Origin of the sequence: Sinorhizobium saheli, assembly GCF_001651875.1 — a bacterium.
GTDB lineage: Bacteria > Pseudomonadota > Alphaproteobacteria > Rhizobiales > Rhizobiaceae > Sinorhizobium > Sinorhizobium saheli.
In genome coordinates, this window is sequence record NZ_LNQB01000098.1 from 1 (window position 1) to 56374 (window position 56374).

The window sequence follows — 56374 nt, forward strand, 5'->3', positions numbered from 1 at the left end:
CAACCTGCCGACGGCCGGCGTCGATTTCCACGTGCCGTTCGGCGGCCGCAAGGGCTCGTCCTACGGCCCGCGCGAGCAGGGCAGATACGCCGCCGAATTCTACACGACCGTCAAGACCGCGTACACGCTGGCTTGACGAGCAGGGGGTGCAGGCGAACCCGCTCGTCCTCAGAGCTTGACGATCGTCTTGCGGGCAAGCAGTCCCTGCGGTGCGAAGAGCAGCACGCTAATGACGAGCAGGATCGTGAAGGCATCGCGGTAGCTGATGAGGTCCTCCGGCAGATAGGCTTGCAGGAAGACTTCGATGAAGCCGAGGAGGAAGCCGCCGGCGACGGCACCGGAGAGGCTGCCGAGGCCGCCGATGATCGCGGCGATGAAGGCTTTCAGCACCGGGAGAAAGCCCATCAGCGGATCGACGCTGCCGCGCTGCGCCACCCAGAGGATGCCGGCGACGCCGGCGAGCAGCCCCGATATCGCGAAGGCGGTTGCAACCACGGCGTTGGCGCGAATGCCCATCAGCCGGACGATGGCGAAATCCTCCGCGGCCGCGCGCATCGCCCGTCCGAGGACGGTCGTGCGCAGGAACAGGTTCAGCCCGACGAGCATGACGATCGTCACGAGAATGGAGGTCGCCTGAATGACGCCGAGGTGCAGGCCGACGATCTCGATCGTCCCCGAAAAGCTCTCGGGCATCGGCACCGGTTTCGGCCGGGCGGAGATGAAGTTCTGGAAGGCGACGAGGAGGATGGCGCTGACGGCGAAGCTCGTCAAAAGCAGGGTGGTGCCGCTCGCGCCCCGCACCGGGCGGAAGGCGATCCGCTCCATCAGCATGGCGAGCACGATCGCGATGGCCAGGGCGCCAGCGATTGCGACCGGCAGGGAAAGGCCCGCAAGGACGGCGAAGCAAAGCCCGTAGCCGGCGGCGGTCATCAGCTCGCCATGGGCGAAGTTGATCAGCCCCATGATCGAGAAGACGACGGCAAGGCCGAGGGCGAGGAGCGCATAGGTGCCGCCGAGGCTCAGCGCATTGACGAGTTGCTGCAGGAACATATCCATCGATCTGACTTCCTCGTTCGTCCTGTGCTTCAGGCGCCGAGATAGGCGCCCCGGATTTCCGATGAGTTGCGGAGCTCGGCCGCCGTGCCCGCAAGCACGACGCGGCCGTTTGCCATGACATAGCCGGCATCGGCGATGTCGAGCGAAAGCGAGACGTTCTGCTCGACCAGGAGAATGGTGAGGCCGCGCTGGCGCAAGCCGGCGATCAGGTCGAAGATCAGGTCCACCACCTGCGGCGCCAGTCCGAGCGAGGGCTCGTCGAGCAGAAGCAGGTCTGGGGACGACATCATCGCGCGGGCGATCGCCAGCATCTGCTGTTCGCCGCCGGAAAGCGACCCGGCTTTCTGGCCGAGCCGTTCCTTGAGGATGGGGAAGCGCTCCAGCATGTCTTCCCGCACCTCGGCGATATTGCCGCGCGCCTTGTGCATGGCGCCGCCGAGCATGAGATGCTCGTCCACCGTCAGGCTCGGGAAGATGCGCCGCCCTTCCGGCGTCAAGGTCATCCCGCACCGGACGATCTGTTCCGGCGCGAGACCGGAAATATCGTGCCCGTCGAAGACGACGCGGCCCGCCTTCTTGGCGGCGAGGCCGACGAGCGCATTGAGGGTCGAGCTCTTGCCCGCTCCGTTGGCGCCGAGCAGCGTCACGATCTGGCCCTTGCCGACCGTGAGATCGACGCCTTTCAGCGCCTCGACGGCGCCATAGGCGACCCGGAGGCCGCTGACCTCAAGCAGGTGTCCCGAAGAGGGGATTGCATTCGTCATCATTGGGCAGTCCTGCCATCGCGGATCCCCTCTAGGGACCGATAAAGCCTCGCCTCGTCGCCGGTCGGCCGAGCCGGCCGGCGACACGAGCCCCCGATCAGGGAGCCGGAATTTCGCTCGGGTCGGGAGCGCCCTGGCTGATCAACGCCCGTGCGCCGCTTTCGATCTTCACCAGCGACACCGAGCGCAGCGGCATGCCCTGCGTGCCGGCATAACTGATCGGGCCTGTCACGCCCTCGACGTTCTCGAGCGACGCGATGGCGTTGCGGATGGCGACGGGGTCGGTGCTGTCGGCCGCCGTCACCGCCGCGTCGATGACCTTGCCGAGATCATAGCCGTTGGCGATGTAGACCGTATCCGGTGCCTGCCCGAACTTCTCCTTGTACTTGACGTTGAAGTCGGCGAGCGGGCTGCCTTCCGCCGCAAACCCCGCCGTCGTGAAGACCACGCCGTCGACCAGGGCGCCGAGCCCGAAGGTCGTCGGCGAATCGATGCCGTCACTGCCGAGGATCGGGATCGTCACGCCGGCGCCGCGCAATTGCCGGATGAAGGCCGGGAAATCGGGCTCGTAGGCCGAGGTCATGATGACGTCCGGCGCGGGGGTCATCGCCTTGATCTTGGTGACCTCGGCGCCGAAGTCCTGCTGGCCCATGCTGAAGGTGCCTTCGCCGACGAGCTCGCCACCCTTGGCCGTGAAGGCGGCTGCGAAATACTCCGGAAGCTTCAGCGTATAGGCACTGTCCGGCGACTTCAGGATATAGGCTCGCTTGTAGCCCTTCTCGGATGCGTAAGCCGCGAGCACCGCCGCCTGGACGTTGTCGGCCGGGTAGTTGCCGAACATGAAGTCGCCAACGGCGAGCGGCATGGTCGGCGTGGTGGCGCAGAAGGAGAAGGCCGGTATCTGCGCGGCTTGCGTCACCTGGCCGGCGGCGATCGAGGGGTCGGCGTCACAGGGCGTGATCATGATCTTGACGCCTTCGTCGACCAGTTCCTGTGCGACGAGCGCGGTCTGCGCCGCGTCCGAGCGCGTGTCCTTGGCGACGAGCTTGATCGGGAACTTGCCGGCCGCGCCGCCGCCGGCGTTGATCTCCTCGACGGCCATCTCCAGGCCCTTGAGCGAGGGCTGGTCGTAGGGCGCAAGCGCGCCGGTCTGGGCGGTCGCGAGCCCGATCACGAGCTCTTCCGCAAGCGCCGGCAGCGGTGACAATGCGAGGCCGCCAAGCGCGGTCGTGAAACACAGGGCCTTGAGGTGCGATTTCATCCGTTGAGTTCCCTCTTTCGTCATTAGGCTGGATGGTGAAGACCGGCAGCGCCGGGCATGAGGCCGCCGGCCTCGAGCGGGTCGGGCTGCGTCTGCCGGGATGAGCGGCGGCGGCCGATATAGGCCTCGACGACCGCGGGGTTGGCCTGAATCTCGGCGGGCGTGCCGATGGCGATCTGCTGGCCCTTGTTGAGGACGACGACCACATCGCAAAGCCGCATGATGAGCTTCAGGTCGTGCTCGACGAGGAGCAGGCCGAGGCGATGTTTCGAGCGGATCCGGTCGAGCACGTACATGAGCTCCTGCGTCTCGGCCGAGTTCATGCCGGCGGCCGGCTCGTCGAGCAGGAGGTAGCGCGGCTTCAGCGCCAGCGCCCGGGCGATCTCCAGGCGCCGCTGCGCCCCGTAGGACAGCGTACCGGCGAGCCGGTCGGAGAAGCGGTCGAGGCCGATTTCGGCGAGCGCCTGGCGGGCACGTTCGCGCGGATCGACTCTATCCTTGAAAGCGCTTGCCGCCACGGTGACGTTCTCGAGCACCGTCAGGTTCCTGAAGAGGCGGATGTTCTGGAAGGTGCGGGCGAGGCCCGCGGCGGGAACCGCATGGACGGGCAGCGATGCCACGTCGATGCCGTCGATCATCACCCGGCCGGTCGAGGGCGGGACGATGCCGGAAACGCTGTTGATCAGCGTCGACTTGCCGGCGCCGTTCGGCCCGATGAGGCCGGTGACCAGGCCGGGCCTGACCTCGAAATCGGCCTTTTCCAGCGCCACGAGGCCGGCGAATGTCTTGCCGAGATTGTCGACGCGGAGCGTGCCGGCTGTCGCTGCGGCGGGCGCGGGCGTCTCCGCCGGCGCGGATTTCGCTTCCGCTGCGAAGCGGCTCAGCCAGGAGAGACGCTCGTCGAGTTCGCGCACGCCGAAGAGGCCGTCGCGAAGCCGGTACATGACGACGAGAATCGCGATGCCGATGCCGATGTCGGTGAGGCCGAAGACGGTCGGAAGCGCAATGGCGCCGAGATCGACCCCGCCCTCGAGCTTGCGGAGCAGTTCGATGATGACCATGATCACCGCGGTACCGCCGACGGCGCCCGAGACCGTGGTGATGCCGCCAAGGATCAGCATCGCGAGCAGCACGAAGGTCAGGTTGAAATAGAAGTCCTTTGGCGAGAAGGCGCCGAGGAAATGCGCGAGCAGGGCGCCGGCCGCCCCGGCGAGCACGGCGCCGACGACCCAGGCGACGAAACGGTGAAGCCTGACGTTGACGCCGACCGCCGTCGAGGCGATCTCGTCCTCGCGTGAGGCCCTGAGCTTCAGCCCCGCGCTCGAGTCGCGGTAGGCCCGCGCAATGGCGACGGCGGCGATCGCGAAGGGCAGCGCCACCCAGAGATCGACGGCGCGCGGGATGCCGAAGAATGTCTGGCTGCCGCGGGTGAAGTCGCCCGAAGCCACGAGCACGACATGCACGATCACCAGGAAGCCGAGCGTGGCGATCGAGGCCGAGGAGCCACCGAGCCGGGCGACGGGAATGCCGATCAGGACGGCGACGGCGGCGACGATCAGGAGCGCGATCGCAAGCGCCGGCAGGAACGGCATGCCGATGCCGGCGAGCCAGTCCGGCAGGTGCGGCAGTGCCGTCTTCTGGACGATGGGGTTGATGGTCAGAAGGCCCGACGCATAGGCGCCGATCGCCATGAAGCCGACATGGCCGAAGGAAACGATCCCCGAATTGCCGGCATAGATGCCGATGCCGAGCACGGCGATGACGTTGATCATGAAGAGCGTCACCAGCCGTTCGCCGCTGCCCGGAAAGAACAGCGACGCGACGAGGGCCGCCAGCAGCAGCGGTAGCGACGTTACAAGAATGCCGACGACGGTTTCTCGCCTGACGCGCACCATCCGTACTCTCCCCGAATTGTTTCGGCCCCGTGGTCTTGTTGTCTCGGGCCGGTTCCCGAGATGAACGTTATCGCATCTGGGATGAATGTCAATCTTGTTTCAAACAACAATATGCTATTGCAATTGTGAAACAAACGTTAGATTGTGAGTGCAGCCAGTTTTCTTGGGGAGGCAGCAATCGTGGCAATTCGGGACCGGCTGACGGATGGAGCGATCGCCTTCACGCGATCGGAGTTGAAGATCGTGCGCCAGCTCCTGTCGAACTATCCGGCGGCCGGCTTGAACACCGTCGCGCATCTCGCCGCCTCCGCCGGCGTCAGCAACCCGACCGTCGTGCGCTTCGCCAGCAAGCTCGGCTTCGAGGGCTATCCCGAGTTCCAGAAGGCGCTGCTCGACGAGGTGCAGGAGCGAATGAGCTCGCCGCTGTCGATGCTGGATGAGCGGCGGCCGTCACCGGAGCAGGAGAATTTCTACCAGCATTTCCTGCGCGCCAGCATTCACGCGCTCGAATCCTCGATGCAGATGCTGCCGTCGCGGGACTTCGAGGCGGCCGTCGAGGCGGCGGCCGACATGAACGCCCGGATCCATTGCCTCGGCGGCCGGTTCAGCGGCTTTCTCGCCGGGCTGCTCTGGTCGCACATGAAGCAGCTGCGCGGCGACACGCGCTGGATCAACGGCAGTCGCGCCGACCAGGTCGACCATCTCGTCGATCTCGGCAAGCGCGATGTGCTGTTCGTCTATGATTACCGCCGTTACCAGAACGACACGATCCGCTTTGCCCGGCAGGCCTCGGCGCAAGGCGCGCGGATCGTGCTCTTCACCGATCGCTGGCTTTCGCCGATCGCCGATTTTGCGGATGTTACCCTGACGGTCCCGGTCGATACCGTTTCGCCCTACGACACAATGGTGCCGGCCGTCGCCCAGACCGAAGCGCTGGTCGCGGCTTTGACGGGCCGGCTCGCCGGCGATTCGCGCGCCCGCATCCGGCGAATCGAGGAACTGAGGCGCAGCTATGCGATCACTGAGGACGCCTTCAATCCGTCCGCCGCGGACGAGTGATGCTCGCTGCCGCAGGGCCAGACACGGGAACCCGAGGAGACTTCGAATGAGTGCCGTTACAGTGAGGGTCGGGGACGACAGGCTGAGGCGCGACAGCGACTATGAGCGCGGCCGCACGTCGCTGCTCTTCGTGGACATGCAGCGCATCTGGTGCGAGCCCGGTCTCGATCCGACCCATCCGCAGGTCGCCGACAGCTATTATCACCGGCGTCTGCGCCAGACGGTGATCCCGAACCAGGTGCGGATCCTCGATGCGGCGCGGCAGGCCGATTGCAACGTCCTGCATACGGTCATCGAAAGCCTGACGCTCGACGGCCGCGATCGCTCGCTCGATCACAAGCTCTCCTCCATGCATGTGCCGAAGGGTGCGCCGGACGGGCAGGTCATTCCCGAGCTCGCGCCGATCGACAACGAGATCGTGCTGCCGAAGACCTCGTCCGGCGTCTTCAACTCGACCAATATCGACTATGTGCTGCGCAACCTGAACACCCGCTACCTGATCGTCGCGGGGGTCATCACCGACCAGTGCGTCGACATGGCCGTACGCGATGCGGCCGACCGCGGCTATCTCGTCACCGTCGTTGCCGACGCCTGCGCGACCTACAGCCAGGAACGCCACGACGCGGCGCTTGCTGCCTATGCCGGCTATTGCTGGACCACCGACACGCATACCGTCGTAAGCCGGTTGCACGCCCTGCGCCAGGCCTGAGGCGCCAATCACAACGAGAGGGAACCCATGACCGGGACGACAAAGCAGAGGGCGCTGTCCGACCTTACGGAACTCGCGACCTTCGTCACGACAGACATTGCCGGCATCACGCGCGGACGCAGCTTCGCCGCCAGGCACATCGACGAATACTTGAGGAAGGGCGTCGGCTGGGTGCCCGCCAATCTGGCGCTGACGCCTTTCGACGCAATCGCCGAAGCCAATCCCTGGGGCTCGGCGGGCGACTTGCGGCTCATCGCCGATGCGCGGAGCGAGGCGCGCGTGACCTGTCTGCCCGACGTCACGCCGCTCACTTTTTATCACGCGGACATCACCGATCTCGGCGGAAACCCGTGGGAGTGCTGCGTCCGCGGTTTTCTGAAGCGCACGCTCGATGCGTTCGAACGCGAGGCGGGCCTGAAGGTCGTCGCCGCCGTCGAGCAGGAGTTCCAGCTCATCGGCGTCGACTGGCCCGAAGCGCCTTCCTTCAGCCTGCGTGCCCAGCGCCGTGCCGATCCGTTCGGGCCGCTCCTGATGAAGGCACTGGAGGAGGCCGGCGCCGAGCCCGAAATGTTCCTGCCGGAATATGGCAGGGACCAGTTCGAGATCACCTGCAGGGCGACCGATGCGCTGGCCGCCGCCGACCGCGGCGCGACGATCCGGGTCGTCACCAAGGAGGTTGCGGCGCTCTTCGGCTGGCAGGCGAGCTTCGCTCCGAAGACCAGCCCGGACGGTGTCGGCAACGGCGTGCACCTGCATGTGAGCTTCACCGATCGCGAGGGCAATCCGGTGACCTTCGATGCGTCCCGCCCGGGCCGGCTCTCCGAGGTCGCCGGCGCCTTTGCCGCCGGCGTGATCCGGCATCTGCCGGCGCTCGTCGCCTTCACCGCGCCCTCGGTCCTCTCCTATCTGCGCCTCGTGCCGCATCACTGGAGCGCGGCCTATACCTGCCTCGGCGAGAAGAACCGCGAGGCAACCCTCCGCATCTGCCCGACGCTCGATCTGCCCGGAAGCAACCCCGCCCGCCAGTTCAACATGGAGTACCGGGCGGCGGACGCCTGCGCCAGCCCGCATCTGGCGCTCGCGGTCCTGCTCCGGGCCGGCCTCGAGGGCATCAAGGCCGGGCTCGAGCCGCCGCCGCTCGTCAATTCCGACCCGTCCGGACTGCCGGCGGAAGAGCAGGAGAGGCTGGGCATCCGCCGCCTGCCGTCGAGCCTCGGGGAAGCGCTCGACACGCTTGCCGGAGACGGGGTCGTCACCGGCTGGTTCGCCAGGGATTTCCTCGACTGCTACCTCGCGATGAAGCGCAAGGAGATCGAGATCGTCGCCGGGCTTTCCCCGGACGAGCTCTGCGCCCGCTACGCGGCCGTCTACCGAGGACCCGTTCGATGACTTCGCCAATGGCCCTCGAGGGCGCCGACCAGCCCCGCCACGACCCGCGCCAGCCGCTGCTGGCGATCGACGAGCCGCCGCCCTATGCCGTCTTCAATCCGGACGGCGCGGCACCGATCCTCCTCTTATGCGAGCACGCCTCCAACCGCATCCCGCGGGCGCTCGGCGACCTGGGACTGCCACGGCATGAGCGCCAGCGGCACATCGCCTGGGACATCGGGGCGCTGGCCCTTGCACGGCGCTTGAGCCTCAGCCTCGACGCGCCGCTGTTCTTCACCAATTATTCGCGGCTCGTCGTCGACTGCAACCGGCCGCTCACGGCACCGTCCTTCATTCCGGAGGTCAGCGAGACGACGGAAATCCCGGCGAACCGGGACTTGAGCGAAGCCGAACGCGCGCAGAGGGTCGACACCCTGTTCAAGCCTTTCGCCGAAGCGGTTGCGCGCCGGCTGGACCTCATCGAGGGGGAGGGACAACGGCCCTTCGTCGTCGGGGTCCATAGTTTCACGCCGGTCTATTTCGGCAGGCAGCGCCCCTGGCATGCCGGCATTCTCTATGGCCAGGCGGTCGAATTCGCGCAGGCTCTGATCCGCGGGCTGAGCGAGGACAGGGAACTGACGATCGGCGACAACGAGCCCTACAGCATCCATCCGGAGGAAGACTACACGGTTCCGGTGCACGCCGACGCGCGAAAGCTGCCGGGCGTACTTCTCGAGGTCCGGCACGACCTGATCGACACGGCCGAAGGGGTCGCCGCCTGGGGCGAGCGCCTGGCGCGCCATCTCGAATCCAGCATCGTCGGCGCCGCCCGGTGAGGTCGAGGCGGCGCCCGCGCGGACGAGCGCCTCGACCGGCCCTCACCCCGGCAAGCGCACCAGCCATTCCGGCTTGCGAATCCTTTCTCTGCGCGCTTCGGAACCGAGCGCCCTCTCGGCGGTTTGGCGAACGCTAACCCCGAGGAAAGGAGCAACCGATGGGCAGGAGGAAGGAATGGAGGCGGGACGACGCCGATTGGCGTTCCCGCGGGTCCGGCAGCGATTGGTACGGCGACGAGGAAAGGCGGGCGCGGCGGCGCTTCGCAGGAAATGTCGAGCCGCGGGGCGCCGACTACGAGAACTCGGAATATTTTCCGGATGCCGAGCCGGGACGCGCCGGTCCCTATCGCCGCATGGGCGAGGACTACGGCTACTGGAATCGCGGGCGGATGTTCGGCGATTACGGACCGGAATATCCCTATGAACGATCGCCCTATGCCCCCTATGGACGGGAACGCGGACCGGAACATCGGCAGGAGCGCGGCTTCTTCGAGCGCGCCGGCGACGAAGTCGCCTCATGGTTCGGCGACGAGGAGGCAGAGCGCAGGCGCCGCATGGACCAGCATCGCGGCAAGGGACCGAAGGGCTATACCCGTTCCGACAGCCGGATCCAGGAGGACGTGAGCGACCGACTGAGTGACGACGGAGCGCTCGACGCATCCGACATCGAGGTTTCCGCCGCCAACGGCGAGGTTCTGCTCAGCGGTTTCGTCGACTCCAGATGGGCCAAACGCCGCGCCGAGGACTGCGCCGAAGATGTCTCCGGCGTCACGCATGTTCAAAACAACATCCGCGTCCGGACATCGGGAACGACCGGAAGTTCTCCGGGCTGGACCGGCGGCACGACCTGATCGGCTCGGACGGGGCTCCTTCATCGGGGCCCGCCGCTCTCGCTTTTCGCCAGGCCCTGGCGGACGGACGCGAGTCAAGCGCGCCCGGCGGAGAGGACAGCCTCGGCCGCGCGCAACCTGCGGAACATATCGACCGGCGCGCGGTTTCACCGGCACCCCTCGGAGACGGAGATGCGTGATGAGGAAAGCGCTGAAAGATGCGGTCGTCGTGATCACCGGTGCTTCGTCCGGCGTCGGACAGGCGACGGCGGAAGAATTCGCACGGCGCGGATCGAAGCTCGTGCTTGTCGCCCGCGACGCGGGTGCGCTGCAAGCCGTGGCGAAATCCTGTCGTGAACTCGGGGCGGAGGTTCTGGTCGCGCCGACCGACGTCACGGACAGCGATGCCGTCAGGCGCGTGGCGGATAAGGCTTTGAGCTTCGGCGGCATAGACGTGTGGTTCAGCAATGTGGGCGTCGGCGCGGTCGGGCGTTTCGAGGAAACGCCGATCGAGGCCCATGAGCGGGTGATCCGCACGAACCTGATCGGCCACTTCAACGATGCCCATGCCGCCATCCCGGTCTTTCTGAAACAGGGTCACGGCATCTTCATCAACATGATCTCGCTTGGCGGCTTCGCGCCGACGCCCTATGCGGCAGCCTACAGCGCCAGCAAGTTCGGCCTTAGAGGTTTTTCCGAAGCGCTGCGTGCCGAACTCGCCAACAAGCCCGACATTCACATCTGCGACGTCTATCCCACCTTCATGGACACGCCGGGCATCGCGCATAGCGCGAACTATACCGGCCACAGGCTCAACGCGCCCCCGCCGGTCTACGACGCGCGTCGCGCGGCGCGCACGATCGTCCGCCTCGTCGAGCATCCGCGTCCCTCCGTCACGATAGGCGCCGTCGCGGACCTGGCGCGTCTCGCCCATTTCCTTGCTCCCAATCTCACCTCGCGCCTGCTCGCCCGCGGCACTCTCCGCTATCTCGAGCGAGCGCCACGGGCGGCGGCGACCAGTGGCAATCTGTTCAGGGCGCCGGCAATCGCCGGCGGTGTCGAGGGCGGCCTGCGCTCCAGGCGGAGAGCGCCGATCGCGGCCATTGCCGCTGCCGCGGTCGTCGGCCTGGCATTGGCGGTTGCCGTTGGCAGCATGGCCCGGACATCGTATCGCCGGAGCTGATTTGCAAGGACGCGGGCCGGCTTTGCAAGGTGCCCGCGGCGGCAGGAGAGCACAGGAGACCCGAGATGAAAGCCTTGACCTGGAACGGCAAGGGCGACATCCGCTGCGAGACTGTCCCCGACCCCGAGATCGAGGACGAACGCGATGCCATCATCAAGGTCACGAACTGCGCGATCTGCGGTTCGGACCTGCACATCTACAACGGCCTGATCCCGTCGATGCAGCATGGCGACGTGATCGGTCACGAGGCCATGGGCGAGGTGGTTGAGGTCGGCAGGGCGACGACCGGGCTTAAGGTCGGGGACCGCGTCGTGGTGCCTTTCACCATCGCCTGCGGCGAGTGCTTCTTCTGTCAGCGGGGCTTTCATTCCGCCTGCGAGCGAACCAATCCGGATCGCGCCAAGGCGATGAAGCTCTGGGGCAATTCGCCTGCCGGCCTGTTCGGCTATTCGCATCTTCTCGGCGGCTACCGGGGCGGCCAGGCGGAGTATCTGCGCGTGCCCCATGCGGATGTCGGTCCAATCAAGGTGCCGGAAGAACTCGCCGACGACCAGGTGCTGTTCCTTTCGGATATTTTTCCAACCGGATACATGGCGGCCGAATTCTGCGGCATCGAGCCCGGCGACACGATCGCGATCTGGGGCTGCGGTCCCGTCGGTCAGATGGCGATCCGCTCTGCTTTCCTGCTCGGGGCGGAACGGATAATCGCCATCGATACCGTGCCTGAACGGTTGCGGCTTGCGGAATCGGCCGGCGCGACCACGCTCGACTTCAGGAAGGAGGATATCTATGAGCGCATCATGGAGATGACCCATGGCCGCGGGGCGGACGCCTGCATCGATGCGGTCGGGACCGAGGCCGATGGCTGGGCCAGCCTCGATTCCTTCGTCGACCGCGTGAAGGTCGCCACCTATCTCGCCACCGACCGCCCGCACGTCCTTCGCCAGGCCATCCATTGCTGCAGGAACTTCGGCACCGTTGCCATCGTCGGCGTGTATGGCGGCTATCTTGACAAGATACCCTTCGGTTCGGCGATCAATCGCGGGCTGACCTTCCGCATGGCGCAAACGCCGGTGCAGCGCTATCTGCCCTCGCTTCTCCGGCGCATAGCCGATGGCGAGATCGATCCGTCCTTCGTCATCACCCATAGGGGCAGCCTCGAGGACGGACCGGAGCTCTACAAGACGTTCAGCGAAAGGACGGACGGCTGCATCAAGGTCGTGCTGAAACCCTGATCCAAGCGCCGTGGCCGACGCACGCTCCTTGCCGCTCTGCACACATCTCCGCCGTTTCGACGGAACCGATTTTTAATGACAGCGTTACATGGACTTCACGATCAGGAGGAAGAAACATGCCAGAGAAGAACCTCGAAATGCTTTTCTACGAGAACCTCAAGGACATCTTCTATGCCGAACGCCAGATTCTGAAGGCATTGCCGAAGATGGCGAGGGCGGCGCAGGGCGCCGAATGCAAGGCTGCTTTCGAGAAGCACAAGGAACAGACCGAGACGCATGTGGAGCGGCTGCAGCAGGTCTTCGAACTCATCGGAAAACGCGCCCAGGGAAAAACCTGTGAAGCGATTCAGGGCATCATCGCCGAGGGCGAGGAGATCGCCGAAGACTTCAAGGGCTCGCCTGCCCTGGACGCCGGGCTGATCTCCGCGGCGCAAGCGGTCGAACATTACGAGATTGCGCGCTATGGCACCTTGAAGACCTGGGCTACCCAGCTCGGCCTCAAGGACGTGGTGCCTCTGCTCGACGCCACGCTGCAGGAAGAGGGAGCGACGGACAAGGCTTTGTCGAAGCTCGCGATCTCCGCCGCCAATCCCAAGGCAAAGGCGGCCTGAGCACGGCAGGATCGCAGGAGACAGAAGTAAGGGGGCGGCCGCGGCTCATGCGGCCGCCCCTTTTCGTCGGGCCCTGATAGAGCGGATCCAACGGCGTCCCGACGATGCTCCGCAGTCCGGCGGAGCGCCCGGCGGATATGCAGGGAACACTTCGCGGGGAGCCGAGTTTGCCCCACAGTGCAATGGATGCTTTGCGTCCCCACCGCATGTCTCGATCGATCCCGATCGAAGGACAAGGCATGCAGCAATTCAAGAGTGTTACAGCGCCCCTTGCGCGTCTGAATAAGACGCGCGGCGCTGTGTCGACAGGGAGCCAAGAAGAAGATGTTGACACGTCTCATAGCAGCCACCGCCCTTCCGCTTCTGCTGGCCGCGCCGGCCTTTGCGGACTGCAGCCAGGAACTCGCCAATGTCGAGCAGGCCGTGGTCTCCGCGGAGACGGGCGCCGGCGGCAGCAAGGCCGGGGTGCCCGTGACCGAGCACCAGGAAGAGGTCATGGGCGGCAAACAGAAGAAGAGCACCGGAGCTGAAATAACCGGATCGACCGGTACCCAGACCGAAACGACGACCCCCCATCAGGAGCAGGTAACCGGGACACGGCCCGCCGACAGCGCCAACCAGCCAGCGGAGCTCCTGGCGGAAGCGCGTAAGATGGCCGCAGCCGGCGATGAGCAGGGCTGCATGAAGAAGCTGGCGGACATCAAGGATCTCATCGGCACCAAGTGAGGCCGCGTTGGCCCCGCGATCAGAGGGGTGAGTTCGCGAGCAAGACCCGTCTTCTCTCGCTGCCGGTGACGATTCCATCCGTTTTGAGCCCGCGCCGGGCGAAAAATGCGTTGAAGATCGTGACCGCCCCGTCTCGACAGCCGATCTTCGCTTGAAAGGAGGACGCCCTCGATGAAGGAACTCGTAAGAAGCCTGCTTGCCGAACTGACGGCGGCCTGGACGACGCGGCGGCAAACGAGGCGCGAAGAAGAACCGCCTGTGCCAGAGCCAGAGCTCGCGCGAGATCATACCGGCGAGGTACCGCCAAACGAGCCAGTTCCCGAGCCGGAGACCATTCCGCCCATCGATCCGGATGAGCAGGAGCGGCCGATCACGCCGGTGCCGCCGGTACGCTGACCCTGCCTTGGACCGGTTGAGCCAGCGCCAGCTTCGCTTCGGCTTTCCTTTCATGCAACTTCGAGGCCGATGCTCTCTCCTCCGGCGCGGCGCGCCGGGGCGGTCCCAGTCTGGACACCCGTGAGATTCTCGTAGATGTCCAGATAGTCGCGCGTCATGCGCTCTGCCGTGAAGCGCCTCTCGAAGCTCTCGCGCACTTGCCGGCGATCGAGCTTCAGCACCATCTCCAGGGCCTCGACGGCCTGTTCGACCGTGTCGACCAGGGCTCCCGAGCGGCCGTGCTCGACCACTTCCGGCGCCGAGCCGTAGCGGAAGGCGAGCACGGGGGTGCCGCAGGCCATGGCCTCGATCATGACGAGGCCGAAAGGCTCCGGCCAGTTGATCGGGAAGAGAAGCGCCGCCGCATTGCCGAGGAAATCGACCTTCTGGGTTTCATCGATCTCGCCGATATACTCGACGTTCGAATGGCTCTCCACCATGGGCCTGACGACCGCCTCCCAATAGTCGCGGTCCTGGGCGTCGACCTTCGCGGCGATCTTCAGCGGCATGCCGACCCTTGCGGCGATGTCGATCGCCCGATCCGGCCCCTTCTCCGGCGAGATGCGGCCGAGGAAGGCGAGATAGTCCCCGCGCGAGCCTTCCTTGAAGGGCAGTCCTGCCGGGTCGAGGCCGTGATGGACGGTGCCCTGCCAGTTGACCGGCGGCATCGGCAGCCGCTGGTTCTCCGAGATCGAGACCAGGGGGATGTCCGGGAAGGCCCGGTAGAAAGGGTAGATATCGGGGAGGTCGAGGCGGCAATGAAGGGTCGTCACCGTCCGCTCGGCGAAGTCACGGATCAGCGGGAAGTGCAGGAATTCGATGTGGAAGTGCAGGACGTCGAACTGATGTGCCCGGCAGCGGACCTCCTCCAGCATCGCGGCATGATAGGGAAGGAAATCGCGCACGTCCGGGTTGAGCCTCAATGCGACGTCGCAACAGGGCACCAGCTTGGCCGCGGTGAGCGAGTCGCCGCTGGCAAACAGCGTCACGTCGTGACCGAGCCTCACGAGTTCCTCCGTGAGACAGGAAACGATCCGCTCCGTTCCCCCGTAAAGCTTCGGCGGGACGCGTTCTGCAAGCGGGGCGATTTGCGCAATTCTCATTGCTCGACTCCTGGGATCGAGTGACGTCAGACCGGCGCCCGGGTTTTCCAGGGGCAAGCACAGTTCCACCTGCACAATCGCCAGAGAGCCGCTCTTGTTCCCGACCGGGCCGTGCTTGCGCGCGATCCGCGAATGCGGCCGGCTTTCCGCCCGCATCCCGTGCCGGTTCGTTCGATCGAGAGGGTCGCGGCGCGCGTCAGGGCTGCCAGCCGGGCAATTGACTTGCCTGCTTCACCCATTCGGTGAATTGCGCTTCGTCAAGCTCCTCGCCTTCGTGGATGTCGAGGTAGCGCACCTCCTCATGCTTGGATTTGCCCGGAGGAACAGGCTGCAAGGATGCGCCGCGGAAGAAGGCGACCTTGATGTATCTGGTGAAGCAATGAAAGTTGAGGAACCAGCCCTGGCCCTCCACGCCGTAGAAGGGCGAGTTCCACTTGACGGCCTTGCGCACGTCGGGAACCGTCTGCGCGATGAGCGCGTCGATCCGGCGACCGACGTCGCTTTTCCAGCCCGGCATGGCCGCAATATAGGCCTGCACCGGCGCATCGCCCTCCCCCTTGGCGATCTGAGGATTGCCGCCCGCAAGGAGCTTCACTTTAGCCACGGGGCTTGTCCTTCTTCGTCGTGAGGTTCCGAGCCGCCGCGGCGCTCACCAGCGCCTTGAACGCCTCTCCGTCGATCTCGTCGCCCTCGCGGAAATCGATGGCGCGCCTGGTGTTGCCCTCGAGGCTGGAGTTGAAGAGGCCGGAAGGGTCCTCCAACGCGGCGCCCTTGGCGAAGGTCGTCTTGACGACATTCTTGTAGGTCTCGCCGGTGCAGATGATGCCGCCACGCGACCAGACCGGCACCCCTCGCCATTTCCACTCCTCGACCACGTCGGGCTCGGCCTCCTTGATGAGGGCCCTGAGGCGGGCGAGCGTCTCGCCCCGCCAATCGCCCAGTTCCTCGATTCGCGCATCTATCAGCCGGGAGGGAGACGTCTCCGCTCGTTGCGCGCCGCTCTCCGCGTTCGCCGCCGCTGCCGTCGCTTTCTTCATGGTCGTTCGCTCCTCGCCGCTTGGATGTCTGGCCGGCCGTTCGATCGACTTGTTTATGGCCGAAAATACCGGTGGTTGAAAGGCGTTGCGGCCGGCCGCTGGCGCCGGCAAGCGAGATGCGCTCACATGCGCTCGCGCACCGCTCTCTGTGTTTGTTTTGCCGCGTTTGACGTCCGGTGATTTCCACCGGACTGCAGGAATGCTCCAGGGAGACAAGCGGTATGTCAATGGATTTCCGGCTCTGGCAGCCTGTGGGGCGATTGCAGGAAGGTGAAGTCGCAGCCCTCCGGCGCCTGCTGGATATGCTCGGCATGGAGCTTCAGATAGCCGCGCGAATAGTCGCGCGCCGGCGGCCGCCACTCGGCAAGCCGGCGTTCGATCTCCGCCTCATCGACCTCCAGCGTGATCGTCCGGCTGGAAACGTCGAGCGCGATGATGTCGCCGTTCCTGACCGCCGCCAGCGGACCGCCGACATAGGCCTCCGGCGCCACGTGCAGGATGCAGGCGCCGTAGCTGGTGCCGCTCATGCGGGCATCGGAAATCCTGACCATGTCGCGCACGCCCTGCTTCAGCAGCTTTTTCGGGATCGGCAGCATGCCCCATTCCGGCATGCCCGGCCCGCCGACCGGGCCGGCATTGCGCAGGATCAGCACCGCGTCGGCGGTGACGTCGAGGGTCTCGTCGTTGACCGCTTTCATCATTGCGTCGTAGTCGTCGAAAACGAGGGCGGGGCCGCGATGCGTGAGCAGCGCCGGATCGGCCGCTGCCGGCTTCATCACGCAGCCGTCGGGCGCGAGGTTGCCCTTGAGGATCGCCGTGCCGCCGCGCGCGGCGACCGGGTTGTCGAGCGTCCGGATGACGTCGGGGAGGTGGACCTCCGCCTCGCGGATCGCTTGCCCGATGGTGCCGATGACGTTTCGTTCCTCGAGGTGGAGAAGCGGCTGCAGCCGTTTCCAAAGGGCGACGAGCCCGCCGGCGTAATAGAAATCCTCCATCAGGAAAGCCCCGGTCGGGCGGATGTTGCAGAGGACCGGAACCTTGTCCGACATGCGATCGAAATCATCGAGGCGGAGACGGACGCCGCATCGCCGCGCCATGGCGATCAGGTGGATCATCGCATTGGTCGAGCCGGCCATGGCCATGTGCACCGCGAGCGCATTCTCGAAGGCCTTCGCCGTCAGGAGATCGGAGGGCTTCAGGTCCTCGAACACCATCTCGACGATGCGTGCGCCCGACAGCGCCGCCATGCGCGCATGGCCCGCATCCGCCGCCGGAACGGCCGAGGCCCCGGGGAGACACAGGCCGAGCGTATCGGCGAGCGCCGTCATCGTCGAGGCCGTGCCCATGGTCATGCAGGTGCCGAAGGAGCGGGCGATGCCGCGCTCCATCTCGTTCCATTCGAGCTCGCTGATGCGGCCCGCCTCCTTTTCCGCCCAGTATTTCCAGACATCCGAGCCGGAGCCGAGCGCCTGGCCGCGATAGTTGCCGCGCAGCATCGGGCCGGCCGGCACGAAGATCGTCGGCAGGTCGACCTGGATCGCCCCCATGATCGTCGCCGGCGTGGTCTTGTCGCAGCCGGCCAAGAGCACGACGCCGTCGACCGGATGCGAACGGATCAGTTCCTCCACCTCCATCGCCAGGAAGTTGCGGTAGAGCATCGTCGTCGGCTTCACATAGGTCTCGGCGAGCGACATCGCCGGCAGTTCGACCGGGAAGCCGCCGGCCTGCCAGACGCCGCGCTTTACCTCGTCGGCGCGGGCCCTCAGATGCGCGTGGCAGGGATTGATGTCGCTCCAGGTGTTGATGATCGCGATGACGGGCTTGGCGGCGATCTCCTGCTGGTCGTAGCCCATCTGGTAGAGGCGGGAGCGGTGGCCGAAGGAGCGCAGGTCCTTGGCGCCGAACCAGCGCGAGCTTCTAAGGTCTTCCGGACTCTTGCGTTTCGCCATCGGCGGCCTCCTTTGCATTCCCGTTCGGCTCGGCTAAATTACACCTGTTCAGAAAAATGACAGGCGAGACCAAGCTATTGAACGACGCGATGTTGAAGCTCAAACCGGCCCGGCGCGAACGCCTTGCCGATGTTCTCTACGGCCAGATCCTCGAGCAGATCACCAGCGGGCAACTTGTCGAAGGCGCGAAATTGCCGTCCGAGGCCCACATCTGCCGCGACTTTCAGGTCTCGCGGCCGGTCGTGCGCGAAGCGCTGATGCGGCTGCAGGCCGACGGCCTCGTGGTCTCGCGCCAGGGGATCGGCACCTTCGTCAAGTCGCGTCCCTCCGACAAGCTGACGGACTTTGCCGCCTCGGCGGAAATCGCGAGCTATCTCCGGGCCTTCGAGCCGCGGCTCGCGCTCGAGACCGAATGCGCCCGGCTTGCGGCGATGCGGCGCACCAAGGCGCAGCTCAATCAGATCGGCGAGGCGCTTGCCGCGCTCGAGGGCGCCTTCGAACGCGGCGAGACCGGCTGGGAGGAGGACTTCGCCTTCCATCTCGCCGTTGCCGGGGCCGCGGGAAACGAGCTCTTCCCCCGCCTGCTGCAGGACCTGCGCGACATCATGCGCGGTTCGATGCGCATGGCGCTCGGCCTCACGCGGCAGGGTTCGCAGGAAAGGCGCCGCCGCGTGATCGAGGAGCATCGCAAGATTTTCACCGCGATTTCCAGCCAGGACCCGGATCTCGCGCGTCTCTACATGCGCTTCCACCTGACGGAGTCCCGCGCCCGCATCACCGGCTCGCAGGGCGAAGCGTAGGCAGCCGTCGCTTGCCGTCGACAACCCAGACCCCCTCTGGCCTGCCGGCCATCTCCCCCACAAGGGGGGCGAGGGCGTGCGGCCTGCTCCTGGCTCCGACCGAAGCGCCTCCGCAAAGCGGAGGACGTCTGTTGAGGTGCATATCGCGCCGCATCTCTTCTCCCCCCTTGTGGGGGAGATGGCCGGCAGGCCAGAGGGGGTCGGGTCGAACACCATCGCCGCTATCCTGTCAGGCGCGCGCCGCCGGCCGCGGTGTTTCCGCGGCCGAGGCTTCGGCCCTGGCCTTCAGCTCGCGCGCGGCGCGGGCGATGGCGTCGAGCCTTTCGGCGCCGTCGAGATTGGAAAGGAACGCGCCGATCGGCCCCGTATCGCAGATGCCCGCCAGACGCACCGCCTCATGCAGGACGCGGATCGGCGAGTGGGCGTCGCGCAGGTCCTCGAGCGGCAGGAAGCTTTCGCGGATCGCCCGCGCCTCGGCAAGCCGGCCGCCCCGGACGGCCTCGAGGATCGCCGTCGACAGATGCGGGGCGATGCACACCGAGCCGGACGTGAAGGCGGAGAGGCCCATTTCGAGATGGTCGATCGCCGGGCGCTCGCCGATGCCGCTGACGATCCGCTCGCCAGAACCGACGGCATCGAGGATCGCGGCAAGATAGGCATCGTTCCTCGGCTCGGCACGGACCACCGCGTATTTCAGCGCCGTAATCGCGCCGTCGCGGAAGAGGCGCGCGACATCCCCGGCATCGAGGAAGCCGTCGTTCTTGATATAGGCGATCAGCGGTCTGCCGGCCGTATCCGCCAGCTTGCCGAAGCCGGAGGCGAGGCCCTCCGGCGTTGCCGGGAAGCCGAGCGGCAGCACCATCGCCGTCGGAAAGGCCCGGTCGCGGAGAATCGCCGCCTGGTCCATCGCCTTGCCGAAATCGGCGCCGATCGAGGGGATCATCCAGCCGTCGCCGGGCGCGATCTCCTCGAGGAGGTCGAGAAGCGCCGGGAATTCCGCGACGCCGAAATTGTAGAGATTGGCATTGCCGCCATAGAGATAGGTGGTGACGCCGCCCGAACGCAGCCAGTCGACCATCTTGCGGTTTTCCGTCTTGTCCGGCGTGCCATCCGCCGCGCGCGCCAATGGCGGAACGGAAAGGACGGAAGAGGCGAGGTCGGCCACGTCCACGGAAGTCGTCTTCATGGAAAGCTCCTTGTCAGGTTTCTTGTATTTTTAATTTACAAGTTGAGCAAGGGCAAGAGCGATGCTAGAGAAATCGTCAGCGACAAGTGCTTCAAAACAGCCGCTCGACCGGGAGGCCTGGCTGCGTCCGGGACCGGCGCCGCCAGATCAGGGTACGAGACATGTCTTTCGACTTGACATTTGAATGCTTGCTCGACCTGCGCTGCAGCGTCGCCGAGAGCCCGGTCTATGACGAGCGGCGGAACTGCCTGTTCTTCGTCGATCTCGGCCGCGGCGCGATCCACCGTACCGATCTTTCCGGCGCGGGCCACGTCGAAGGGACCTTCGACCACGGCGCCTATAGCATCGGCCTTGCCCGCTCGGGGCGCCTGGTGCTCGCGCAGCGCGACCGTGTGGTGCTGTTCGATCCGGACAGCGGCGCGATCGCCGCCGAGATCGCCTCGATCGAGGCGGACCGGCGGGATACGCGCCTCAACGACGGCAAGGTTGGGCCGGACGGCGCCTTCTGGGTCGGCACCATGCATGACGTTGCGGCCGACCGGCGGCCGATCGCCTCGCTCTATCGGGTGTCGCCGGCTGGCGACGTGGAGCGCAAGCTCGGCGGGATCGTCTGCTCCAATGGGCTCGCCTGGAACGGCGACGGCACGCTGCTCTTCCATTCCGATTCACGCGGCCCCTGGATCGATCGCTGGCAGTTCGACCCTTCGACGGGTGAGATCGCCGGGCGCCGGCGACTGGCCGTGCTCGACGAGGCGGGCGGAAGGCCTGACGGCGCGGCTACCGACATCGAGGGGAACTACTGGAGCGCCGGCGTTTCGGCGGGCGTGCTCAATCGCTTCTCGGCCGATGGCCGCCTCGTTCAGGCGCACCGCTTCCCGGTGCCGTCGCCCACCATGCCCTGCTTTGCCGGTCCGGACCGGAAGACCCTCGTCGTCACGTCGCTGCGCCCGGCGGATGCCGGCGCCGAAAGCCGCGCCGGCGGGATTTTCATGGCGTCGAGCTCGGTCGCCGGTGTCGCCGTCCATCGCTTCGACGACCGTCGCTTCTGATTCCGACGGGCGTGAGCGCATTCTCTAGCGAAACGGTCTCGCCTTTTTCGTAAGCCGGGCCTTACATCGCCTTGCCGTCGGCGCCGAAAACGTGGCAGCGCGCCGGATCGAAATAGACGGCGAGATTGGTGCCGCGCTCGACCTTCTGCTGGCCTTCGAGCGCCACCGTGACGTTCTGGCTATCCGGGGTGATGCCGTAGAGCATGGTCTCGCCGCCTAGGTTCTCGACGATCTCGACATTGATCGGGGCAAGCGCGATGCCGCCCTCGTGTGCGGAAAGATGTTCCGGCCGGATACCGAAGGTGGCCTCGTCGCCGGGCTGTGCGCGCTCCAGGCGCCGGGGCAGGCGGATCGTTCCGCCGCAGACCTCGATCGCCGTCTCACCCTCCGTCACGCCGGCAATCCGTGCCTTCAGGAAATTCATCTTCGGGCTGCCGATGAAGCCGGCGACGAAGCGGTTGACGGGGTTGTTGTAGAGATCGAGCGGCGCGCCCACCTGCTCGATCCGGCCGGAATTCAGGACGACGATTTTGTCGGCCATGGTCATGGCCTCCACCTGGTCGTGGGTGACGTAGATCATCGTGTTGCCGAGGTCGCGGTGCAGTCTCGAAATCTCGACACGCATCTGCACCCGGAGCTCGGCATCGAGGTTGGAGAGCGGTTCGTCGAAGAGGAAGATGCGCGGCTCGCGCACGATCGCCCGGCCGATCGCCACGCGCTGGCGCTGGCCGCCGGAAAGCGCCTTGGGCTTGCGGTCCAACAGCTTCTCGATCTGCAGGATCTCGGCGGCGCGGCGCACCTTCGGCTCGATCTCGGCCCGCTTGTATCCGGCGGTCTCGAGGCCGAAGGCAAGGTTCTTGTAGACCGACATGTGCGGGTAGAGCGCATAGGACTGGAACACCATGGCGATGCCGCGCCTGGCGGGCGCCACCTCGTTCATCCGGTCGTTGTCGAGTAAGAGCGTGCCGCCGGAAATCTCCTCGAGCCCGGCGATCATGCGCAACAGGGTCGACTTGCCGCAGCCGGAAGGACCGACGAAGACGGCGAATTCGCCGGGATCGATCGTCAGGTCTATGCCGTGGATGACGTCGAGCGCGCCGTAGCGCTTCTCGACCTTCTGAAGAACGACACTGGTCGCCATCTGCATTTCCTCCCTGCGGCCTTCGCCCTATTTTGTCCTGGCGCGCCAATCGGCGTATTTCGGGCTTTCCGGCCCGATCGGCAGCGCAATTTCCTGCCCGCTGTCGGCGGACTGATAGATGGCGGTCACGAGCTCGAGCGCCCGGCGCGCGTCTTTGGTCGTCACCGGCAGCGGGCCCTTTCCGCTCAGGAAATCGTGGAAATGCGCCATCTGGGTGGTGAAACGCGGCGCCACAGGCTGCCAGTTGCCGATGACCTCGTCGATCCGCGCCTGCACGGTCTCGTCCGCGGCGATGATCTTCCATGGATCCTTGCCGGGCGTATAGGCGCCGTGGCTGCTTTCGAAGGTGACGTTCTCGAAATGCAGGCGCAGCCGGCTGATCTGCTCCTGCGAGCCGAGCGTGCAGGAGAGCGACACGAAGGCGCCGTTCTGCATGAGCAGGCTCGCCGAGGCGCAATCCTCGACCTCGATGTCGTTGACCCGGGTCGCCACCCGCCCGAAGACTTTCGCGACCGGGCCCATCAGATGCAGCATCATGTCGTGCAAATGGAGCGCGTGGGTCACCAGCACGCCGCCGAGCTCGGTTTCCCATTTGCCGCGCCAGGGGACGGAATAGTATTCCGCCGTCCGCAGCCAGAAGGTCTCGACCGAGCCGACATAGGGCTTGCCGGCAATGCCGGCCTCGATGATCCGTTTCGCCTTCTCGATGCCGTCGCCGTAGCGATACTGGAAGATCGGCATCAGCACGCCCCTGGCGTGCCTCTCCGCCTCGATGATCCGGTCGACGCCCTTGAGCGAACCGGTGAGCGGCTTCTCGCAGACGACATGCTTGCCGGCGTCGAGCGCGTCGAGCACCTGCTCGAGGTGCAGGCCGGGCGGCGTGCAGATGTCGATGATGTCGATCGACTCGTCGGCCAGCAGTTCCCGGAACGAGGTCGTGCGCTGATCGATGCCGAACTCGTCGCCGACCGCCTGCAGGCGCTCCTCGTTGAGGTCGCAGATGGCCTTGACGCGGTATCTGTCCGGATGCGGCAGATAGCCCTCGACGATATGCGATCGTCCGATGCCGCAACCGATGACGGCGACTGTCTTGATGCTCATGTCAGTTCTTTTCCCGGTTTCGTTCGGCGATCGCCTGGGCTTGAAGCGCAAGCTCCATCGCCTTGAAGCAGCGTTCTTGCGGCATCGCGGTTTCGGTCCTGTCGCGGATGTCGGCGAGGAGCTGGCGGCCGAAGGGCAGCTCGACGTCCGAGCAATCGATATGCTCGACGCCGCGGCGATCGGCGAGGAACAGGTGGTTGCCGCCCTCGCGCCCGGCGAGATCGACGGTCTTGCGCACCTCGATCGTGCCGGTCGTGCCGACGATGAAGAGCCGGCCGTCGCCCCAGGTCGGCATGCCGTCGGGGGTGAGCCAGTTCACATGGATCGTGCCGGTGGCCCGCCCGGTCGAAAGCTGGATGTTGCCGGTGTCCTGCAGTTCCGGCTCGTCGGGAACGCTGCGGTTGTCGACGCTCGCCGAAAGAATCGTCGCGTCCTCGGCGCCGGTGAAGAACAGGAACTGCTCGCACTGGTGCGAGGCGATGTCGGTGAGGATGCCGCCATAGTCCTGCCGCCGGAAGAACCAGCCGGGGCGCGTCTCGCGGCGCAGCCGGTGCGGGCCGAGGCCGACGAGGTGCACGACCTCGCCGATCGCGCCGGCGGCGACGAGCGCGCCGGCCTTCACCGTTGCCGGGCTCTCGAAGTGTTCCGAATAGAGGATCGAGAAGATCCGCCCCGTCTCGGCCTGGACGCGGCGCACGCTGGCGAGCTGTTCGAGGCTCGTCATGCCCGGCTTGTCGACAAGCACGTCCTTGCCGTGCTGCATGGCCCGGACCGCAAGCTCCGCCCGCTCGGCCGAGACGGCGGCCGAGACGACGAGGCCGATGCGCTCGTCCTCGAGTATCTGATCGAGCGTGCCGAGGCGCGGCGCGTCCGGATAGGCGGCCGAGAACTCCGCCGCCAGCGCGTCGTCCCTCTCGTGGAAGCCGACGAGGCGGCCGCCGGCTCGAAGCAGGCAATTCACCTGGCCGTAGATGTGGTTGTGGTTGAGGCCGACGGCGGCAAAACGCAATTCGTCCATGGGTATCTCTCGAGCTCCGTCGGTCAGCGCTTCATGCCGGTGGTTGCGATGCCTTCGATCAGCAGGCGCTGGAAGAACAGGAAGAAGAAGAACACCGGCACGAGCGACAGCGTCGACATGGCGAAGAGGCCGCCCCAGTCGGATGTGCTGCTCGAGTCGACGAAGGTCCTGAGGCCCAGCTGGATCGTGTAGCTGTTCATGTCGTTCAAGTAGATGAGCGGCCCGAAGAAATCGTCCCAGGTCCAGATGAAGGAGAAGATCGCGGCGGTCGCGAGCACCGGGAGCGACAGCGGCAGCATGATCTTCCAGTAGATGCGCCAGGGGCCGCAGCCGTCCATCATCGCCGCCTCGTCGAGCTCGCGCGGAATGCCGCGGAAGAACTGCACCATCAGGAAGATGAAGAAGGCGTCGCTCGCCAGGAACTTCGGCACCACCAGCGGCAGGAAGGTGTTGACCCAGCCGAGGTTGAGAAAGAGCACATATTGCGGGATGAGCGTCACGTGATAGGGGATCATCATCGTCCCCAGCATGATCGCGAACCAGAAATTCCGGCCGGCAAAGCGCAGCCGCGCGAAGGCATAGGCCGCGAGCGAACAGGCGACGACATTGCCGATCACCGTCAGCACCGAGACGACGAGCGAGTTCCAGAAGAACCGCCCGAAGCTGACGTCGAGCCCGAACCAGCCGCGCGCATAGGAAGCGAAATCCACCGCCGAGGGCCAGAGCGACGTCGAGGCGAAGATCTCGTCCTCCGGCCTGACCGATGCGGAGATCATCCACAAGAGCGGATAGACCATGGCGATCGATGCGGCGATCAGCGCGGCGTGGACGAGGACCGATCCGAGCGGGCTGCGGCGGCCGGGGGGCGCCGAAGGCGGGGCGGTTACCGAGCTCATGGTCACGTCAGTCATCGTAATGCACCCAGTAACGAGAGGTCAGGAACGAGAAGGCGGTGAACAGGCCGATGATCAGCACGAGGATCCAGGCGAGCGCCGAGGCATAGCCCATGCGGAAATTGCCGAAGGCCTCCTGGTAGAGATAGAGCGTGTAGAACAGCGTCGAATTGATCGGCCCGCCGGTGCCGCCGGAAATGATGAAGGCGGGGGTGAAGGCCTTGAAGGCGTCGATCGTCTGCACCACCGCGTTGAAGAAGATGACCGGCGTCAGCAGCGGCAGGGTGATCTTGTAGAACTGGCGGAACTTCGACGCTCCGTCGAGGCTCGCCGCCTCGTACATGTCGGTCGGGATCTGCCGGAGCCCGGCGAGGAAGATGATCATCGGCGAGCCGAATTGCCAGACGCTGAGCACCACCAGCGTCCAGATCGAATAGCTCGGATGCGAGATCCAGCTCGGCCCCTCGATGCCGAATTGCGCAAGCAGGCTGTTGATCAGCCCGTCGCCGGCAAAGAGCTGCCGCCACAGCACGGCGATCGCGACGCTGCCGCCGAGCAGCGAGGGCAGGTAGAAGAGGGCACGATAGAAGGTGAGGCCCTTGACGCCGCGATCGAGCAGAAGCGCGACGAGCAGCGCGAAGCTGAGCTTGAACGGTACCGAGAGCACGACATAGAGGAAGGTCACCTGCATCGCGGCGGCGAATTTCGGGTCGGCCGTCGCGATGCGCACGTAATTGGCGGTTCCGACCCATTCCGGCGCGCGGATCAGGTCGAAACTGGTGAAGGAGAGATAGAGGGAGGCGACCGCAGGCCCGAGCGTCAGGCCGAAGAAGCCGACGAGCCACGGCAACAGGAACATGTAGCCGGCGCCGTGCCTCGTCCAGAGGCCGGCCCAGCGGCCCTGTGCGGCGGGGCGCTCGCTCGCGCCCGCACCGATCGCGACAGCGGAATCCTGCACGGCCGCCATCTCCCTCAGCCTCGCGACAGGATCTGCGTGATCTCGGTCACCAGCGTTTCGCCGCCCTGCTTGGCGTCGAGCTGGCCGAAGGCCACCTGTTCGGCGACGCTGCGCAGAGCGAGTTCCGCCTCGCCGGCGCCCGACGGCGGCGGCGGCGGCAGGTCGCCGGCAAGCTCTCCGAGGCCGGAGACGTATTCGAGCGCTGCCCGTCCGAGGTCGTCCAGCGACGGGGCAAGCGCCTCGCGCACGGAGGCCGATTCCGGCACGCCGCGTTCGACGCCGAGGACCTTGGCCGCTTCCGGGTCCTTGACGAAGAAGTTGACATATTTGGCGCCGAGCTCCGGATCACCGCTCTTGGCGGAGACCGAGAAGAACATCGAGGGCTTGCGGTAGTGGCCGCCCTTGGCGTCCTTGCTGATCAGCGCATGGCTCCTCAGCACGATCTTGTCCTTGTTGATCGCCTGGTAGCCGACGAGCTGGTTGGAATGGGCGTAGGACGTCGCCGCCTTTCCGAGCGACAAGGGACTCGTCTCGATATTGAACTGGTCGAGCGCCTGGATGTCGGCCGGCACGCAGGCCTTGTCGTCGCGCATCTTCTGCCACATGGCGAACCATTCCGCGCCGTCATTCGCGTCATAGGCGATCTTGCCGTCGGCGGTGAAGAGCGCCTTACCGCGCTGGCGCAGCCAGTTTTCGAGCAAGGGCTCGACGCCGCTGCCGTCCGAAAGGCCGTAATAGCCCTTGCGCTTGCCGGCCTTGGTGATCTCGACGCCCATGCGGGCGAGTTCTTCCCAGGTGGTGGCCGGCGTCGGCAGGTCGACCCCGGCCTCCTCGAAGGCGACCGTATTGACCATCATCGCCGTCGAATTGGCGCCGAGGCTGATGCCGTAGAGCTTGCCGTCGACGCTGCCGCCCTTGATCTGCACCTCGTCGAAATCGTCGACCTTGAGCACCGAGCCGAGATAGCTGTCGAGCGGCGCGAGCGCCCCGCGGCGCGCATATTCGACGATGTAGCGGTAATCCATCTGGATGACGTCGGGAGCGTTGCCGCCGGCGACCTGGGTCGCGAGCCGCGGCCAGTAGTCGCTCCAGCCGAGGAACTCGCCGTTGATCTCAACCCCGGCATTGGCCTGCTTGAAAAGCTCACTCACCTTGTTGGTGCGGTCGGCGCGGGTCTGGGATCCCCACCAGAGCAAGCGCAGCCGCTGCCCCTCGGAAAATGCGCGCGGCGCGAAGGCCGCATAGGAAAGAAGTGCCGCTCCTCCTGCGAGCACCGTACGCCTGCTGATTCTGGTCGTCATCTGTTCCTCCTCCCTCGGGAGCGCCTCCACGAACGCTCCACTTCTTCATCGTCGTGTTGTCGATACCCCTTGCAACAAATAACTAATTGGTTACAAGTTATGAGCAAGCAATGATCGTGTCAAGCAGTTGTGTGGCATGCTGTCATTATCTTGTAATTTATTTTTACAAATGCGCATCGAATGCCGCCGCGGGCACGAGGTGCCGGAGGTGGCGTGATGGAGAAGATGGACGAGGGTGTCAGGAGCAGGTCGAGGGGCGGCCGGCGCGCCGAGCGACCGCAGCAGCGCGACCCCGAGCGCACGCGCGCCTCGATCCTTGCCGCCGCCACCAGGGAGTTCGCCGAGAACGGCATCGGCGGCGCGCGGGTCGATGCGATCGCCGAGAGGGCCGGCACCAACAAGCGCATGCTCTATCACTATTTCGGCGACAAGGAGCAGCTGTACCTCGCCGTCCTCGAGGAGGCCTATGTCGACATCAGAACGGCGGAAAAATCGGTCAATCTCAGTGGCTTGGCGCCGGAGCAGGGGATAGCGGAACTCGCCAGGTTCACCTGGCGCTACTTCCTGCAGCACCCGGAATTCCTAAGTCTCCTCGGCACCGAGAACCTGCACCGCGCCCGCTGGCTGCGCCAGTCGACGCGGCTCAAGGAACTGCACTCGCACTTCATCGGCGAACTGTCCGACCTGCTCGAACGCGGCAAGGCGAAGGGGCTCTTCCGCACCGATATCGATCCGCTGAACGTCTATCTGACCATTGCCGCACTCAGCTGCTTCTACATTTCGCACCAGTACACGCTCTCGACCATCTTCGGCCGCGACCTGATGGAGGACGCCAATATCGTCGCCTGGGAGCGCCACATCATCGAAGCCACCCTGGCGTCGATCCGGCGCTGAATCGACCACATGTCGTTTTTTTTGTTGACAAGCATGATTTTCGTCTGTCACAAAGTAACCGTTTAGTTACTGGCTTGGGAGGGCTGGTCCGCTCTCTTGGAGGCCTGTCAGGGAGGAGACCGTATGCCACGTCTGGGGATCATATTGCACGGCGTCACCGGCCGGATGGGATATAACCAGCATCTGGTGCGCTCGATTCTGGCCATCCGCGACCAGGGCGGCATCACGCTCAAGTCCGGCGAGCGCCTGGAGATCGACCCGATCATCGTCGGCCGCAACCGCGACAAGATCGAGCAACTGGCGCGGCGCCACGGTATCGCCCGCTGGTCGACCGATCTCGACGCGGCGCTGGCCGATCCGAACGACCAGATCTTCTTCGATGCCGGGACGACGCTGATGCGCGCCGAGCTCATCGGCAAGGCGCTCGACGCCGGCAAGCACGTCTATTGCGAAAAGCCGATTTCCGACGACCTGAGGACGGCGGTCAAGCTCGCCCGCAAGGCGCGCGCCTCGGGGCTGAAGCACGGCGTCGTGCAGGACAAGCTGTTCCTCCCCGGCCTGCGCAAGCTGGCGCTGCTGAAAGATTCCGGCTTTTTCGGCAAGATCCTCTCCGTGCGCGGCGAGTTCGGCTACTGGGTCTTCGAAGGCGATTGGGGCGTGCCGGCGCAGCGGCCCTCCTGGAACTACAGGAAGAAGGACGGCGGCGGCATCATCCTCGACATGCTCTGCCACTGGCGCTACGTGCTCGACAACCTCTTCGGCGAGGTCAAGGCCGTCTCCTGCCTCGGCGCCACCCACATTGCGAGCCGCATCGACGAAGCGGGCCGGCCCTATGAATGCGACACCGACGATGCCGCCTATGCCACCTTCGAGCTCGATGGCGGCGTGATCGCGCAGATCAATTCCTCCTGGGCCGTGCGCGTGCGGCGCGACGACCTCGTCACCTTCCAGGTGGACGGCACGCACGGCTCGGCCGTCGCCGGGCTGACGAAGTGCTGGACCCAGCACCGCGTCAATACGCCGAAGCCGGTCTGGAACCCGGACCAGCCGCAGACGATCGATTTCTACAAGACCTGGGACGAGGTGCCCGACACGCAGCTCTTCGACAACGGCTTCAAGGCGCAATGGGAGATGTTCCTGCGCCATGTCGCCGAGGACGCCCCCTGGCCCTACGGGCTCGAGGCCGGCGCCAAGGGCGTGCAGCTCGCCGAACTCGGCCTCAAGTCCTGGGCCGAGCGGCGCTGGCTCGACGTTCCGGCGCTGGAGTTCTGAGCCATGACGAGCATCGATCTTCCCCTCGACGGCAGGCTCGCCCGTTACGAGCTGACGGGTCGGCCGGTCGCCTTCGAGAAGCGCGAGGGGGCGGCCTTTTCGCGGGTCGCCTTCGCCGCGGCCCATGTCGTCGCCGATCCGCTCGCCGACAACGATCCGTGGCTGACGCCCGCGATCGACTGGGAGCGCACGCTCGCCTTCCGCCACCGGCTCTGGGATTTGGGCCTCGGCGTCGCCGAGGCGATGGACACGGCCCAGCGCGGCATGGGCCTCGGCTGGCCGGAGGCGCGCGAGCTCATCCGCCGGGCGCTTGCCGAAGCGCGCGGCCGCCCCGGCGCGCTGATTGCCTGCGGCGCCGGCACCGATCATCTGGCGCCGGGCCCGGACGTCACGATCGATGACATCCTCAAGGCCTATGAGAGCCAGATCGAGACGATCGAGGCGGAGAACGGCCGCATCATCCTGATGGCGAGCCGGGCGCTCGCCGCGGCCGCCAAGGGGCCGGACGACTATATCCGCGTCTATGACCGCATCCTGTCTCAGGTGAAGGAGCCGGTGATCATCCACTGGCTCGGCGAGATGTTCGACCCGGCACTCGAGGGCTATTGGGGCAATGGCGACCATATGGAGGCGATGAAGACCTGCCTGGCGGTGATCGAGGCGCATGCGGAAAAGGTCGACGGCATCAAGATCTCGCTCCTTTCCAAGGAGAAGGAGATCGCGATGCGCCGCCGGCTGCCCGCGGGCGTGCGCATGTATACCGGCGACGACTTCAACTACGCGGAGCTCATCGCCGGCGACGCCGAAGGGCACTCCGACGCGCTGCTCGGCATCTTCGATGCGATCGCGCCGGTGGCTTCCGCCGCTTTGCAAGCGCTGGGCGAGGGGCGGAACGGCGCGTTCTTCGAACTCCTGGAGCCGACGGTGCCGCTGTCGCGCCACATCTTCAAGGCGCCGACGCGCTTCTACAAGACCGGCGTCGTCTTCCTCGCCTATCTCAACGGCCTGCAGGATCATTTCGTCATGGTCGGCGGGCAGCAGAGCGCCCGCTCGCTTGCGCATTTCGCCGAGCTCTTCCGTCTGGCGGACAAGGCCGGCGCTCTTGCCGATCCGGAGCTTGCGGTCTCGCGCATGCGGCGCGTGCTTGCCGTTAACGGCGTCGCGTGAGGCGCCCCCGATGAGCGAAGCCCCTCGCGTCAGGCTCGTCGAAGCGGCGTTCTTCGAGCGGCCGGTCGATTTCCGCTTTCCCTTCCGCTTCGGGGTGGCGCGCGTGGAGCGCGCCCCGCAGGCCTTCGTCCGGGTGCGGATCGCCGACGGCAAGGGGCGCTCGGCCGAGGGCTGGTCGGCCGAGATGATGATGCCGAAATGGTTCGACAAGGATCCGGCGCTCTCGCCGGATGACAATCTGGGGCAACTCCGCGCCTCGCTGCGCCTGGCGATCGAGGGGCTCTGCTCCCTGCCGGCAAACACCGCTTTCGGCCTGCACGCCGCGGCCGAAGCGGATCATCACCGGGCCGCATCGAGGCATGGCCTGCCCGCGCTCGTCGCATCTTACGGGCTGGCGCTGCTCGATCGCGCCGTCATCGACGCGCTTTGCCGCCTGAAGGCGGTGAGCGCGGCGGAGGCGGTGAGGGGCAATCTGCTCGGGATCACCGATGCCACCGCGCCCGATCTCGGCGGTTTCGATCTGCAGCACTTCCTTGCGACGATCGCCCCCGCCCCGAAGCTCGCCGTGCGCCATACGATCGGGCTTGCCGATGCCTTGAGCGCCGCCGATCTCGATCCGTCCGAGCGCCGCGACGACGGGCTGCCGCAGACGCTCGACGAGGTGATCGCCGCCTATGGCCACCGCTTCTTCAAGATCAAGGTGTCCGGCCGGCCGAAAGAGGATGTGGAGCGGCTCTCCGCCATCGCCGGGCTGCTCGACGCCCGCTTCGACGCCTATCGGGTCACCCTCGACGGCAACGAGCAGTTCGAGAGTGCCGATGCGGCCGGAGAACTTCTCGACCGGATCGACGGCGAGCCGCGGCTGCAGAGGCTGCGTGCCTCCATGCTTTTCTTCGAGCAGCCGATCGCCCGCGCTCAGGCGCTCTCGACCTCGGTCGCGACGCTCGCCAGGCGGGTGGCCCTCGAGATCGACGAATCCGACGGCGACGTCGGCGCGTTCCCGCGCGCCCGCGATCTCGGCTACGCCGGCATCTCGTCGAAGTCCTGCAAGGGCTTCTACCGGTCGCTGATCAATCGCGCCCGCGTCGCGAAGTGGAACGCCGAGGCGGGCACCGGCCGCTACTTCCTGTCCGCCGAGGACCTGACGACCCAGGCCGGCCTCGGCCTCCAGCAGGACCTCGTGCTCGCCGCCCTCGTCGGCGCCGGCCACATCGAGCGCAACGGCCACCATTATGTCGACGGCATGGCGGGCGCGCCGGCGGCCGAGCAGGCGGCGTATTTCGCGCGCCACGGCGATCTTTACGAGACCGCCTCCGGACGGACGCGGCTCGCCATCAGCAACGGCGAAGTCAATTTTGCGACCGCGCTTCAGGCGGTCGGTCTCGGCTCGGCGGTCGAGCCGGACTGGGCGGCGATGACCGCGGATTAGTGCATGTCGCCCAAAAGTGTGCAGCGGTTTTGGGACGACGACATGCACAAAACGAAATCGGGCATGTCGCCCAAAAGTGTGCAGCGGTTTTGGGGCGACGACATGCACAAAACGAAATCTGGCATGTCGCCCAAAAGTGTGCAGCGGTTTTGGGACGACGACATGCACAAAATGAATTCCGGAAGGGAGGAAACAGCATGCAGGTCGAGGGCCTTTCCATCAATCTGGCGACGATCCGCGAGCAGTGCGGCTTTGCCGAAGCCGTGGACGTCTGCCTGAAGCACGGCATCACCGCGATCGCCCCCTGGCGTGACCAGGTGGCGGCGGTCGGGTTTGAGGAGGCCGTCCGCATCGTCAAATCCAACGGCTTGAAGCTGACCGGCCTCTGCCGCGGCGGCTTCTTCCCGGCGCCGGATGCGGCGGGCCGGGAGAAGGCGATCGACGACAACAGGCGGGCGGTCGACGAGGCGGCGGCCCTTGGCGCCGATTGCCTGGTGCTGGTGGTCGGCGGCCTGCCCGGCGGCTCGAAGAACATCGATGCCGCCCGCCGCATGGTCGAGGAGGGGATCGCCGCCGTGCTGCCGCACGCGCGCGCCGCGCAAGTGCCGCTGGCGATCGAGCCGCTGCATCCGATGTATGCCGCCGACCGGGCCTGCGTGAACACACTCGGCCAGGCGCTCGATGTCTGCGAGGCGCTCGGCCCCGGCGTCGGCGTCGCGATCGATGTCTATCATGTCTGGTGGGATCCCGACCTTGCCAACCAGATCGCGCGGGCCGGCCGGATGAAGGCCATCGTCGCCCATCACATCTGCGACTGGCTGGTGCCGACCCGGGACATGCTGACCGATCGCGGCATGATGGGTGACGGTGTGATCGACCTGAAAGGCATCCGCCGCCGGATCGAGGCGGCCGGCTTTCATGGGGCGCAGGAGGTCGAGATCTTTTCCGCCGACAATTGGTGGAAGCGCCCGGCCGACGAGGTGATCGCCACCTGCGTCGAGCGCTACCGGAACTGCTGTTGAGATGAGCTCGATTGCGTTCCTTACAAGTTGGCGACGGAACCGCCGGCAATCACCTCGGCTTTCGCCGATTCACGTCGCTAGCATGTATATTTGCTTTACATGTTTGCATCGCTGCCGCCAGTCGAGCGGCGCCACTCCAGACAGGATTGCGTGAGGAAGATGGATAACAAACGTCGTTTTGCGCTGGTCGGCACCGGCAACCGCGGCACCACCATGTGGGGAAGGGAGCTTCTCGCCGGCTGGCGCGGCCAAGTCGACCTCGTCGCCATTGCCGACACGAACGCGCTGAGGGCGGAACGCGCCCGCACGATGATCGCCACGAACGCGCCGATCTACGGCGACGTCGACGCGATGCTCGCCGAGGCGCGGCCGGACCTCGTCATCGTCTGCACGCCGGACGACACCCATGACGACATCGTCGTGCGCGCGCTCGAATCCGGCGCCGACGTCATCACCGAAAAGCCGATGTCGACGACGGTCGACAAGATCCGCCGCATCCTGGAGGCGGAGAAGCGCACCGGCCGGCGGGTGGACGTCTCCTTCAACTACCGCTTCGCGCCGACGGCGGCGCGCATCAAGGAACTCATCAACGCCGGCGAGATCGGCCGCGTCACCTCCGTCGACTTCCACTGGTATCTCGATACACGCCATGGCGCCGATTATTTCCGCCGCTGGCACGCCTATACGGAGCGCTCCGGCAGCCTCTTCGTGCACAAGGCGACGCACCATTTCGACCTCCTGAACTGGTACCTAGACAGCGATCCGGAGACCGTCTCGGCCTTCGCCGACCTCCAGATGTACGGCCGCAAGGGGCCGTTTCGCGGTCCGCGCTGCAAGCTCTGTCCGCACAAGGGCGAGTGCGATTTCTTCCTCGATCTCGAGGCCGATCCCTTCCTCGATGCGCTCTACGAGGAGCCGTCCGGGATCGACGGCTATTTCCGCGACGGCTGCGTCTTCCGCGAGGACATCGACATTCCCGACACGATGGTCGCGAACATCCGCTATCGCAACAATGTCCACGTCTCCTATTCCTTGAACACCTTCCAGCCGATCGAGGGCCACCACATCGCCTTCAACGGCACCAGGGGGCGGATCGAGCTTCGCCAGTTCGAAGACCAGCCCTGGGAGACGCCGGAGGAAGACGTCATCCTGCTCGTCCGCAATTTCCCCAAGGGCAAGCCGGCGGTTGAGCGCATCGCTGTTCCGCATTCCCCCGGCGGGCATTACGGCGGCGACGACCGCATGCGGAACATGCTTTTCCACCCCGGCGCGAGCGATCCGCTCGGCCAGAGGGCCGGCGCCCGGGCCGGCGCCATGTCCGTCCTCTGCGGCATCGCGGCGCTGACGAGCGCACGTACCGGCAAGCTGGTGCGGCTTGTCGAACTGATGCCGGAGCTGTTCGAGGGCGACGGTCAGGCGGTTCACAAGGTGGCCGCGCGGGCGGGGTAAGGATCCCGCTCTGGGGCGGACGTCCGCACCGGGACAGGAAACGGGTGGCGACAGACGGCGAGGCGCAATAGCCATCTCCTGCAACAGAAGCAGGAGATGAAGATGGAACTGACGAACAAGACAATCATCATCACCGGAGCGAGCAGCGGGATAGGAGCCGCCGCCGCGAGATTGTTCGCATCCGAGGGCGCCAATGTCGTTCTGGCCGCCCGACGAGCCGACGAACTCCGCAGCGTTGCCGATGACATCACCAGGGGCGGCGGTAGCGCCGTCTATCGTCCCGGTGATCTGCTGGATGAAGTCTATGCGACGACACTGACCGAACTGGCTCTTGAGCGTTTCGGCAGCCTCGATGGTGCGTTCAACAATGCAGGGGTCGTCGGCGACATGACGCCGGTGCCCGACATGTCCATCGAGAACTGGAACGCAGTTCTTGCGACGAACTTGACCAGTGCGTTCTGGGCCGCCAAGGCCCAGGTGCCGGTCCTGAAGGAACAGGGAGGCGGCTCCATTGTCTTCACCTCTTCCTTCGTCGGTTTCAGCAACGGGGGACTGCCCGGCATGGCAGCCTATGCAGCCTCGAAGGCGGGGCTCATCGGTTTTGTCCAGTCCATTGCTGCCGAGCATGCCGCCGATGGGGTCCGGGTCAACGCGCTGTTGCCGGGAGGCACCGTTACCCCTGCCGCTGGCGAAGGCAATCCCGACGCCTTGACCTTCATTTCGGGCCTGCACCCGATGAAGAGGATGGCTTCCCCCCTGGAGATCGCCCAGGCCGCGCTTTTCCTGCTATCCGACCGGTCCCGATTCATGACCGGCAGTCCGATGGTGGTCGACGGAGGCATGTCGGTGCGCCTCCTATAGCGGAGCGAAGCTGTCGCGACGGTGTTGTTCGGCGGCTTCCGCGGCCGCCATTGGAAGTACGAGCAAGACCCCTCCCCAACCCCTCCCACCTACGGCGAGGGGTTGGGAGGGGTTCTCGGGAGCCGCCATTCGCCCTTAATGTCGCCTCGTCCCGCCCCATCTCCCCTGTGCATATTCGCGCTGGACTCTCACCAGTGATCCGGTGACAGTATAAGGAGATCGCGATTTAAGGGCTTTCGCGGCCGAAAATCGGTGATAAACCTATACCAAATGGTAAAAAAAGCCGGCACGGTTTTGGGAAGGAGGCCGAAGCGGGCGCAAAGGGGATTGCAGGCCGATATGGATGATATTGCCATCGAATTGCGTGGGATCGACAAGAGCTTCGGGCTGGTCCACGCCAACAAGGACATCAACCTCAAGGTTCGCAAGGGCACGATCCACGGCATCATCGGCGAAAACGGCGCCGGCAAATCGACGCTGATGTCGATCCTCTACGGCTTCTATCAGGCCGACCGCGGCGAAATCCTGGTCTGCGGCAAGCAGGTCTCCATTCGCGATCCGAACACGGCGATCTCCGTCGGCATCGGCATGGTGCACCAGCACTTCATGCTGGTCGAGAATTTCACCGTGCTCGAAAACGTCATGCTCGGCGCCGAGGACAGCCAGATCCTCAACAAGGGCATAAACAAGGCGCGGCAGGAACTGAAGCGGCTCGAGAAGGAATATGCGCTCGAGGTCAATCCCGACGCCCTGATCGAGGAACTGCCGGTCGGGCTTCAGCAGCGCGTGGAAATCCTGAAGGCGCTCTACCGCAGGGCCGATATCCTCATCCTCGACGAGCCGACCGGCGTTTTGACGCCGGCCGAGGCCGATCATCTCTTCCGCATCCTCGGCCAGCTCAAGGCCCAGGGAAAGACGATCATCCTGATCACCCATAAGCTGCGCGAGATCATGGCGATCACCGACGAGGTCTCGGTGATGCGCCGCGGCGAAATGGTCGCGACCCGCACGACCCGCGAGACCACGGTCGAGGAACTCGCCGAGCTCATGGTCGGCCGCCGCGTGCTGCTGCGCGTCCAGAAGGGCGAGGCGAAGCCCGGCGACGTGAAGCTCGCGGTGCAAGGGCTGACCGTCAAGGACAGCCGCGGCGTCACCATGGTCGACGACGTCTCCTTCGAGGTGCGGGCCGGCGAGATCGTCGGCATCGCCGGGGTCGCCGGCAACGGCCAGTCGGAACTGCTCGAAGCGATCGCCGGCATCCGCAGGGCGACCTCCGGAACGGTGCTCCTGAACGGCAGGTCCGTCGACGTGACGGGGCACAGGGACCCCGCCGAGCTCAGGGCTCGCGGGCTCGCGCATGTGCCGGAGGATCGCCACCATGTCGGCCTCGTTCTCAAGTTCGAGGAGAGCGAGAACGCCATCCTCGGCTATCACAACGATCCGCGCTACCTGAACGGCGTCTTCCTCGACATCGACGCGATCCGCAAGGATGCCGAGGAGAAGATCGCCAAATACGATATCCGCCCGCCCAATGCGCGGCTGAAAACGGCGAATTTCTCCGGCGGCAACCAGCAGAAGATCGTGCTCGCCCGCGAGATGGAGCGCGGGCCGGACGTGCTGATCATCGGCCAGCCGACCCGCGGCGTCGACGTCGGCGCGATCGAATTCATCCACAAGCGGATCATCGAAATGCGCGACCAGGGCAAGGCCGTGCTGCTCGTCTCGGTCGAGCTCGACGAGATCCGTTCCCTTTCCGACCGCATCCTCGTGATGTTTGCGGGCCGCGTCGTCGGCGAGCGCAGCCCGGAAGCGAGCGAGGGCGAGCTCGGCCTCCTGATGGCCGGTGTCGAAGGCCGCAAGGAGGCCGCAGGATGAGCACACCCTATGCGAAGCTTCCGGGATGGGTCGAATACGGCCTCGTCCCGCTGGTCAACCTCGCCGTTGCCTTTCTCGTCGCCGGCCTCGTCGTGCTGCTCGTCGGCGAGAATCCGCTCGAGGCCGCCTACCACCTGATCAACGGCGCCTTCGGCCGCGGCGAATATATCGGCTTCACGCTCTATTACGCCACCACCTTCATCTTCACCGGCCTTGCCGTCGCGGTCGCCTTCCATGCCGGGCTCTTCAACATCGGCGGCGAGGGCCAGGCCTATGTCGGCGGCATCGGCGTGGCGCTCGCCTGCCTGTGGCTCGACAAGGTGATGCCCTGGTACGTGGTCTTCCCGCTCGCCATCCTCGGCTCGGTCTTCTTCGGCGCGCTCTGGGCGTTCCTGCCCGGCTGGCTGCAGGCGAAGCGCGGCAGCCACATCGTCATCACCACCATCATGTTCAACTTCATCGCCTCGAGCCTGATGGTCTATCTCCTGACGCGCGTCCTGAAGCCGCTCGGCTCGATGGCGCCGCAGACCAGGACCTTCGCCGAGGGCGGGCAATTGCCGAAGCTCGATTGGCTCCTGTCGATCTTCGGTCTCGACGTCGGCACGGCGCCGTTCAACATTTCCTTCCTGCTGGCGCTCGCCGCCGCCTTCGGCGTCTGGGTGCTGATCTGGCGCACCCGGCTCGGCTACGAGATGCGCACCATGGGCCATAGCCCATCGGCCGCGCGCTATGCCGGCATTCGCGAGAGCCGCATCACCGTCATCACCATGATGATCTCCGGCGGGCTTGCCGGGATGATGGCCTTGAACCCGATCATGGGCGAGCAGTTCCGCATGCAGCTCGATTTCGTCCAGGGCGCCGGCTTCGTCGGCATCGCCGTCGCGCTGATGGGCCGCTCGCATCCGGGCGGCATCATCCCCGCCGCGATCCTCTTCGGCGTCCTCTACCAGGGCGGGGCGGAGATCGCCTTCGAGATGCCGTCGATCTCGCGCGACATGATCGTCATCATCCAGGGCCTCGTCATCCTCTTTGCCGGTGCGCTCGAAAACATGTTCCGGCCGGCGATCACGCGCGCCTTCGCGATGCGCGGCCAGCGCGCGGCCGCCGTCGTCCAGGCCAAGGGAGCCTGAAGCCATGGATTTCTTCCACGTCCTCGTCGTGCTCCTGGAATCGACCATCCGCGTCTCGGTGCCGCTGCTCTTTGCGGCGCTCGCCGGGCTCTTCACCGAGCGGGCCGGCGTTTTCGACATCGGGCTCGAGGGCAAGATGCTCGGCGCCGCCTTCGCCGCCGGCGCCGTCGCTGCCGTCACCCAGTCGGTCTGGGCCGGCCTCCTCGCGGCGATCCTCGTTTCGGTGCTGCTGTCGCTGGTCCACGGCTATGCGTCGATCACCCAGCGCGGCAACCAGATCGTCTCCGGAGTGGCAATCAATTTCATCGTCGCCGGCTCCACCGTGATCCTCGGCGAAGCCTGGTTCCGCCAGGGCGGCCGCACGCCGGCGCTCGCCGACGGCGCACGGTTCCAGACGATCAGTCTGCCGGAAGCGGACGTTATCCGCGAGGTGCCGTTCCTCGGGCCGATCTATGCGGACCTGCTGTCCGGACATTTCCTCTTGACCTACATCGCCTTCGCCATGGTGCCGGCGAGCTGGTGGGTGCTCTACCGCACCCGCTTCGGGCTCAGGCTCCGCGCGGTCGGCGAGAACCCCGGCGCGGTCGATACCGCCGGCATCTCGGTGATCTGGCTCCGGTACCGGGCGGTCATCTGCTGCGGCATCCTCTGCGGCTTTGCCGGCGCCTATCTGTCGCTGGCGATGACTGCCGGCTTCGTCAAGGGCATGACCGCGGGCAAGGGCTATATCGCGCTGGCGGCGCTCATCTTCGCCAAGTGGCGGCCGGTCAATATCATGTTCGCCTGCCTGCTCTTCGGCTTCCTCGATGCGCTGGCGATCCGGCTGCAGGGCACGCCGCTGCCGCTCGTCGGCCAGGTTCCGGTGCAATTCATGCAGGCGCTGCCCTATATCCTCACCGTCATCCTCCTTGCCGGCTTCATCGGCAAGGCCATACCGCCGAAGGCCGGCGGCGTACCCTATGTAAAGGAGCGTTAGTCCACACCATGCCCAAGAACGAGCTCTTCGTCGCGGCGCGTGAAGCCATGGCAAAGGCGCATGCGCCCTATTCCAAGTTTCCGGTGGGGGCGGCGATCCGCGCCGAGGACGGCAGGATCTATACCGGCGCCAATATCGAGAACCTGTCGTTTCCGGAAGGCTGGTGCGCGGAGACGACGGCGATCAGCCATATGGTGATGGCCGGGCAGCGCAAGATCATGGAGGTGGCGGTCGTCGCCGAGAAGCTCGCGCTCTGCCCGCCCTGCGGCGGCTGCCGCCAGCGGCTCGCGGAATTTTCCGGCGCCAGCACGCGCATCTATCTCTGCGACGAGACGGGCATCAAGAAGTCGCTGGCGCTCTCCGATCTCCTGCCGCACAGCTTCGAGACCGAGATCCTCGGATGACGGCGGCGGCGGAATTCCTCAAGGGCAAGCTCGGCACGCTCGCGCCGCGCTACGGCATCGTGCTCGGTTCCGGCCTCGGCTCGCTCATCGACGCGGTGGCCGACCCGGTCCGCGTTCCCTATGCGGAGCTTCCCGGTTTCCCGGTGGGCAGCGTCTCCGGCCATGCCGGGGAACTCGTTGCCGGCAGGCTTGGTGACGTTCCCGTCGCCGTGCTCTCCGGTCGCGTCCATTTCTACGAGCGTGGCGATGCCAACGCCATGCGCGTGCCGATCGAAACGTTGAAGCGGATCGGCGTCGAAAGCCTCATTCTCACCAATTCCGCCGGATCGGTGCGTGAGGACATGCCGCCTGGCTCGGTGATGCGCATCGCCGACCACATCGCCTTCTCCGGCGCCAATCCGCTGATCGGCGTCGACAGCGACGATCGCTTCGTCGGCATGACCAACGCCTATGACGCGGCTCTCGCCGAGCGGATGGAGGAGGCGGCCGACCGGCTCGGCATCCCGCTCGCCCGCGGCGTCTACATGTGGTTCTCCGGCCCGAGCTTCGAGACCCCGGCGGAAATCCGCATGGCCCGGGTTCTCGGCGCCGATGCCGTCGGCATGTCGACGGTTCCGGAGGTCATCCTCGCCCGGTTTTTCGGCCTGAGGGTCGCGGCCGCCTCCGTCATCACCAATTTCGCGGCCGGCATGACCGGGGCTGAGCTCAGCCATCAGGAGACCAAGGAGATGGCGCCCTTCGGCGGCCAGCGGCTGGCGGCGATCCTGAAAGAGCTGATCGCGAGCGAAGGCTGACATGGCCCTGCTCCCCCAGGAGGTGATCCGCAAGAAGAGGGACGGCGGCCGGCTCGACGCCGCGGAGATAGTCGACTTCGTCAGGGGCGTCACCGACGGCTCGCTGTCCGAGGGGCAGATCGCGGCCTTCGCCATGGCGGTCTGGTTCTCCGGCATGAATCGCGACGAATGCGTGGCGCTGACGCTGGCGATGCGCGATTCCGGCGAGACGCTCGACTGGAGCGCCTTCGGCCGCCCGATCGTCGACAAGCACTCGACCGGCGGCGTCGGCGACAATGTCTCCTTGATACTGGCGCCGATCGTCGCCGCCTACGGTCTCGCGGTGCCGATGATCTCGGGTCGGGGGCTCGGCCATACCGGCGGCACGCTCGACAAGCTCGAATCGATTCCGGGCTATAACATTCAGCCGTCGCCCGAGCTGTTCCGCCAGGTGGCCGACGAGGTCGGCTGCGCCATCATCGGCCAGACGGCCAATCTCGCGCCGGCCGACAAGCGCCTCTACGCGATCCGCGACGTGACGGCGACGGTCGACTCGGTACCGCTGATCACCGCCTCCATCCTCTCGAAGAAACTTGCCGCCGGTCTTCAGTCGCTGGTGCTCGACGTCAAGCTCGGCAACGGCTCCTTCATGACCGATCCGCGCGAAACCGAGATCCTCGCGCGCTCGCTCGTCGATGTCGCCAATGGCGCCGGCCTGCGCACTTCGGCGCTGATCACCGACATGAACGAGCCGCTGGCGGATGCGGTCGGCAATGCGCTCGAAATCGAAAACTGCCTGGCCTATCTGCGCGGCGGCAAGAAGGATACGCGGCTCGATCAGGTCGTCATGGCCCTGGCGGCGGAAATGCTCGAGGCGGCGGGCATGGCGGCGCACAAGGCGGAAGCCGAGGCCACGGCGCGCCGCGTTCTCGAGAGCGGCGCCGCGATGGAGCGCTTCGCCCGCATGGTCCATCGGCTCGGCGGCCCCGCCGATTTCGTCGATCGCCCCGCTGCCTATCTCGAAAAGGCTCCGGCCGTCGTGCCGGTGCCGGCCGGCAGGGATGGCTATCTCACGGCTTGCGAAACGCGCGAACTCGGAATGGCGGTGATAGCGCTCGGCGGCGGACGCGCACGCCCGGACGACCGCATCGACCATCGCGTCGGTCTCTCGCAATTGAAGCCGCTCGGGACCAAGGTTGAGCAAGGCGAGCCGATCGCCTTCGTGCACGCCGCCGGCCGGAGCCAGGCCGAGGCGGTCGGCCAAAAGGTCGCTGCCCTCTACGCGATCGCCGACGAGCGTCCCAAACCCCGCCCGGTGATCGTCTCCAGGATCATCTGAAAAGATGCAGCGCGCCGTCCGCGACGCGATAGGAGGACAGCCGGCTGAGGAAGGACATGCCGACGAGCGTCCCCGAAAGCGCCTTGTCCGGCAGCACCATCGCATCGACATCCTTGAGCGAAATGCCGCCGATCTCGACGCGGTCGAGGCGGACATGGGCGGCCGCCACGATGCCGTTCGCCGTCCGTGCACGCGCGTCGAACGAAAGGCTGCCGACGGAAATGCCGAACCGCCGCGCCGCAGAGGCATTGATGGCGATGGTGCTGGCGCCGGTATCGACCAATCCATTTTCCGATCGCCCGTTGATCCGGAAGGTGCCGATGAAATGACCGGAACGATCGGCCTCGAGGACGACGGCCTTGCCGCTCGCGTATTTGGCGGCGGTCGGCGCGGGAGCTTGCGCCGGGGCGGCCTCCCGCCGGTCGAGATAGGTCGAGGCAAGCTCCGGGACGGCAAGCGCCAGGACGGCAATTCCGCCGGCAAAGGCGAGGAGGCGTGTGATCATCTGCTGGCTCCGGATGTCGGCAGGCTTTCCGCCGATTCTGGGCCGATCATCGCTAACGCCTTTTAAAAAAGCCGCCGGAAATCCGGCGGCCTCGTCTTTTCCTGCGAGCCTGGTTAAGGGAAAATTTATTTCGTGCCGTACATGCGGTCGCCGGCGTCGCCAAGGCCCGGCACGATGTAGCCCTTTTCGTTGAGATGGCTGTCGATCGAGGCGGTGAAGATCTGCACGTCGGGATGCGCGGTCTTGAAATTGCGGATGCCCTCGGGGGCGGCCAGCAGGCAGAGGAACCGGATGTTCTTCGCGCCGCGTTCCTTCAGCTTGTCGATCGCGGCGATCGAGGAGTTGCCGGTCGCAAGCATCGGGTCGACGACGATGACGAGCCGTTCGTTGAGGTTCTCCGGCGCCTTGAAATAATACTCGACCGGCTGCAGCGTCTCGTGGTCGCGATAGACGCCGATATGCGAGACGCGGGCCGAGGGCACGAGTTCGAGCATGCCTTCGAGCAGGCCGTTGCCGGCGCGCAGGATCGAGGCGAAGACAAGCTTCTTGCCTTCGAGCACCGGGGAGTCGGTTTCGGTGAGCGGCGTCTCGATCCGCTCCACGGTGAGTTCCAGATCGCGCGTGACCTCGTAGCAGAGCAGCGTCGAGATTTCCTTCAGCAGCCGGCGGAAGCCCGCGGTCGAGGTCTCCTTCTTGCGCATGATGGTCAGCTTGTGCTGCACCAGCGGATGATCGATCACTGTTACGCCGTCCATGGCTCACCTTCCCGCGAGAAATTTGAGTATTCGGCCTCTTTTCCATGGAAAGAGGGGAGGCCGCAAGGGTGTTGGTCGAACTTGGCTGTCTCGTGAGCCCCTCATCCGGCCTGCCGGCCACCTTCTCCCCGCACGCGGGGCGAAGGAGACTCGCAGCGGCGCTTAAATCCCCTCTCCCCGCGTGCGGGGAGAGGGCTAGGGTGAGGGGCAAACACGCAAAGTTGTGAGGGTAACTTTCTCAGTTAGACGTGTAACCCCGCCAGCAGCCTCTCTCTCGTCGGTTCATCGACGAAGGCCGCCTCGATCGCCGTCTTTGTCATGCGGTTGATGTCGCCATCCGCAAATCCCATGGCGTGGAAGGCGATCTCGTATTCCTGGGCGAGCGAGGTGTGGAAGAAGGGCGGATCGTCGGAGTTGAGCGTGACGCGCACGCCGGCCTCGTAAAGCGACCTGAGCGGATGGGAGGCGAAATCCGGGAAGACCTGCAGGGCGACGTTCGAGCCGGGACAGACTTCGAGCACGACGCCCTCGTCGGCGAGGCGCTTGACGAGATCCGCGTCCTCGATCGCCCGCACCCCGTGGCTGATCCGCGACGGGCGGACATGGTCGAGCGCATCGCGGACGCTGAAGGCGCCGCAAAGCTCGCCGGCGTGGATGGTGAGGCCGAGACCGGCGTCGCGCACGATGTCGAAGGCGCGGGAAAAGGCGGCGACGCTGTGCATCCGCTCCTCGCCCGCCAGGTTGAAGCCGGTCACGAGGGGGTGGCGGCGCATGGCGGCGTATTGCGCGGTGCTGATGACCGATTCCGGTCCGAGATGGCGGATGCCGGTGATCAGCATGCGCGACTCGATCCCGGTTTTCGCTCTGGCTGCCTCCATTCCGGCGGCAAGGCCCTCGATATAGGCATCGGCGCCGAGCCCGATCGTTTCGCCATGGTCGGGCGAGACGATGATCTCGCTGTAGATCGTCCCCGCCTCGGCGAGCTCGCTGAGATAGGTCTCGGCAAGCAGCGCATAGTCTCCCTCGGTGCGAAACAGCGAGGCGACGGCGTCGTAGCACCTGACGAAGCTGGTGAAATCCTCCCAGACATAGGCCCCGTCGCGGATGATCGCGCTCGTGTCGATGCCGTATTTCCGGGCCTGCCGCAGCGCCAGCTCCGGCGGTGTGGCGCCTTCGATGTGGCAATGCAGCTCTGCTTTCTTCAGGTGAGCGGTCAAATGAGGCTTCTCCCATGTGCGCCCGGCGCGATGCCGAGATGTCTGGCGACGGTCTCGCCGATATGCGCGAAACTGTCGGCGATGCCGAAGGAGCGGCTCCGGAGCGTCGGGCCGAACATCAGCACCGGCACGCGTTCGCGCGTGTGGTCGGTCCCGCGCCAGGTCGGATCGCAGCCATGGTCGGCCGTGAGGATCACCATGTCGCCGGGCTTCAGGCGGCGGTCGAGATCGGGCAGGCGGGCGTCGAAGGCTTCGAGCGCGGCGGCATAGCCGGGCACGTCGCGGCGATGGCCGTAGAGCATGTCGAAGTCGACGAAATTGGTGAAGACGAGGCTGCCCTCCTCGGCGTCCTCGATCGCCTCGAGACTGGCGTCGAACAGCGCCATGTTGCCGTTGGCCTTGGTGAGTTTCGTCACCCCCTGATGGGCGAAGATATCGCCGATCTTGCCGATCGCATGCACCGCGCGGCCGGCCTCCTTCAGCCGGTCGAGGACCGTCGGCTCCGGCGGCAGCACCGAATAGTCGCGCCGATTGCCGGTGCGGGTGAAGTTGCCCGGATTGCTGCCGACGAAGGGCCGGGCGATCACGCGGCCGATATTGTAGTCGTCGACGAGCCGGCGGACGACCTCGCAGAGCTCGAGCAGCCGGTCGAGCCCGAAGGTCCCTTCATGCGCGGCGATCTGCAGGACCGAATCGGACGAGGTGTAGCAGATCGGCTTGCCGCTCAGCATATGTTCCTCGCCGTGGCGGGTGATGATCTCGGTGCCGGAGGCATGGCAATTGCCGAGGATGCCGGGGACATCGCCCTCGCGGCAGATCGCCTCGACGAGCGCGGGCGGAAAGGCGTCGCCCTCCGCCGGGAAATAGCCCCAGTCGAACCGCACCGGCGTGCCGGCGATCTCCCAGTGGCCGGACGGCGTGTCCTTGCCGCGCGAGACCTCGCTTGCGGCGCCGTAGACGCCGTAGACCCGCTCCGGCAGGGCCATGCCGGCCGGAACCCGCCCCGTCGCGAGCTTCGCCGCGTGCACGAGGCCGAGCGCGGACATGGCGGGAAGGTGGAGCGGCCCTTCGCGCAAGCCCGCGCGATCCGCCGCACCGGCCGCGCAGAACTCGGCGATATGACCGAGCGTATCGGCACCGAGATCGCCGAAGGCTTCCGCATCCGGCGCATTGCCGATGCCGAAGGAGTCGAGGACGAAGAGAAATGCACGCGCCATTGAACACCTGGATAGAACCGGAACGCGAGATGCGGGAGAGGGCGAGCCGGTACCGTTGAGCCTGCGCGAAGGATCGCTCGCGCAATCCGGCAGGAATACCGCGGGGTCCTGGCTATTGCAATTGATGCCGTCGGTCACGCGACGGCGATGTCGCCGGTTTCCGCCAGACGACGGCGGCTGGACGGAAGAACTTTTTCAATCTTTCATCAGGTCCGGCTGGGCAAGGCCAGTCTGAAGGTCGCGGATTATCATGCCCAGTTGACCCGATGCGAGAAGCCCTTGCCCCAGCGGACCCGACCTGTCCTCGCCTACGGGCGGAAGCGCTCGCAGCGCGGTCCGTACCTCCGCGTTCATATGCATGAGCTGCCAGCGGACCTCATCGTCGGCTGCTTCCGGCCGGTCGGGGGACGCTAGGCTGGCGGCCTTGACGGCATAGGCTGCGGCGCCCAAGGCATGTGCACCCATGTGGCAAACGGCGGCGGCTTGGCCTGCGGCTCTGGCAGCAGCGGCGGCTGCGGCAGACTTGGCGTCCTTCGCAGCGCCGCCACCCATGAACCGCTGGCGGATTTCAACGGCAGTGTCCAATTCGCCGCGGGAATATGCCCGCGCCCGAACGATGGCGGCGCGCGGACGACCGTCCGCCGGCCTTTCAGCCTCGAAAATCCACAGAACCCGTTCGGCACAGTCGGCGGCCCATGCAGCGACGAGGCGTCGCTCGGATTCGCTCAGTGCCTGCGGGGATTTTGCCATCTCAACCTCTCCAATGAACGTCGATCATCCAGGCAAGCATGACGGCTTTGCGGTCGGGTTGTCGCCTGTGCTTTCTTTCGCGGGCTCGCTGATGAGACCGCGCGCAAACTCGGCAATGCCCGGGAGGAACGATGCAAGCACTCGGCCGTCATGGGAAGACCGATCAAAACGTCATGCGTTCACGTCAGAGCGGGATGCGCTCGCATGCGTTCGCGCCACCGCTCTATCTTCTTGTTTCGCCGCATTTGTGCGACGTCAGGTGATTCCACCTGACTGCAAAATGCTTCGGCGCGGACGACAGCCAGCGGTCCGGTCGGAGCGGATTTCGTTCGGGGATCAGCAATCCGTGCACTTGATCTCGGTGCCGAAGCGCTGGCGGTAGTAGGAGGTCTTGGAAAGCGGGATCGTGCCGGCGGTGTCGGAACCGAAAAGGGTCAGCTGGTGATTGACGGTGAGCTCGGTGCGCACGACGAAGGCGTTCACCGCCTCGAGGTCCGACGGCACGCTGGTCTTGGAATTGGCCGCGTAGGGCACGGTGGCGCTTTCGCTCTCATCCGACCAGCCGCGAGACCAGAGGACCGTGCCTTCCGTCGTGCCGGTCACCTGGATGCCGGTGATCTTCAGCTCGTAGTCGGAACCGTCGTAAGGGACGAGGATGTTCTTTGCGACATTCCTCATGTCGTCGAGCAGGGCCTTGTCGACGTCCTGCTCCTGCGTGACGATATCGCTCACCGTACTCGACGCGCGCGCGACCTTGCGGGCGACGGTGAAGCCGAGCGAAAGCTCGAAGGCGCCGATATAGGCGGCGATCAGCAGCGGCGCGACGATCGCGAATTCGACGGCGCCGACGCCGCGCCGGTCGCGCAGGAGGCGGCGGAGAGAGTTGAGACCGGGCCGGCAGAGCGAAAGGGCGCGGGAATATCGCATGGCGGCCTCAATAGTCTTCGTTGCGGAAAGTCGCGGTCGCGACCATCAGGTAGTCGCGCGGCATGCTGTCGCCGGCCGGCCTGAGCTTGGTGACATAGGGGCGAACGAGATCGGTGATCACTTCCCAGCGGTAATAGGCGCGCACCATGGTGATCTCCCCGGAGCCCCCCGGCGCGAAGGTGAAAACGCTGGTGTCGAGGTCGGACCCGACCCGCGGCACAGCGTCCGGGAAATTGCCGAGGTCGGTAATCTTGCGGACATCGAGATAGAGCTTGGCGGGCGCTGTCACCTCGGTCGCCGAGCAGGTCATCAGGATCGAGATTTCGTCGCAGAAGGCCTGGCGGAACTCTGTCTCCGTCGTGGCGGAGGTGATCTCGCCGGTGCGGATCTTGCGCGCCAGCGTGTCGGTGGCGTTTGCCAGCAATTGTTCGCCGGCGAAGGCGACGAAGGTCTCGATCGAGGCGAAAAGGACGATGAAGAAGGGCATCGCAAGCAGCGCGAACTCGATGGCGGTCGCGCCCTTCCGGTCGCCGACGAAACGGCGAAATGGGCCGGGACCCGAAGGCGTCCGGGAGCTCGATGCTTTCTCTTCGATCGACATTGCGCCGTTCCGTCGTGTCAACTGGTCGGTGCAAAATACGCGGCGATCGTTGAAAATTCGTTTTCAACGACCCGGAGAATTTTAGTGGTTTGGAATTTGCGAGCGGTTCAGTCGCTGGCGCTCGCCGTCGACGCCTGCCGCTCGGCGCGCTCGCAATTGGGCGTGCAGGAAAGAACGGTGCGTGCCGTCTGCTTGTAGACGCGCACCGTATTGCCCTCGTCGATCGACACCAGGATGCGCTCGTCGACGATGGCATTGCCGTCCTGGTCGAGGATGACGAGATTGGTAGTGCCGAAATTCCTCCCCGTCAGCACGATCGTCTTCGCATCCGCGACGGTCGCATCGGCGACGTCGGAATTGCCGATGATCACCTTGCTGACCGGCCGGTCGAGCTTCAGCACGCGCGCATGATCCATATAGACGCGCATCATCTCCTCCGCCGCCTGCACCGCCTTCGGCGCGAAAAGCGCAAGAAGCGCGGCGGCGACTGTGAGAATGGCGACCGGCTTGGTCGCAAGAGGCGTGTTCATGGCGCGTCCTGAATGGCGAAGACAGGCCCGCATCTTGGCGCCTTTTGGTGAATGAAAGGTTACGCCGGCGCGAGGCAATTTAACCCATCCATTTTCCGCACATTTACCCAAGAAGGTGCGAGGCGAATTTAACTTGACGCTAACCGGTTTCCTTAAGCCGAAAGAAATTAGACCCCGCTAATTTCAGGGCATCCGATCAACGGCAACAGTTGGCGGACGTGCTGAACAACAAGTGGAGTAGGAGAATCACCATGAAGACCATCTTCGCCCGTCTGATGAAGGACGAGTCCGGTGCAACCGCAATCGAATACGGCCTGATCGCAGCGCTGATCTCGGTGGCGCTGATTACCGGCGCGACGACGCTCGGCACTGCACTGAACGAGCAGTTTGATAACTTGTCTACCTACCTCAGTGTAGCAGAAGACAACTAATCTGCCTCGGCGTACTCTCATAACACAGACCGTCCTAAGCAAGGGCGGTCTGTGTTGCCGCGACGCGATGTCCGAGATGTCGGCGCCGGTGGGATGTGCAATTCGGACCGGTTCAAGGGCAAAGGAATGATTGAAGCCGCCATCCTTGTAGTCTTTCCGCTTTGCCTTGCGATTGCCGCACTCTCGGATCTTTTGACGATGACGATACCTAATCGGGTGTCCGCCATCCTTCTTGGCGCATTTATCATCGTGGCACCGCTGGCCGGTTTCGGAATTGAGCAAATCGGCTGGCACCTGGCCGCCGCCGCCGCCGTCTTTGCAGTCTGTTTCTGTCTTTTCGCGACCAACGTGATGGGCGGAGGCGATGCCAAGCTGCTGACTGCAAGCGCTATCTGGTTTGGGCTCAACGCGTCGCTCGCAACATTCCTCGTCTATGTCTCGGTGTTTGGCGGTCTGTTGACGCTCCTGGTTCTGCTCTTGCGCAGCCAGGAGAATGCGATTCTCGCGAGTGGTATCCCGGTTCCGCGCCTGTTGCTGACGGCGAAGAAGGTTCCTTATGGCATAGCGATCGCGCTCGGAGGCTTTGCAGCCTACCCCTCGTCGCCGCTGATGGAAGTCGCATTCGCACGGCTTTCATGAACCCGCACAGGCAGCGAGGAATATCGCCATTTCTCGTTAACCACGTACATAAGCAATCCGTTAACCATAATTACACCAATTCCTGATCAATCTGGCCCAGGGCAATTCTTGGGGCTTTGGGACGATCATGAAACCGGTGCGTATCATCATTCTGGCGGTGGCCGTCGGCTCGGCCGCCATGGCCGGGCTGTTGGCGATGAAGCTCACCCGGCGCGGCCCCGTTGCGACGATTGCCGAACCCGTCATCGAGCAGGCGCCGACGATCAACGTGCTGGTCGCCAGCAAGAGCCTGCCGGTCGGCTCCCGTCTCGGCGCCGATTCGATCCACTGGATGGCCTGGCCGAAGGACGGCGTCGCCGACGGCATGATCACCGAGGAAAACCGGCCGGCGGCGGTCGACGACCTTGCCGGCGCCGTCGTGCGCCTGCCGATCTTCACCGGCGAGCCGGTCCGCCAGGAAAAGATCGCCGACGCATCCAGCCGCATCATGTCGTCGCTGCTGCCGGCCGGGAAGCGGGCCGTCTCCACCGAGATCACCGTTGCCACCGGCGCCGGCGGCTTCATCCTGCCGAACGATCGGGTCGACGTCATCATGGTGCGGAAGTCCGACGGCGACGGCCTCTATCTCACCGAAACGGTGCTGAGCAACGTCCGCGTCCTCGCGATCGACCAGCAGGTCGAGGAGAAGGAGGACGGTTCGAAATCCGTCATCGGCACCACGGCGACGCTCGAGCTGACGCCGGATCAATCGAAAGTCATGACGGTGGCGCAGCAGATCGCCGAGCGCATCTCGCTGGCGCTGCGCAGCGTCGCCGATGCGCAGGAGCCGGACACCAGCGCCGCCGACCATCTCCTGAGCGGCGACGGCCGGCCGAGCATCCAGCTCATCAAATCGGGCTCCATCGTGAAGAGCGACGGTGCCGCGGTCGAGAACCAGAACTAAGCGGGGCGCAAGGTGAAGCGGAACGGACACAAATTTCGGGCCTCTCTCGCAGCCGGCCTCTCCTTCTGCCTGGCGTTCTCGGGCATCACGCTGCCGATTCCGGCGGCCACGGCCGCGGCCTCTTCCGTCGTCAGGATCACGGAAAGCGGTCCGGGCGTGCGCAAGACCGTCAATCTCGGCCTCAACAAGGCGGTCGTCATCGATCTGCCGACCGATGCGCATGACATCCTCGTCGCCGATCCGTCGCTCGCCGACGCGGTCACCCGCACCTCCCGCCGCATCTATCTCTTCGGCAAGACGGTCGGCCAGACGAACATCTTCGTCTTCGGCCCCCGCGGCGAGGAGATCGTCAGCCTCGAGGTCGCCGTCGAGCGAGACGTCGCCGGGCTCGAAGCCAATCTGCGCCGGTTCATTCCCGATGCCGACATCCGTGTCGAGATCGTCTCCGACAACGTCGTCCTGACCGGCACGGTCCGCACGCCGCTCGACTCGACCAAGGCCGTCGACCTTGCCCGCGCCTTCCTCAAAGGCGGCGAGGCGACGACCCGCAACCTGACCGCCTTGGGCAATAACGGTGATTCCAGCATCTTCGCCGAAGATCGCCAGACATCGCAGATCGTCAATCTCCTGACGATCGAGGGTGAGGATCAGGTGACGCTGAAGGTGACCGTTGCCGAAGTCAGCCGGCAGGTGCTGAAGCAGCTCGGCTTCAACGGTCGCGTCTCCGACGGCGAGAGTGGCCTGAGCTTCCGCAATCCGGCCAATCTCGGCGACGCGATCAGCGTCGGCGCCAATGCACTCATCAAGGGTTCGATCGGCGGCACGACGATCTCGAGCTATATCAATGCGATGGAGCAGGCCGGCGTCATGCGCACGCTTGCCGAGCCGAGCCTGACGGCGATCTCCGGCCAGGAGGCTAAGTTCTATGTCGGCGGCGATTTCCGGCTCGCCGGCGTGCAGGAAGTCGGCACGGATGCTACCTCGGGGGAAACGACGGTCGCGCGCGAGGTCAACGACGTCGAATACGGCATCAGGCTGAATTTCAAGCCCGTCGTTCTCGGCGCGGGCCGCATCAGCCTGGCGGTCGAGACGGAAGTCTCCGAGCCGACCTATGAGGGTTCGGTCGTAACCGGCAACTCGATGACCAGCATCCCCGGCCAGACCTTCCTCGGCATCCGCCGCCGCGAGGCGTCGACCAGCGTCGAACTGCCGTCCGGCGGCTCGATCGTCATCGCCGGCCTCGTCCAGGACAATATTCGCCAGGCCATGTCCGGTCTGCCCGCGGCCTCGAAGATCCCGATCCTCGGCACGCTCTTCCGCAGCAAGGACTTCCAGCGCAACGAGACGGAGCTCGTCATCATCGCCACGCCCTATCTCGTGCGACCGGTCGCCCGCAGCGCGCTTTCGCGCCCGGATGACAACTTCAATCCGGCCAATGATTTCGAGAGCTTCTTCCTCGGCCGCGTCAACCGCATCTATGGGCGCCCGGAGGCGGAGCCGCCCGTCGGCCGCTACCACGGCAATGTCGGCTTCATCTACAAATAGGTCGGGTCATGAACAACCGAAGCGCAGCTCGAGACAGTCTTGAAAGGCAGGCCCCGATGGCCCCGACCCGCATTCCGCACCGTACCCTGTCGCGCGCGGCCGTCCTGGCGATCGTCGCCGGTCTCCTTGCCGGCTGCGGCACCAGGGACCAGACGACGACCGGTGCGATCCCCGACGACTACCGCACGCGGCACCCGATCGTGCTTGCCGAGGCGGAGCGGACGATTGACATTCCCGTCGCCTCCGGCGACACGCGCCTGCCCCAGGGAACGCGCGACGTGATCCGCGGCTTTGCCAGCGAATACCGCAAGGCGTCGAGCGGCGTCATCCAGATCGTGCTGCCGCGCGGATCGGCAAACAGCCATGCCGCCCAGATCGTCCGCAAGGAAATCCGCCGGCTGCTGGCGGCAAGCGGCGTGCCCGCGAGCCGGATGATCGAGACCGGCTACGAAGCCGGTGCGACCGGCGATGCCGCGCCCATTCGCCTGAGCTACGTGGCGATCGCCGCGCAGACCGCACCCTGCGGCGAATGGCCCGAGGACGTGACGCTCAATACGCTGGAGAACCGCAACTACTACAATTTCGGCTGCGCCTCGCAGTCCAACCTCGCCGCCCAGATCGCCAATCCGACCGACCTGATCGGCCCGCGCCAGATGTCGCCGATCGACGCCGAGCAGCGCGGCCAGGTGATCGACACCTGGCGCGGCAGCGACTCGGGCAACGGCGGAACGACGATCGTCTTCAACTGATGCGGACCTCTCTCAAGGAAAAGCGATGAGCGCGATTGACTACATGATCGACAATGACGGGGCGGGGGACTTTGCCGCGGACGCGACCCGCCCGGGCGATCTCGACCAGCTCCGGCCGCTGCCGCGCATCTCGATCCACGCCTTCTGCGAAAGCGAGGCGGTGCAGCGGCTGATGGAGCGCTGCGGCCAGGACCGCCGCATGGCGAAGGTGAGTCTCCGCATCACCGGCGGCAGCGTCGCCGCCGCCGCCAACATGTTCGCAAGCGTCTCGACGCCCAATCTGATCATCCTCGAAACCGCGACCGAGCCGCGCGCGCTGCTTTCGGAGCTCGCGCCGCTCGCCGAAGTCTGCGACCCGAGCACCAAGGTCATCATCATCGGCCGCCACAACGACATCGCGCTCTATCGCGAGCTGATCAGGAACGGCATCTCGGAATACATGGTCTCGCCGGTCGGAATGGCGGACATCCTCACGGCCATCTCGGCGATCTTCGTCGATCCGGAGGCCGAGCCGCTGGGGCGAAGCCTCGCCTTCATCGGCGCGAAGGGCGGCTGCGGCTCGTCGGTGATCGCGCACAATTGCGCCTGGGGCATCTCCCACCTTTTCTCGACCGAGACGATCCTCGCCGATCTCGACCTGCCCTACGGCACCGCCAATATCGACTTCGACCAGGACCCGCCGCAGGGGATCGCCGAGGCCGTCTTCGCGCCCGAGCGGCTCGACGAGGTCTTCCTCGACCGGCTCCTGACCAAGTGCTCCGAGCACCTGTCGCTGCTCGCCGCACCCTCGATGCTCGACCGCGCCTATGATTTCGAGTCCGCGGCCTTTCATCCGATCCTCGAGGTCCTCCAGCGCAGCGCGCCGGTTTCGGTGCTCGACGTCCCGCATGCCTGGTCCGACTGGACCCGCTCGGTGCTCGCCGAGGCCGACGAGGTGGTGATCACCGCCGTTCCGGATCTCGCGAGCCTGAGAAACACCAAGAACCTGCTCGACGCCATGAAGAAGCTGCGGCCGAACGACAGGACGCCGCACCTCGTCCTCAACCAGGTGGGCATGCCGAAGCGGCCGGAAATCGCCCCGAACGAATTCTGCGAGTCGCTGGAGATCGAGGCCGCGGCCATCATCCCCTTCGACGCTGTGCTCTTCGGCAACGCTTCCAACAGCGGCCGGATGATTGCGGAAATCGATCGGAAAGCGCCGGCCGCGGAGACCTTCTCGCAGCTCGCCCATCTGCTCACGGGGCGCACGGCGATCAAGAAGGCCCGCCGGGGCGGTCTCGGAAAGGTTTTGGCAAGGCTCGGCAGGCGCTGATGCATGCCGCCGGGAAGCATGCAGCGGTTTGGGACGACACAGCATGAAAACCAGGCGCGTCGCATGAAGAGATTCAAGCGCGGCGCGCTTTGGCCGGTGGAGGAACGAAGGCGGCTCTTCCGTATAGAGGATCGATGAAGCAACCGGAATGATGTGATGTTTGGCAAACGCGGAAATGAAGGTTTTGGCAAGGGCGGAGCGCGAGGCGCCGCACCTCCGCCGTCGATGCCGGCCGCGCAGCCGGTCGTGATGGAGCGTCCCGCCGCGCCGGTTCTCAGCGAGCTGCCGGCCCAGGCCGCGCGCCCGCAGCCGGCCCCGCCGCCCGCACGCCGGCGCGCGCCAAGGGCGGAGGACTATTACGACACCAAGTCGCAGGTCTTCTCCGCGCTGATCGACACGATCGACCTCTCGCAGCTTTCCAAGCTCGACACCGAGAGCGCGCGCGAGGAAATCCGCGACATCGTCAACGACATCATCACCATCAAGAATTTCGCGATGTCGATTTCCGAGCAGGAGGAACTGCTCGACGACATCTGCAACGACGTGCTCGGCTACGGCCCGCTCGAACCCCTGCTTGCCCGCGACGACATCGCCGACATCATGGTCAACGGCGCCGGCCAGACCTTCATCGAAGTCGGCGGCAAGGTCGAGGAATCCGAGATCCGCTTCCGCGACAACGCGCAGCTCCTGTCGATCTGCCAGCGCATCGTCAGCCAGGTCGGCCGCCGCGTCGACGAATCGAGCCCGATCTGCGACGCGCGCCTGCCGGACGGTTCGCGCGTCAACGTCATCGCGCCGCCGCTCGCGATCGACGGTGCGGCGCTCACCATCCGCAAGTTCAAGAAGGACAAGCTGACGCTGGAGCAACTGGTGCGCTTCGGCTCGATCACGCCGGAGGGCGCGGTCCTGCTGCAGATCATCGGCCGCGTCCGCTGCAACATCGTCATTTCCGGCGGCACCGGCTCCGGCAAGACGACGCTGCTCAACTGCCTGACGCGCTACATCGACAGCACCGAGCGCATCATCACCTGCGAGGACTCGGCCGAACTGCAATTGCAGCAGCCGCACGTGGTCCGGCTCGAAACGCGCCCGCCGAACATCGAGGGCGAGGGCGAGATCACCATGCGCGACCTCGTCAAGAACTGCCTGCGCATGCGTCCCGAACGCATCATCGTCGGCGAAGTGCGCGGCCCGGAGGTCTTCGACCTTTTGCAGGCGATGAACACCGGCCACGACGGCTCGATGGGAACGATCCACGCCAACACGCCGCGCGAGTGCCTGAGCCGCATGGAATCGATGATCGCCATGGGCGGCTACACGCTGCCGGCCAAGACCGTTCGCGAGATCATCGCCGGTTCCGTCGACGTCATCATCCAGGCCTCGCGCCTGCGCGACGGCTCCCGCCGCATCACCCACGTCACCGAGGTCACCGGCATGGAAGGCGACGTCATCATCACCCAGGACCTGATGCGCTACGAGATCGACGGCGAGGACGCCAATGGCCGGATCATCGGCCGCCACGTCTCGACCGGCATCGGCCGGCCGCATTTCTGGGACCGGGCCCGGTATTTCAACGAGGACAAGCGGCTCGCCGCGACCCTCGACGCGATGGAAAAGCAATAGAGCGGATTCAGAAGGAAGGCCGCTGAAGCGAAGGATCGAGACTGCACGATGTTCGGCATAGACATCACCGTCCTGGCACTGGCCGGCCTCGTGGCGCTGGCGGCGGCGGCGCTCGCCTACGGCGTGCTCTATTCCCGCATCGAGAACGAGAAGAAGGCGGAAGGACGGCTTCGCCGCGTCAGCGCCGCCGAAACCGACCGCAACAAGATCAAGGCGGCGCGCGACCGCGTCAACGAGATGTCGAAGCGGCGCAAATCCGTGCAGGATTCGCTGAAGGAGCTCGAGAAGAAGCAGCAGGAAAAATCCGCCAATACGGCGCCTTCGATGAAGAAGCGGCTGGCGCAGGCGAATCTGTCGATCTCGCTCGCGCAGTTCTATCTTTTCAGCGCCCTCTTCGGCCTGTTCGCCTTCCTCGTCGTTCTTCTGGCCGGCGCCGGACTGCTCGTTGCCGCGGGCGTGGGGCTGATTGCCGCCGCCGGCCTGCCGCGCTGGGTGGTCGGCTTCATGATCAAGCGCCGCTGCAAGAAATTCCTCG

57 protein-coding genes (1 of these 57 cut by a window edge) are annotated in these 56374 nt (G+C 65.6%); 34 read left to right on the forward strand and 23 right to left on the reverse strand.

The features are described from left to right. Positions 1-136, forward strand: a 136-nt coding sequence (locus tag ATB98_RS24845; protein ID WP_157111034.1) for an aldehyde dehydrogenase family protein, incomplete at its 5' end; no start/stop codon positions are given. A gap of 32 nt (positions 137-168) precedes the next feature. On the opposite strand, the gene ATB98_RS24850 is transcribed toward ATB98_RS24845, so the two are convergent. The 4 genes from ATB98_RS24850 to ATB98_RS24865 all read right to left on the reverse strand — a co-directional run bounded on the left by ATB98_RS24850 (position 169) and on the right by ATB98_RS24865 (position 4976). After that, the gene (locus ATB98_RS24850) at positions 169-1056 is read right to left on the reverse strand and encodes a branched-chain amino acid ABC transporter permease (protein ID WP_174551918.1); all 888 of its coding nucleotides are present in this window, start codon (positions 1054-1056) and stop codon (positions 169-171) included. 29 nt (positions 1057-1085) lie between these two features. Further along, a complete protein-coding gene (locus tag ATB98_RS24855) occupies positions 1086-1823 on the reverse strand; it encodes an ABC transporter ATP-binding protein (protein ID WP_066878566.1) in 738 nt (245 codons plus the stop codon). A 94-nt stretch (positions 1824-1917) separates the two neighbouring features. After that, complete coding sequence (locus ATB98_RS24860; protein ID WP_066878568.1) at positions 1918-3081, reverse strand: ABC transporter substrate-binding protein; 1164 nt, start codon at positions 3079-3081, stop codon at positions 1918-1920. Between the two features lie 23 nt (positions 3082-3104). After that, the gene (locus ATB98_RS24865) at positions 3105-4976 is read right to left on the reverse strand and encodes a branched-chain amino acid ABC transporter ATP-binding protein/permease (RefSeq protein ID WP_066878570.1); all 1872 of its coding nucleotides are present in this window, start codon (positions 4974-4976) and stop codon (positions 3105-3107) included. 180 nt (positions 4977-5156) lie between these two features. Between ATB98_RS24865 and ATB98_RS24870 the strand changes: the two genes are divergently transcribed. From ATB98_RS24870 to ATB98_RS24915, 10 genes are all read left to right on the forward strand, one after another. After that, positions 5157-6035, forward strand: a complete 879-nt coding sequence (locus ATB98_RS24870; protein WP_066878572.1) for a MurR/RpiR family transcriptional regulator — start codon at positions 5157-5159, stop codon at positions 6033-6035. Between the two features lie 46 nt (positions 6036-6081). Next, positions 6082-6744, forward strand: a complete 663-nt coding sequence (locus ATB98_RS24875) for an isochorismatase family cysteine hydrolase (protein WP_084435794.1) — start codon at positions 6082-6084, stop codon at positions 6742-6744. Between the two features lie 27 nt (positions 6745-6771). Further along, a complete protein-coding gene (locus tag ATB98_RS24880; RefSeq protein ID WP_084435796.1) occupies positions 6772-8133 on the forward strand; it encodes a glutamine synthetase family protein in 1362 nt (453 codons plus the stop codon). Beyond that, a complete protein-coding gene (locus ATB98_RS24885; protein ID WP_066878573.1) occupies positions 8130-8948 on the forward strand; it encodes an N-formylglutamate amidohydrolase in 819 nt (272 codons plus the stop codon). The genes ATB98_RS24880 and ATB98_RS24885 overlap by 4 nt, the downstream gene beginning before the upstream one ends. Before the next feature lie 158 nt (positions 8949-9106). Further along, positions 9107-9799 (forward strand): BON domain-containing protein, encoded by a 693-nt coding sequence (locus ATB98_RS24890; RefSeq protein ID WP_066878575.1) that lies wholly within the window; start codon positions 9107-9109, stop codon positions 9797-9799. A 178-nt stretch (positions 9800-9977) separates the two neighbouring features. Then, the gene (locus ATB98_RS24895) at positions 9978-10961 is read left to right on the forward strand and encodes an SDR family oxidoreductase (protein ID WP_066878577.1); all 984 of its coding nucleotides are present in this window, start codon (positions 9978-9980) and stop codon (positions 10959-10961) included. Between the two features lie 65 nt (positions 10962-11026). Then, complete coding sequence (locus ATB98_RS24900) at positions 11027-12196, forward strand: zinc-dependent alcohol dehydrogenase (protein WP_066878579.1); 1170 nt, start codon at positions 11027-11029, stop codon at positions 12194-12196. A gap of 116 nt (positions 12197-12312) precedes the next feature. Next, positions 12313-12807 carry a YciE/YciF ferroxidase family protein gene (locus ATB98_RS24905; RefSeq protein ID WP_066878581.1) on the forward strand — a complete coding sequence of 165 codons (495 nt, stop codon included), beginning with the start codon at positions 12313-12315 and terminating at the stop codon, positions 12805-12807. Between the two features lie 324 nt (positions 12808-13131). Then, positions 13132-13533, forward strand: a complete 402-nt coding sequence (locus ATB98_RS24910; protein ID WP_066878583.1) for a hypothetical protein — start codon at positions 13132-13134, stop codon at positions 13531-13533. A gap of 171 nt (positions 13534-13704) precedes the next feature. Continuing rightward, complete coding sequence (locus tag ATB98_RS24915) at positions 13705-13929, forward strand: hypothetical protein (protein WP_066878585.1); 225 nt, start codon at positions 13705-13707, stop codon at positions 13927-13929. A gap of 50 nt (positions 13930-13979) precedes the next feature. Here the strand turns inward: ATB98_RS24915 and ATB98_RS24920 are convergent, their stop codons facing one another. The 4 genes from ATB98_RS24920 to araD all read right to left on the reverse strand — a co-directional run bounded on the left by ATB98_RS24920 (position 13980) and on the right by araD (position 18057). Beyond that, the gene (locus ATB98_RS24920) at positions 13980-15071 is read right to left on the reverse strand and encodes a glycosyltransferase family 4 protein (RefSeq protein WP_066878588.1); all 1092 of its coding nucleotides are present in this window, start codon (positions 15069-15071) and stop codon (positions 13980-13982) included. 196 nt (positions 15072-15267) lie between these two features. After that, positions 15268-15675, reverse strand: coding sequence for a DUF1801 domain-containing protein (locus ATB98_RS24925; RefSeq protein ID WP_066878590.1), 408 nt, complete (start codon positions 15673-15675; stop codon positions 15268-15270). Beyond that, a complete protein-coding gene (locus ATB98_RS24930; protein ID WP_066878591.1) occupies positions 15668-16108 on the reverse strand; it encodes a DUF1801 domain-containing protein in 441 nt (146 codons plus the stop codon). Before ATB98_RS24930 ends, ATB98_RS24925 begins: the two co-directional genes overlap by 8 nt. Positions 16109-16332: 224 nt before the next feature. Then, entirely contained in the window at positions 16333-18057 is a 1725-nt protein-coding gene (gene araD / locus ATB98_RS24935) for an L-arabinonate dehydratase (RefSeq protein WP_066878593.1), read from the reverse strand. Positions 18058-18134: 77 nt separating this feature from the next. Between araD and ATB98_RS24940 the strand changes: the two genes are divergently transcribed. Then, positions 18135-18857 (forward strand): FadR/GntR family transcriptional regulator, encoded by a 723-nt coding sequence (locus tag ATB98_RS24940; RefSeq protein WP_066878595.1) that lies wholly within the window; start codon positions 18135-18137, stop codon positions 18855-18857. A 229-nt stretch (positions 18858-19086) separates the two neighbouring features. Here the strand turns inward: ATB98_RS24940 and ATB98_RS24945 are convergent, their stop codons facing one another. Further along, positions 19087-20043, reverse strand: a complete 957-nt coding sequence (locus ATB98_RS24945; RefSeq protein WP_066878597.1) for a dihydrodipicolinate synthase family protein — start codon at positions 20041-20043, stop codon at positions 19087-19089. A 161-nt stretch (positions 20044-20204) separates the two neighbouring features. On the opposite strand from ATB98_RS24945, the gene ATB98_RS24950 reads away from it, so the two are divergent. After that, complete coding sequence (locus ATB98_RS24950) at positions 20205-21092, forward strand: SMP-30/gluconolactonase/LRE family protein (protein ID WP_066878599.1); 888 nt, start codon at positions 20205-20207, stop codon at positions 21090-21092. A gap of 61 nt (positions 21093-21153) precedes the next feature. Here ATB98_RS24950 and ATB98_RS24955 read toward each other — a convergent pair whose 3' ends face one another. The 6 genes from ATB98_RS24955 to ATB98_RS24980 are packed head-to-tail and all read right to left on the reverse strand — an operon-like array spanning position 21154 to position 27504. Further along, complete coding sequence (locus ATB98_RS24955; RefSeq protein ID WP_066878601.1) at positions 21154-22233, reverse strand: ABC transporter ATP-binding protein; 1080 nt, start codon at positions 22231-22233, stop codon at positions 21154-21156. Positions 22234-22260: 27 nt separating this feature from the next. Beyond that, positions 22261-23334, reverse strand: coding sequence for a Gfo/Idh/MocA family protein (locus tag ATB98_RS24960; RefSeq protein ID WP_066878603.1), 1074 nt, complete (start codon positions 23332-23334; stop codon positions 22261-22263). Position 23335: 1 nt separating this feature from the next. After that, positions 23336-24352 (reverse strand): Gfo/Idh/MocA family protein, encoded by a 1017-nt coding sequence (locus ATB98_RS24965; protein WP_066878605.1) that lies wholly within the window; start codon positions 24350-24352, stop codon positions 23336-23338. 23 nt (positions 24353-24375) lie between these two features. Further along, positions 24376-25263 carry a carbohydrate ABC transporter permease gene (locus ATB98_RS24970; protein ID WP_066878607.1) on the reverse strand — a complete coding sequence of 296 codons (888 nt, stop codon included), beginning with the start codon at positions 25261-25263 and terminating at the stop codon, positions 24376-24378. Continuing rightward, positions 25256-26212: a carbohydrate ABC transporter permease gene (locus ATB98_RS24975; RefSeq protein WP_066878609.1), complete on the reverse strand. Its 957-nt coding sequence runs from the start codon at positions 26210-26212 to the stop codon at positions 25256-25258. Before ATB98_RS24975 ends, ATB98_RS24970 begins: the two co-directional genes overlap by 8 nt. 5 nt (positions 26213-26217) lie before the next feature. After that, a complete protein-coding gene (locus tag ATB98_RS24980; RefSeq protein ID WP_066878611.1) occupies positions 26218-27504 on the reverse strand; it encodes an ABC transporter substrate-binding protein in 1287 nt (428 codons plus the stop codon). A gap of 216 nt (positions 27505-27720) precedes the next feature. On the opposite strand from ATB98_RS24980, the gene ATB98_RS24985 reads away from it, so the two are divergent. The 13 genes from ATB98_RS24985 (at position 27721) to deoA (ending at position 42095) form a co-directional block, all read left to right on the forward strand. After that, on the forward strand, positions 27721-28398 hold the full coding sequence (locus ATB98_RS24985; protein ID WP_066878613.1) for a TetR/AcrR family transcriptional regulator: 678 nt from the start codon (positions 27721-27723) through the stop codon (positions 28396-28398). 123 nt (positions 28399-28521) lie between these two features. Then, a complete protein-coding gene (locus tag ATB98_RS24990) occupies positions 28522-29670 on the forward strand; it encodes a Gfo/Idh/MocA family protein (RefSeq protein ID WP_066878615.1) in 1149 nt (382 codons plus the stop codon). 3 nt (positions 29671-29673) lie between these two features. Next, complete coding sequence (locus ATB98_RS24995) at positions 29674-30837, forward strand: dihydrodipicolinate synthase family protein (RefSeq protein ID WP_066878617.1); 1164 nt, start codon at positions 29674-29676, stop codon at positions 30835-30837. A gap of 10 nt (positions 30838-30847) precedes the next feature. Continuing rightward, positions 30848-32266, forward strand: a complete 1419-nt coding sequence (locus tag ATB98_RS25000) for an enolase-like domain-containing protein (protein ID WP_066878619.1) — start codon at positions 30848-30850, stop codon at positions 32264-32266. 197 nt (positions 32267-32463) lie between these two features. Then, entirely contained in the window at positions 32464-33288 is an 825-nt protein-coding gene (locus ATB98_RS25005; RefSeq protein WP_066878621.1) for a sugar phosphate isomerase/epimerase family protein, read from the forward strand. Between the two features lie 159 nt (positions 33289-33447). Beyond that, positions 33448-34737 (forward strand): Gfo/Idh/MocA family oxidoreductase, encoded by a 1290-nt coding sequence (locus ATB98_RS25010; protein ID WP_066878623.1) that lies wholly within the window; start codon positions 33448-33450, stop codon positions 34735-34737. Positions 34738-34839: 102 nt separating this feature from the next. After that, positions 34840-35598 carry an SDR family oxidoreductase gene (locus tag ATB98_RS25015; protein WP_066878625.1) on the forward strand — a complete coding sequence of 253 codons (759 nt, stop codon included), beginning with the start codon at positions 34840-34842 and terminating at the stop codon, positions 35596-35598. A gap of 339 nt (positions 35599-35937) precedes the next feature. Further along, positions 35938-37473 carry an ABC transporter ATP-binding protein gene (locus ATB98_RS25020; RefSeq protein ID WP_066878627.1) on the forward strand — a complete coding sequence of 512 codons (1536 nt, stop codon included), beginning with the start codon at positions 35938-35940 and terminating at the stop codon, positions 37471-37473. After that, positions 37470-38603, forward strand: a complete 1134-nt coding sequence (locus tag ATB98_RS25025; protein ID WP_066878630.1) for an ABC transporter permease — start codon at positions 37470-37472, stop codon at positions 38601-38603. Before ATB98_RS25020 ends, ATB98_RS25025 begins: the two co-directional genes overlap by 4 nt. 4 nt (positions 38604-38607) lie before the next feature. After that, positions 38608-39579: an ABC transporter permease gene (locus tag ATB98_RS25030; protein WP_066878632.1), complete on the forward strand. Its 972-nt coding sequence runs from the start codon at positions 38608-38610 to the stop codon at positions 39577-39579. Positions 39580-39587: 8 nt separating this feature from the next. After that, positions 39588-39983 carry a cytidine deaminase gene (locus ATB98_RS25035; RefSeq protein WP_066878634.1) on the forward strand — a complete coding sequence of 132 codons (396 nt, stop codon included), beginning with the start codon at positions 39588-39590 and terminating at the stop codon, positions 39981-39983. Beyond that, on the forward strand, positions 39980-40777 hold the full coding sequence (locus tag ATB98_RS25040; protein ID WP_066878636.1) for a purine-nucleoside phosphorylase: 798 nt from the start codon (positions 39980-39982) through the stop codon (positions 40775-40777). The genes ATB98_RS25035 and ATB98_RS25040 overlap by 4 nt, the downstream gene beginning before the upstream one ends. Position 40778: 1 nt before the next feature. Next, positions 40779-42095: a thymidine phosphorylase gene (gene deoA, locus ATB98_RS25045; RefSeq protein WP_066878638.1), complete on the forward strand. Its 1317-nt coding sequence runs from the start codon at positions 40779-40781 to the stop codon at positions 42093-42095. Here deoA and ATB98_RS25050 read toward each other — a convergent pair. The 8 genes from ATB98_RS25050 to ATB98_RS25085 form a co-directional block, all read right to left on the reverse strand. Next, on the reverse strand, positions 42088-42600 hold the full coding sequence (locus ATB98_RS25050) for a retropepsin-like aspartic protease family protein (protein ID WP_066878640.1): 513 nt from the start codon (positions 42598-42600) through the stop codon (positions 42088-42090). The two genes, deoA and ATB98_RS25050, sit on opposite strands and share 8 nt — an antisense overlap. A gap of 125 nt (positions 42601-42725) precedes the next feature. Beyond that, entirely contained in the window at positions 42726-43355 is a 630-nt protein-coding gene (gene upp / locus ATB98_RS25055; protein WP_066878642.1) for a uracil phosphoribosyltransferase, read from the reverse strand. A gap of 242 nt (positions 43356-43597) precedes the next feature. Further along, positions 43598-44572, reverse strand: a complete 975-nt coding sequence (locus ATB98_RS25060; protein ID WP_066878644.1) for an adenosine deaminase — start codon at positions 44570-44572, stop codon at positions 43598-43600. Further along, positions 44569-45789: a phosphopentomutase gene (locus ATB98_RS25065; RefSeq protein WP_066878647.1), complete on the reverse strand. Its 1221-nt coding sequence runs from the start codon at positions 45787-45789 to the stop codon at positions 44569-44571. The genes ATB98_RS25060 and ATB98_RS25065 overlap by 4 nt, the downstream gene beginning before the upstream one ends. A gap of 195 nt (positions 45790-45984) precedes the next feature. Next, a complete protein-coding gene (locus ATB98_RS25070) occupies positions 45985-46539 on the reverse strand; it encodes a putative immunity protein (RefSeq protein ID WP_066878649.1) in 555 nt (184 codons plus the stop codon). 336 nt (positions 46540-46875) lie between these two features. After that, a complete protein-coding gene (locus ATB98_RS25075) occupies positions 46876-47466 on the reverse strand; it encodes a TadE/TadG family type IV pilus assembly protein (protein WP_066878651.1) in 591 nt (196 codons plus the stop codon). A 7-nt stretch (positions 47467-47473) separates the two neighbouring features. Beyond that, the gene (locus ATB98_RS25080; RefSeq protein ID WP_066878653.1) at positions 47474-48067 is read right to left on the reverse strand and encodes a TadE/TadG family type IV pilus assembly protein; all 594 of its coding nucleotides are present in this window, start codon (positions 48065-48067) and stop codon (positions 47474-47476) included. Positions 48068-48174: 107 nt separating this feature from the next. Further along, positions 48175-48597: a pilus assembly protein N-terminal domain-containing protein gene (locus tag ATB98_RS25085; protein WP_066878655.1), complete on the reverse strand. Its 423-nt coding sequence runs from the start codon at positions 48595-48597 to the stop codon at positions 48175-48177. Between the two features lie 251 nt (positions 48598-48848). Between ATB98_RS25085 and ATB98_RS25090 the strand changes: the two genes are divergently transcribed. From ATB98_RS25090 to ATB98_RS25125, 8 genes are all read left to right on the forward strand, one after another. Beyond that, positions 48849-49028 carry a Flp family type IVb pilin gene (locus tag ATB98_RS25090; RefSeq protein WP_066878657.1) on the forward strand — a complete coding sequence of 60 codons (180 nt, stop codon included), beginning with the start codon at positions 48849-48851 and terminating at the stop codon, positions 49026-49028. Between the two features lie 126 nt (positions 49029-49154). Then, positions 49155-49667 carry an A24 family peptidase gene (locus ATB98_RS25095; protein WP_066878686.1) on the forward strand — a complete coding sequence of 171 codons (513 nt, stop codon included), beginning with the start codon at positions 49155-49157 and terminating at the stop codon, positions 49665-49667. 127 nt (positions 49668-49794) lie between these two features. Beyond that, complete coding sequence (gene cpaB, locus ATB98_RS25100) at positions 49795-50610, forward strand: Flp pilus assembly protein CpaB (RefSeq protein ID WP_066878659.1); 816 nt, start codon at positions 49795-49797, stop codon at positions 50608-50610. A gap of 12 nt (positions 50611-50622) precedes the next feature. After that, positions 50623-52155 (forward strand): type II and III secretion system protein family protein, encoded by a 1533-nt coding sequence (locus ATB98_RS25105; RefSeq protein WP_066878660.1) that lies wholly within the window; start codon positions 50623-50625, stop codon positions 52153-52155. A 56-nt stretch (positions 52156-52211) separates the two neighbouring features. Beyond that, positions 52212-52904: a CpaD family pilus assembly protein gene (locus tag ATB98_RS25110; protein ID WP_066878662.1), complete on the forward strand. Its 693-nt coding sequence runs from the start codon at positions 52212-52214 to the stop codon at positions 52902-52904. A 25-nt stretch (positions 52905-52929) separates the two neighbouring features. Next, entirely contained in the window at positions 52930-54216 is a 1287-nt protein-coding gene (locus ATB98_RS25115; protein ID WP_066878664.1) for an AAA family ATPase, read from the forward strand. Between the two features lie 156 nt (positions 54217-54372). Further along, the gene (locus ATB98_RS25120) at positions 54373-55839 is read left to right on the forward strand and encodes a CpaF family protein (protein ID WP_066878666.1); all 1467 of its coding nucleotides are present in this window, start codon (positions 54373-54375) and stop codon (positions 55837-55839) included. Between the two features lie 48 nt (positions 55840-55887). Then, positions 55888-56374 carry the start of a type II secretion system F family protein gene (locus tag ATB98_RS25125; RefSeq protein ID WP_066878668.1) on the forward strand. 524 nt of this gene lie beyond the right edge of the window, so the window shows 487 of its 1011 coding nt (coding positions 1-487); its start codon is at positions 55888-55890; the stop codon falls past the right edge of the window.

Bases quoted from the DNA above. Each gene is read 5' to 3' on its own strand.
- araD (WP_066878593.1), bottom strand. From the start codon at position 18,057: ATGGCGAAACGCAAGAGTCCGGAAGACCTTAGAAGCTCGCGCTGGTTC.
- ATB98_RS24895 (WP_066878577.1), top strand. From the start codon at position 9,978: ATGAGGAAAGCGCTGAAAGATGCGGTCGTCGTGATCACCGGTGCTTCG.
- ATB98_RS25035 (WP_066878634.1), top strand. From the start codon at position 39,588: ATGCCCAAGAACGAGCTCTTCGTCGCGGCGCGTGAAGCCATGGCAAAG.
- ATB98_RS25085 (WP_066878655.1), bottom strand. From the start codon at position 48,597: ATGAACACGCCTCTTGCGACCAAGCCGGTCGCCATTCTCACAGTCGCC.
- ATB98_RS24990 (WP_066878615.1), top strand. From the start codon at position 28,522: ATGCCACGTCTGGGGATCATATTGCACGGCGTCACCGGCCGGATGGGA.
- ATB98_RS24930 (WP_066878591.1), bottom strand. From the start codon at position 16,108: ATGAAGAAAGCGACGGCAGCGGCGGCGAACGCGGAGAGCGGCGCGCAA.
- ATB98_RS24910 (WP_066878583.1), top strand. From the start codon at position 13,132: ATGTTGACACGTCTCATAGCAGCCACCGCCCTTCCGCTTCTGCTGGCC.
- ATB98_RS25000 (WP_066878619.1), top strand. From the start codon at position 30,848: ATGAGCGAAGCCCCTCGCGTCAGGCTCGTCGAAGCGGCGTTCTTCGAG.
- ATB98_RS24865 (WP_066878570.1), bottom strand. From the start codon at position 4,976: ATGGTGCGCGTCAGGCGAGAAACCGTCGTCGGCATTCTTGTAACGTCG.
- ATB98_RS25025 (WP_066878630.1), top strand. From the start codon at position 37,470: ATGAGCACACCCTATGCGAAGCTTCCGGGATGGGTCGAATACGGCCTC.
- ATB98_RS24995 (WP_066878617.1), top strand. From the start codon at position 29,674: ATGACGAGCATCGATCTTCCCCTCGACGGCAGGCTCGCCCGTTACGAG.
- ATB98_RS24905 (WP_066878581.1), top strand. From the start codon at position 12,313: ATGCCAGAGAAGAACCTCGAAATGCTTTTCTACGAGAACCTCAAGGAC.
- ATB98_RS24885 (WP_066878573.1), top strand. From the start codon at position 8,130: ATGACTTCGCCAATGGCCCTCGAGGGCGCCGACCAGCCCCGCCACGAC.
- ATB98_RS24860 (WP_066878568.1), bottom strand. From the start codon at position 3,081: ATGAAATCGCACCTCAAGGCCCTGTGTTTCACGACCGCGCTTGGCGGC.
- ATB98_RS24955 (WP_066878601.1), bottom strand. From the start codon at position 22,233: ATGGCGACCAGTGTCGTTCTTCAGAAGGTCGAGAAGCGCTACGGCGCG.
- ATB98_RS25095 (WP_066878686.1), top strand. From the start codon at position 49,155: ATGATTGAAGCCGCCATCCTTGTAGTCTTTCCGCTTTGCCTTGCGATT.
- upp (WP_066878642.1), bottom strand. From the start codon at position 43,355: ATGGACGGCGTAACAGTGATCGATCATCCGCTGGTGCAGCACAAGCTG.
- ATB98_RS24875 (WP_084435794.1), top strand. From the start codon at position 6,082: ATGAGTGCCGTTACAGTGAGGGTCGGGGACGACAGGCTGAGGCGCGAC.
- ATB98_RS24970 (WP_066878607.1), bottom strand. From the start codon at position 25,263: ATGACTGACGTGACCATGAGCTCGGTAACCGCCCCGCCTTCGGCGCCC.
- ATB98_RS25040 (WP_066878636.1), top strand. From the start codon at position 39,980: ATGACGGCGGCGGCGGAATTCCTCAAGGGCAAGCTCGGCACGCTCGCG.
- ATB98_RS25065 (WP_066878647.1), bottom strand. From the start codon at position 45,789: ATGGCGCGTGCATTTCTCTTCGTCCTCGACTCCTTCGGCATCGGCAAT.
- ATB98_RS25020 (WP_066878627.1), top strand. From the start codon at position 35,938: ATGGATGATATTGCCATCGAATTGCGTGGGATCGACAAGAGCTTCGGG.
- ATB98_RS24950 (WP_066878599.1), top strand. From the start codon at position 20,205: ATGTCTTTCGACTTGACATTTGAATGCTTGCTCGACCTGCGCTGCAGC.
- ATB98_RS24880 (WP_084435796.1), top strand. From the start codon at position 6,772: ATGACCGGGACGACAAAGCAGAGGGCGCTGTCCGACCTTACGGAACTC.
- ATB98_RS25090 (WP_066878657.1), top strand. From the start codon at position 48,849: ATGAAGACCATCTTCGCCCGTCTGATGAAGGACGAGTCCGGTGCAACC.
- ATB98_RS25115 (WP_066878664.1), top strand. From the start codon at position 52,930: ATGAGCGCGATTGACTACATGATCGACAATGACGGGGCGGGGGACTTT.
- deoA (WP_066878638.1), top strand. From the start codon at position 40,779: ATGGCCCTGCTCCCCCAGGAGGTGATCCGCAAGAAGAGGGACGGCGGC.
- ATB98_RS24960 (WP_066878603.1), bottom strand. From the start codon at position 23,334: ATGAGCATCAAGACAGTCGCCGTCATCGGTTGCGGCATCGGACGATCG.
- ATB98_RS25030 (WP_066878632.1), top strand. From the start codon at position 38,608: ATGGATTTCTTCCACGTCCTCGTCGTGCTCCTGGAATCGACCATCCGC.
- ATB98_RS25110 (WP_066878662.1), top strand. From the start codon at position 52,212: ATGGCCCCGACCCGCATTCCGCACCGTACCCTGTCGCGCGCGGCCGTC.
- ATB98_RS24850 (WP_174551918.1), bottom strand. From the start codon at position 1,056: ATGGATATGTTCCTGCAGCAACTCGTCAATGCGCTGAGCCTCGGCGGC.
- ATB98_RS24855 (WP_066878566.1), bottom strand. From the start codon at position 1,823: ATGATGACGAATGCAATCCCCTCTTCGGGACACCTGCTTGAGGTCAGC.
- ATB98_RS24920 (WP_066878588.1), bottom strand. From the start codon at position 15,071: ATGAGAATTGCGCAAATCGCCCCGCTTGCAGAACGCGTCCCGCCGAAG.
- ATB98_RS24985 (WP_066878613.1), top strand. From the start codon at position 27,721: ATGGAGAAGATGGACGAGGGTGTCAGGAGCAGGTCGAGGGGCGGCCGG.
- ATB98_RS25005 (WP_066878621.1), top strand. From the start codon at position 32,464: ATGCAGGTCGAGGGCCTTTCCATCAATCTGGCGACGATCCGCGAGCAG.
- ATB98_RS25010 (WP_066878623.1), top strand. From the start codon at position 33,448: ATGGATAACAAACGTCGTTTTGCGCTGGTCGGCACCGGCAACCGCGGC.
- cpaB (WP_066878659.1), top strand. From the start codon at position 49,795: ATGAAACCGGTGCGTATCATCATTCTGGCGGTGGCCGTCGGCTCGGCC.
- ATB98_RS25015 (WP_066878625.1), top strand. From the start codon at position 34,840: ATGGAACTGACGAACAAGACAATCATCATCACCGGAGCGAGCAGCGGG.
- ATB98_RS24945 (WP_066878597.1), bottom strand. From the start codon at position 20,043: ATGAAGACGACTTCCGTGGACGTGGCCGACCTCGCCTCTTCCGTCCTT.
- ATB98_RS25120 (WP_066878666.1), top strand. From the start codon at position 54,373: ATGTTTGGCAAACGCGGAAATGAAGGTTTTGGCAAGGGCGGAGCGCGA.
- ATB98_RS24965 (WP_066878605.1), bottom strand. From the start codon at position 24,352: ATGGACGAATTGCGTTTTGCCGCCGTCGGCCTCAACCACAACCACATC.
- ATB98_RS24915 (WP_066878585.1), top strand. From the start codon at position 13,705: ATGAAGGAACTCGTAAGAAGCCTGCTTGCCGAACTGACGGCGGCCTGG.
- ATB98_RS25050 (WP_066878640.1), bottom strand. From the start codon at position 42,600: ATGATCACACGCCTCCTCGCCTTTGCCGGCGGAATTGCCGTCCTGGCG.
- ATB98_RS25080 (WP_066878653.1), bottom strand. From the start codon at position 48,067: ATGTCGATCGAAGAGAAAGCATCGAGCTCCCGGACGCCTTCGGGTCCC.
- ATB98_RS24975 (WP_066878609.1), bottom strand. From the start codon at position 26,212: ATGGCGGCCGTGCAGGATTCCGCTGTCGCGATCGGTGCGGGCGCGAGC.
- ATB98_RS24890 (WP_066878575.1), top strand. From the start codon at position 9,107: ATGGGCAGGAGGAAGGAATGGAGGCGGGACGACGCCGATTGGCGTTCC.
- ATB98_RS24980 (WP_066878611.1), bottom strand. From the start codon at position 27,504: ATGACGACCAGAATCAGCAGGCGTACGGTGCTCGCAGGAGGAGCGGCA.
- ATB98_RS25070 (WP_066878649.1), bottom strand. From the start codon at position 46,539: ATGGCAAAATCCCCGCAGGCACTGAGCGAATCCGAGCGACGCCTCGTC.
- ATB98_RS24900 (WP_066878579.1), top strand. From the start codon at position 11,027: ATGAAAGCCTTGACCTGGAACGGCAAGGGCGACATCCGCTGCGAGACT.
- ATB98_RS25075 (WP_066878651.1), bottom strand. From the start codon at position 47,466: ATGCGATATTCCCGCGCCCTTTCGCTCTGCCGGCCCGGTCTCAACTCT.